This window comes from Neisseria sp. P0014.S009, assembly GCF_051958155.1.
GTDB lineage: Bacteria > Pseudomonadota > Gammaproteobacteria > Burkholderiales > Neisseriaceae > Neisseria > Neisseria flavescens_C.
In genome coordinates this window covers 115344-173014 of the sequence record NZ_JBQCVS010000003.1, presented here as the reverse complement: position 1 = coordinate 173014, position 57671 = coordinate 115344, and the positions used below count along the sequence as shown (strand labels likewise).

General features: G+C 52.5%; 52 protein-coding genes, 1 tRNA gene, 2 pseudogenes and 1 riboswitch (2 of these 56 cut by a window edge). Of the genes and pseudogenes, 37 read left to right on the top strand and 18 right to left on the bottom strand.

Going from position 1 to position 57671, the window contains the following annotated elements; all coding sequences use genetic code 11:
• The 13 genes from ACTHS4_RS04200 to cysS all read left to right on the top strand — a co-directional run.
• Positions 1-470, top strand: partial view of an ABC transporter ATP-binding protein gene (locus tag ACTHS4_RS04200; RefSeq protein ID WP_440365534.1) — the 3' portion only. Its footprint begins 331 nt before the window's first position; the window shows 470 of its 801 coding nt (coding positions 332-801); its start codon lies off the left edge, out of view; it ends in the stop codon at positions 468-470.
• Positions 471-535: 65 nt separating this feature from the next.
• Complete coding sequence (mlaE, locus tag ACTHS4_RS04195) at positions 536-1312, top strand: lipid asymmetry maintenance ABC transporter permease subunit MlaE (RefSeq protein ID WP_293203757.1); 777 nt, start codon at positions 536-538, stop codon at positions 1310-1312.
• 49 nt (positions 1313-1361) lie between these two features.
• Positions 1362-1856 (top strand): outer membrane lipid asymmetry maintenance protein MlaD, encoded by a 495-nt coding sequence (mlaD, locus tag ACTHS4_RS04190; protein ID WP_003681819.1) that lies wholly within the window; start codon positions 1362-1364, stop codon positions 1854-1856.
• Between the two features lie 32 nt (positions 1857-1888).
• Positions 1889-2479, top strand: coding sequence for an MlaC/ttg2D family ABC transporter substrate-binding protein (locus tag ACTHS4_RS04185; protein ID WP_049332874.1), 591 nt, complete (start codon positions 1889-1891; stop codon positions 2477-2479).
• Positions 2480-2542: 63 nt separating this feature from the next.
• Positions 2543-2821: an STAS domain-containing protein gene (locus ACTHS4_RS04180; protein ID WP_036493932.1), complete on the top strand. Its 279-nt coding sequence runs from the start codon at positions 2543-2545 to the stop codon at positions 2819-2821.
• Entirely contained in the window at positions 2818-3645 is an 828-nt protein-coding gene (locus ACTHS4_RS04175) for an MlaA family lipoprotein (protein ID WP_440365533.1), read from the top strand. Before ACTHS4_RS04180 ends, ACTHS4_RS04175 begins: the two co-directional genes overlap by 4 nt.
• Positions 3646-3759: 114 nt before the next feature.
• The gene (locus ACTHS4_RS04170) at positions 3760-4122 is read left to right on the top strand and encodes a hypothetical protein (RefSeq protein ID WP_003681812.1); all 363 of its coding nucleotides are present in this window, start codon (positions 3760-3762) and stop codon (positions 4120-4122) included.
• Positions 4122-4505: an acyl-CoA thioesterase gene (locus ACTHS4_RS04165; protein WP_371460184.1), complete on the top strand. Its 384-nt coding sequence runs from the start codon at positions 4122-4124 to the stop codon at positions 4503-4505. The genes ACTHS4_RS04170 and ACTHS4_RS04165 overlap by 1 nt, the downstream gene beginning before the upstream one ends.
• Positions 4502-4990 (top strand): peroxiredoxin family protein, encoded by a 489-nt coding sequence (locus ACTHS4_RS04160; RefSeq protein WP_371460186.1) that lies wholly within the window; start codon positions 4502-4504, stop codon positions 4988-4990. The genes ACTHS4_RS04165 and ACTHS4_RS04160 overlap by 4 nt, the downstream gene beginning before the upstream one ends.
• A 143-nt stretch (positions 4991-5133) precedes the next feature.
• Positions 5134-6288 (top strand): GTPase ObgE, encoded by a 1155-nt coding sequence (obgE, locus tag ACTHS4_RS04155; protein WP_070826654.1) that lies wholly within the window; start codon positions 5134-5136, stop codon positions 6286-6288.
• 79 nt (positions 6289-6367) lie between these two features.
• Entirely contained in the window at positions 6368-6556 is a 189-nt protein-coding gene (locus tag ACTHS4_RS04150; RefSeq protein WP_070826653.1) for a hypothetical protein, read from the top strand.
• On the top strand, positions 6537-7151 hold the full coding sequence (locus ACTHS4_RS04145; RefSeq protein ID WP_070826652.1) for a zeta toxin family protein: 615 nt from the start codon (positions 6537-6539) through the stop codon (positions 7149-7151). The genes ACTHS4_RS04150 and ACTHS4_RS04145 overlap by 20 nt, the downstream gene beginning before the upstream one ends.
• Positions 7152-7215: 64 nt before the next feature.
• The gene (gene cysS / locus ACTHS4_RS04140; RefSeq protein ID WP_070826651.1) at positions 7216-8637 is read left to right on the top strand and encodes a cysteine--tRNA ligase; all 1422 of its coding nucleotides are present in this window, start codon (positions 7216-7218) and stop codon (positions 8635-8637) included.
• Positions 8638-8796: 159 nt separating this feature from the next.
• Here the strand turns inward: cysS and ACTHS4_RS04135 are convergent, their stop codons facing one another.
• The 3 genes from ACTHS4_RS04135 to ACTHS4_RS04125 form a co-directional block, all read right to left on the bottom strand.
• Complete coding sequence (locus tag ACTHS4_RS04135) at positions 8797-11934, bottom strand: hypothetical protein (protein ID WP_371460188.1); 3138 nt, start codon at positions 11932-11934, stop codon at positions 8797-8799.
• Between the two features lie 469 nt (positions 11935-12403).
• Positions 12404-13009: a nitroreductase family protein gene (locus ACTHS4_RS04130; protein ID WP_070826790.1), complete on the bottom strand. Its 606-nt coding sequence runs from the start codon at positions 13007-13009 to the stop codon at positions 12404-12406.
• A gap of 15 nt (positions 13010-13024) precedes the next feature.
• Positions 13025-13420, bottom strand: coding sequence for a DoxX family protein (locus ACTHS4_RS04125; protein WP_070826788.1), 396 nt, complete (start codon positions 13418-13420; stop codon positions 13025-13027).
• Between the two features lie 127 nt (positions 13421-13547).
• On the opposite strand from ACTHS4_RS04125, the gene ACTHS4_RS04120 reads away from it, so the two are divergent.
• A complete protein-coding gene (locus ACTHS4_RS04120; protein ID WP_070826787.1) occupies positions 13548-14438 on the top strand; it encodes a LysR family transcriptional regulator in 891 nt (296 codons plus the stop codon).
• 57 nt (positions 14439-14495) lie between these two features.
• Here ACTHS4_RS04120 and ACTHS4_RS04115 read toward each other — a convergent pair whose 3' ends face one another.
• Both ACTHS4_RS04115 and ACTHS4_RS04110 read right to left on the bottom strand, forming a co-directional pair.
• Entirely contained in the window at positions 14496-14837 is a 342-nt protein-coding gene (locus ACTHS4_RS04115; protein WP_070826785.1) for a hypothetical protein, read from the bottom strand.
• A 200-nt stretch (positions 14838-15037) separates the two neighbouring features.
• Entirely contained in the window at positions 15038-17311 is a 2274-nt protein-coding gene (locus tag ACTHS4_RS04110; RefSeq protein ID WP_070826783.1) for a Tex family protein, read from the bottom strand.
• A 129-nt stretch (positions 17312-17440) separates the two neighbouring features.
• Between ACTHS4_RS04110 and galE the strand changes: the two genes are divergently transcribed.
• The 5 genes and pseudogenes from galE (at position 17441) to ACTHS4_RS04085 (ending at position 23316) form a co-directional block, all read left to right on the top strand.
• A complete protein-coding gene (gene galE, locus ACTHS4_RS04105) occupies positions 17441-18457 on the top strand; it encodes a UDP-glucose 4-epimerase GalE (protein WP_070826782.1) in 1017 nt (338 codons plus the stop codon).
• Positions 18458-18573: 116 nt separating this feature from the next.
• The gene (gene rffG, locus ACTHS4_RS04100) at positions 18574-19641 is read left to right on the top strand and encodes a dTDP-glucose 4,6-dehydratase (RefSeq protein WP_070826780.1); all 1068 of its coding nucleotides are present in this window, start codon (positions 18574-18576) and stop codon (positions 19639-19641) included.
• A 73-nt stretch (positions 19642-19714) separates the two neighbouring features.
• Positions 19715-20581, top strand: a complete 867-nt coding sequence (gene rfbA, locus ACTHS4_RS04095) for a glucose-1-phosphate thymidylyltransferase RfbA (protein WP_070826778.1) — start codon at positions 19715-19717, stop codon at positions 20579-20581.
• A gap of 53 nt (positions 20582-20634) precedes the next feature.
• On the top strand, positions 20635-21174 hold the full coding sequence (gene rfbC, locus ACTHS4_RS04090; RefSeq protein ID WP_371460211.1) for a dTDP-4-dehydrorhamnose 3,5-epimerase: 540 nt from the start codon (positions 20635-20637) through the stop codon (positions 21172-21174).
• A gap of 25 nt (positions 21175-21199) precedes the next feature.
• Positions 21200-23316 (top strand): annotated as a pseudogene (locus tag ACTHS4_RS04085) (capsular polysaccharide biosynthesis protein).
• Positions 23317-23353: 37 nt separating this feature from the next.
• Here the strand turns inward: ACTHS4_RS04085 and ACTHS4_RS04080 are convergent.
• Positions 23354-23710: a hypothetical protein gene (locus tag ACTHS4_RS04080; RefSeq protein ID WP_440365532.1), complete on the bottom strand. Its 357-nt coding sequence runs from the start codon at positions 23708-23710 to the stop codon at positions 23354-23356.
• Between ACTHS4_RS04080 and ACTHS4_RS04075 the strand changes: the two are divergent.
• From ACTHS4_RS04075 to ACTHS4_RS04055, 5 genes and pseudogenes are all read left to right on the top strand, one after another.
• Positions 23687-24711 (top strand): annotated as a pseudogene (locus ACTHS4_RS04075) (capsular polysaccharide export protein, LipB/KpsS family). The gene ACTHS4_RS04080 and the pseudogene ACTHS4_RS04075 overlap by 24 nt on opposite strands.
• A 368-nt stretch (positions 24712-25079) precedes the next feature.
• Positions 25080-26486 carry an SEL1-like repeat protein gene (locus tag ACTHS4_RS04070; protein ID WP_440365531.1) on the top strand — a complete coding sequence of 469 codons (1407 nt, stop codon included), beginning with the start codon at positions 25080-25082 and terminating at the stop codon, positions 26484-26486.
• Positions 26487-26703: 217 nt separating this feature from the next.
• Positions 26704-27918 (top strand): sodium/glutamate symporter, encoded by a 1215-nt coding sequence (gene gltS / locus ACTHS4_RS04065; protein WP_371460191.1) that lies wholly within the window; start codon positions 26704-26706, stop codon positions 27916-27918.
• A 105-nt stretch (positions 27919-28023) separates the two neighbouring features.
• Complete coding sequence (locus ACTHS4_RS04060) at positions 28024-29046, top strand: lysozyme inhibitor LprI family protein (protein ID WP_440365530.1); 1023 nt, start codon at positions 28024-28026, stop codon at positions 29044-29046.
• Positions 29047-29100: 54 nt separating this feature from the next.
• A complete protein-coding gene (locus tag ACTHS4_RS04055; RefSeq protein ID WP_440365529.1) occupies positions 29101-30096 on the top strand; it encodes a S49 family peptidase in 996 nt (331 codons plus the stop codon).
• Positions 30097-30286: 190 nt separating this feature from the next.
• Here ACTHS4_RS04055 and pdxA read toward each other — a convergent pair whose 3' ends face one another.
• Positions 30287-31291, bottom strand: coding sequence for a 4-hydroxythreonine-4-phosphate dehydrogenase PdxA (gene pdxA, locus ACTHS4_RS04050; RefSeq protein WP_440365528.1), 1005 nt, complete (start codon positions 31289-31291; stop codon positions 30287-30289).
• Positions 31292-31447: 156 nt separating this feature from the next.
• Positions 31448-31978 (bottom strand): cytochrome b, encoded by a 531-nt coding sequence (locus tag ACTHS4_RS04045; protein WP_084824619.1) that lies wholly within the window; start codon positions 31976-31978, stop codon positions 31448-31450.
• A 234-nt stretch (positions 31979-32212) separates the two neighbouring features.
• On the opposite strand from ACTHS4_RS04045, the gene ACTHS4_RS04040 reads away from it, so the two are divergent.
• The 10 genes from ACTHS4_RS04040 (at position 32213) to waaA (ending at position 42562) form a co-directional block, all read left to right on the top strand.
• Entirely contained in the window at positions 32213-33742 is a 1530-nt protein-coding gene (locus tag ACTHS4_RS04040) for an ABC transporter permease (RefSeq protein ID WP_070826773.1), read from the top strand.
• A 114-nt stretch (positions 33743-33856) separates the two neighbouring features.
• A complete protein-coding gene (locus tag ACTHS4_RS04035; RefSeq protein ID WP_070826771.1) occupies positions 33857-34420 on the top strand; it encodes a hypoxanthine-guanine phosphoribosyltransferase in 564 nt (187 codons plus the stop codon).
• 57 nt (positions 34421-34477) lie between these two features.
• Entirely contained in the window at positions 34478-34906 is a 429-nt protein-coding gene (locus tag ACTHS4_RS04030) for a PTS sugar transporter subunit IIA (RefSeq protein ID WP_049344952.1), read from the top strand.
• A 49-nt stretch (positions 34907-34955) separates the two neighbouring features.
• A complete protein-coding gene (locus ACTHS4_RS04025; protein WP_003683718.1) occupies positions 34956-35225 on the top strand; it encodes an HPr family phosphocarrier protein in 270 nt (89 codons plus the stop codon).
• Positions 35225-36988: a phosphoenolpyruvate--protein phosphotransferase gene (ptsP, locus tag ACTHS4_RS04020; protein ID WP_070826769.1), complete on the top strand. Its 1764-nt coding sequence runs from the start codon at positions 35225-35227 to the stop codon at positions 36986-36988. The genes ACTHS4_RS04025 and ptsP overlap by 1 nt, the downstream gene beginning before the upstream one ends.
• Before the next feature lie 515 nt (positions 36989-37503).
• Positions 37504-38619, top strand: coding sequence for an ABC transporter substrate-binding protein (locus ACTHS4_RS04015; protein ID WP_070826767.1), 1116 nt, complete (start codon positions 37504-37506; stop codon positions 38617-38619).
• Positions 38620-38736: 117 nt separating this feature from the next.
• Positions 38737-39783 (top strand): FecCD family ABC transporter permease, encoded by a 1047-nt coding sequence (locus ACTHS4_RS04010; protein ID WP_004519102.1) that lies wholly within the window; start codon positions 38737-38739, stop codon positions 39781-39783.
• Positions 39784-39793: 10 nt separating this feature from the next.
• On the top strand, positions 39794-40561 hold the full coding sequence (locus ACTHS4_RS04005; protein ID WP_070826765.1) for an ABC transporter ATP-binding protein: 768 nt from the start codon (positions 39794-39796) through the stop codon (positions 40559-40561).
• Positions 40562-40729: 168 nt separating this feature from the next.
• A complete protein-coding gene (locus tag ACTHS4_RS04000; protein ID WP_070590107.1) occupies positions 40730-41161 on the top strand; it encodes a plastocyanin/azurin family copper-binding protein in 432 nt (143 codons plus the stop codon).
• Between the two features lie 138 nt (positions 41162-41299).
• Positions 41300-42562: a lipid IV(A) 3-deoxy-D-manno-octulosonic acid transferase gene (waaA, locus tag ACTHS4_RS03995; RefSeq protein WP_070826763.1), complete on the top strand. Its 1263-nt coding sequence runs from the start codon at positions 41300-41302 to the stop codon at positions 42560-42562.
• A gap of 347 nt (positions 42563-42909) precedes the next feature.
• On the opposite strand, the gene ACTHS4_RS03990 is transcribed toward waaA, so the two are convergent.
• Positions 42910-44919, bottom strand: coding sequence for an OPT family oligopeptide transporter (locus tag ACTHS4_RS03990; RefSeq protein WP_440365527.1), 2010 nt, complete (start codon positions 44917-44919; stop codon positions 42910-42912).
• 248 nt (positions 44920-45167) lie between these two features.
• Between ACTHS4_RS03990 and ACTHS4_RS03985 the strand changes: the two genes are divergently transcribed.
• Positions 45168-46172: a quinone-dependent dihydroorotate dehydrogenase gene (locus ACTHS4_RS03985; RefSeq protein ID WP_440365526.1), complete on the top strand. Its 1005-nt coding sequence runs from the start codon at positions 45168-45170 to the stop codon at positions 46170-46172.
• Between the two features lie 57 nt (positions 46173-46229).
• Here the strand turns inward: ACTHS4_RS03985 and rnhB are convergent, their stop codons facing one another.
• A complete protein-coding gene (rnhB, locus tag ACTHS4_RS03980; protein WP_049350693.1) occupies positions 46230-46823 on the bottom strand; it encodes a ribonuclease HII in 594 nt (197 codons plus the stop codon).
• Between the two features lie 154 nt (positions 46824-46977).
• Here rnhB and ACTHS4_RS03975 point away from each other — a divergent pair, with 154 nt between their 5' ends.
• On the top strand, positions 46978-48123 hold the full coding sequence (locus ACTHS4_RS03975; protein ID WP_070826758.1) for an FUSC family protein: 1146 nt from the start codon (positions 46978-46980) through the stop codon (positions 48121-48123).
• 154 nt (positions 48124-48277) lie between these two features.
• On the opposite strand, the gene ACTHS4_RS03970 is transcribed toward ACTHS4_RS03975, so the two are convergent.
• A tRNA-Met gene (locus ACTHS4_RS03970) sits at positions 48278-48354 on the bottom strand.
• Between the two features lie 111 nt (positions 48355-48465).
• Positions 48466-48565: riboswitch (TPP riboswitch) on the top strand.
• A 94-nt stretch (positions 48566-48659) separates the two neighbouring features.
• On the opposite strand from ACTHS4_RS03970, the gene thiC reads away from it, so the two are divergent.
• Positions 48660-50549, top strand: a complete 1890-nt coding sequence (thiC, locus tag ACTHS4_RS03965) for a phosphomethylpyrimidine synthase ThiC (protein ID WP_440365525.1) — start codon at positions 48660-48662, stop codon at positions 50547-50549.
• Positions 50550-50638: 89 nt separating this feature from the next.
• Here the strand turns inward: thiC and murJ are convergent, their stop codons facing one another.
• The 7 genes from murJ to bamA all read right to left on the bottom strand — a co-directional run.
• On the bottom strand, positions 50639-52177 hold the full coding sequence (murJ, locus tag ACTHS4_RS03960; RefSeq protein WP_440365524.1) for a murein biosynthesis integral membrane protein MurJ: 1539 nt from the start codon (positions 52175-52177) through the stop codon (positions 50639-50641).
• Between the two features lie 9 nt (positions 52178-52186).
• Positions 52187-53362: a lipid-A-disaccharide synthase gene (gene lpxB, locus ACTHS4_RS03955; protein WP_070826753.1), complete on the bottom strand. Its 1176-nt coding sequence runs from the start codon at positions 53360-53362 to the stop codon at positions 52187-52189.
• Positions 53363-53523: 161 nt separating this feature from the next.
• Complete coding sequence (gene lpxA / locus ACTHS4_RS03950; RefSeq protein WP_070826752.1) at positions 53524-54300, bottom strand: acyl-ACP--UDP-N-acetylglucosamine O-acyltransferase; 777 nt, start codon at positions 54298-54300, stop codon at positions 53524-53526.
• Positions 54301-54374: 74 nt separating this feature from the next.
• Complete coding sequence (fabZ, locus tag ACTHS4_RS03945; protein ID WP_003681704.1) at positions 54375-54824, bottom strand: 3-hydroxyacyl-ACP dehydratase FabZ; 450 nt, start codon at positions 54822-54824, stop codon at positions 54375-54377.
• 73 nt (positions 54825-54897) lie between these two features.
• Entirely contained in the window at positions 54898-55938 is a 1041-nt protein-coding gene (gene lpxD, locus ACTHS4_RS03940; RefSeq protein ID WP_070826750.1) for a UDP-3-O-(3-hydroxymyristoyl)glucosamine N-acyltransferase, read from the bottom strand.
• A gap of 101 nt (positions 55939-56039) precedes the next feature.
• The gene (locus ACTHS4_RS03935) at positions 56040-56549 is read right to left on the bottom strand and encodes an OmpH family outer membrane protein (RefSeq protein WP_070826748.1); all 510 of its coding nucleotides are present in this window, start codon (positions 56547-56549) and stop codon (positions 56040-56042) included.
• Positions 56550-56660: 111 nt separating this feature from the next.
• Positions 56661-57671, bottom strand: the final stretch of a protein-coding gene (bamA, locus tag ACTHS4_RS03930) for an outer membrane protein assembly factor BamA (RefSeq protein ID WP_070826747.1). The gene runs 1392 nt beyond the window's last position; 1011 of the gene's 2403 nt are visible here — the last part of the coding sequence; the start codon falls outside the window, past its right edge; its stop codon occupies positions 56661-56663.

Genomic DNA, 57671 nt, shown 5'->3' with positions numbered 1-57671 from the left:
TGACGGATTTGCCTGAAGCGGTCATCCGCGATTTGGTGGTGCTGAAACTGAATGCAGTCGGTTTGCGCGGTGTTGAAAACCTGATGCCTTCGGAGCTTTCCGGCGGTATGTCGCGCCGCGTCGCCCTCGCGCGTACGATTGCGCTCGACCCTGAAATCATGTTGTATGACGAGCCTTTCACCGGCCTCGACCCGATTTCGCTGGGCGTTATCGCCCACCTCATCAGCCGTGCCAACAAAGCCCTGCGCTCAACCAGCGTCATGGTAACGCATGATATTGAAAAGTCACTGGAAATTGTCGATCAAGTCATTTTCTTGGCACACGGCGAAATCATGTTCTCCGGTTCGCCCGAAGAAATGCGCGAACTCGACTCGCCTTGGGTACGCCAGTTTGTCGGCGGTTTGGCAGACGGTCCTGTCGCCTACCGCTATCCGGCGCAAACGACTTTAAAACAAGACTTGCTGGGCTGATATTCAGACGGCCTGAAGCTTAAACAAGGCCGTCTGAAAACCATTTAACCAATCAACTGAAACCTATGAATTTTATCCGTTCCGTCGGGGCAAAAACCCTCGGCTTCATCCAATCGCTGGGCAGCATTACGCTGTTTTTCCTGCAGATCCTGGCCAAATCAGGTACGGCGTTTACCCGCCCGCGCCTGAGCATCCGCCAAGTTTACTTTGCAGGCGTGTTGTCTGTCCTGATTGTTGCCGTCTCCGGCCTGTTTGTCGGCATGGTATTGGGCTTGCAAGGCTATACGCAGCTGGCAAAATTCAAATCCGCCGATATTTTGGGCTATATGGTTGCCGCATCCCTGTTGCGCGAATTGGGTCCCGTATTGGCGGCTATTCTGTTTGCCAGCAGCGCGGGCGGTGCCATGACCAGCGAAATCGGTTTGATGAAAACCACCGAGCAGCTTGAAGCAATGAACGTGATGGCGGTCGACCCCGTGGCACGCGTGGTTGCGCCGCGCTTTTGGGCGGGCGTGTTTTCCATGCCTTTGCTGGCGTCGATTTTCAACGTTGCCGGCATTTACGGCGCGTATTTGGTCGGCGTTGAATGGCTGGGTTTGGACGGCGGTATTTTCTGGTCGCAAATGCAAAACAACATTACCTTCTATTACGACGTACTCAACGGCTTAATCAAATCCGCCGCTTTCGGCGTAGCCGTTACGCTGATCGCCGTACATCAGGGTTTCCACTGCGTACCGACCTCCGAAGGTATTTTGCGCGCCAGTACACGCACGGTAGTGTCTTCCGCCCTGACCATCCTCGCTGTCGACTTCATGTTGACTGCGTGGATGTTTACCGACTAAAGGCCGTCTGAAACGGCACTTAAAAAGAATGAAACAAGGACAATAGCACATGAAAAAAAATGCTTTGGAATTTTGGGTAGGACTGTTTGTCTTACTGGGCGCAGCCGCTATCGGCTTTCTCGCCTTCCGCGCCGCCGGCGGACAATCGTTCGGCAAATCCTCTCAAACCTACACCGTCTATGCCGATTTCAGCGACATCGGCGGCTTAAAAACCAACGCTCCGGTCAAATCCGCAGGCGTACTGGTGGGACGTGTTGCCTCCATTCAGCTCGACCCTAAATCCTATCAGGCAAAAGTCGCCCTCAATCTGGACAGCCAATATCAGTTCAGCAGCGACGTTTCCGCACAAATCCTGACTTCAGGCTTGTTGGGCGAACAATACATCGGCCTGCAACAAGGCGGCGATACTGATTCTTTGGCGGCAGGCGACACCATTACCGTCACCAGCTCCGCCATGGTTTTGGAAAACCTTATCGGCAAATTCATGACCAGCTTTGCCGAAAAAAACGCAGACAGTGAATCTGCCGGTCAAAACGAACAATAAACACATATCAACCCAATATTCAGGACACTCCCATGAAAAAAACTTCCTTCATCAGCGCATTGAGCATCGGCGTATTGAGCATCAGCATGGCCTTTGCCTCTCCTGCCGACGCAGTCAACCAAGTCCGTGAAAACTCCGTTCAAGTGCTGAAAATCCTCAACAGCGGCGACGCCAACACTGCACGCCAAAAAGCCGAAGCTTACGCCATCCCTTACTTCGACTTCCAACGCATGACCGCTTTGGCCGTCGGCAACCCATGGCGCACTGCGACTGACGCACAAAAACAAGCGTTGACCAAAGAGTTCCAAACCCTGCTGATCCGCACCTACTCCGGCACCATGCTGAAATTCAAAAACGCCAAGGTCAACATCAAAGACAACCCGGTCGTAAACAAAGGCGGTAAAGAAATCGTTGTCCGCGCCGAAATCAACGTTTCCGGCCAAAAACCGGTCAACATGGACTTCACCACCTACCAAAGTGGCAGCAGATACCGCGCATACAATGTCGCAGTCGAAGGCGCAAGCTTGGTTACCGTATACCGCAACCAATTCGGCGAAACCATCAAAGCCAAAGGTATTGATGGTCTGATTGCCGACTTGAAAGCCAAAAACGGCGGTAAATAATCCACCCCCGCACCATGCCGCCTGATGTTCAGACGGCATGGTGCCTTACATCATAAAGACACCATGCAAACAGAAATCCGCAACGGCACGCTCTACATCAGCGGCGACGTTACCGTCAAAACCCTGACTGCCTCCGCCTTTGCGCGCTACGAACAACAATGCCGTCTGAAAGAAACAGACAGTATAGACTTCAGCCAAGTAGGCAAAGCAGATTCAGCCTGCGTTTCCCTGCTGCTCAACGCTCTGCGCCGGACAGACAAAAAACCGACCATTCAAAACATTCCCGATTCCGTCCGCGCACTGGCCGAACTTTACGAAATCAAAGACTGGTTGCAATCATGAAAAAAACCACCGCTTCACTCTGCCTCCTCATCAGCATAGCCTCCGCTCCCGCACTTGCCGAACGCAATCCAGCCGACCCTTACGAAGGCTACAACCGTACCGTTTCCAAGTTCAACGACAAAGCAGACAAATACGTCCTTTCCCCTGTCGCACGCGGTTATCGCAAAATAACGCCCAAACCGGTGCGTACCGGCGTGATCAACTTCTTCAACAACCTGCGCGATGTCGTCAGCTTCGGCAGCAATGTACTGCGCCTTGACGTCAAACGCGCCAGCGAAGACCTCGTCCGCGTCGGCATCAACACCACCTTCGGCCTTGGCGGTTTAATCGACGTAGCCGGTGCAGGCGGTGTGCCCAGCAATAAAAACACCCTCGGCGATACCTTCGCCTCATGGGGCTGGAAAAACAGCAACTACTTCGTTGTCCCCCTACTCGGCCCGTCTACCGTACGCGATACCGTCGGCAACGCCGTCACCACCGTCTATCCGGTTAAAAATGCCGTCTTCCACACCAGAGCAGGACGCTGGGGCACAATCGGCCTGCAAGCCATCAACACCCGTGAAGAACTGCTCGACCTGACCGACAGCCTCGAAGGTGCAGCCATCGACAAATACAGCTACACACGCGACCTTTACATGAAAGTCCGCACCCAACAAACCGGCGGCACGCTCCCTCAAAGCGAAGACGACAACATCGACATCGACGACCTGGTTGACAGCAATGCCACTTCCGAACCGGTAGCACCCCCCCAATCCGCTCCGGCAGAAATCCCCGATACAGCCAATCCCCAAACCCTGTATCAAACACCATCAGAAAATCCCTGATTATTCCCAAAAATAAAGGCCGTCTGAAATTCAGACGGCCTTTATCCCCCAAAAGATAGCCAGTCCACCACCTTTGCTATATCATTCAACTATACAGAAACCAAGGAAAACACCATGTACGAAGTCAACCGCAGCGTCTTCCTGCTTATCCCCCTCGATCCTTTTTGGAACTGGCTGAAATCCCTGCCCGGCAATCACTTGGACGGCCTGACGCTTGAAGATATCCAAGCCGATGCCAATTCCTACCTCGTTCGCCCGTGCGAAACCGCCGACGAAGTATGGGATGAGATCGAAGCGCGTTTTGAAGACATTTTTGCTGCCGAATTGGCCGACTGGTGCGAAGACGAAAGCGAATGGCCGGATTTGGACGCCGACATTTTCAACGAATGGTTCGACATCCAACTCTCCACCGTAATTACCGACCTCGAACACGAACCAATCGCACGCGAAGAGTTCCAACCCATCAATCTCAACTGATGAAACTGACCGTCCGCAACTACCACCTCGACGGCTACGGCCACGTCAACAATGCGCGCTATCTCGAATTTCTCGAAGAAGCGCGCTGGACGTTTTTTCAAGAGCATGACCTTCTGTCCCAACTCAAAGGCATCATGCTCGTTGTTGCACGCGTTGATATCCGCTATCGCCGCCCGTCGCTTGAAGGCGATGTTTTGACCTTTACAGGCCGTCTGAAAGACATCGGCACACGCCACATCATCCTTAGCCAAACCGCGACCCTGCCCAACGGCAAAGCCGCCATCGAAGCCGAAGTTACCCTTATGCCCGTCAGCAGCGAAAGCGGTCGTAGCATCAGCGTTCCCCAAACCTTAGCACACGCCATTCAAAACCTCGAATCATGAAAAAAATACTCACACTCCTTGTCGTTGCCACGATTGGCGCGCTTCTTACCTTCGTCCTTATCCCCAGCAACAAAGCCGCCCCTGATTTCGTCCTGTCCAACTTGCAAGGCAAAACCATTACCAACGCCGATTTGAAAGACAAAGTTACCCTCATTAACTTCTGGTTTCCCTCCTGCCCCGGTTGCGTGAGCGAAATGCCTAAAATCATCAAAACCGCCCAAGATTATCAAGGCAAAAATTTCCAAGTCCTCGGCATTGCCCAACCCATCGACCCCATCGAAAGCGTCCATCAGTATGTCAAAGACTACGGCCTTCCCTTCACCGTCATGTACGATGCCGACAAAACTGCCGCAAAAGCCTTTGGCACACAGGTTTACCCGACTTCCGTCCTGATCGATAAAAACGGCAACATCCTTAAAACCTACGTTGGCGAACCCAATTTCTCCCAACTCTATCAAGAAATCGACCAAGCCCTAGCCCAATAAATCCAAGGCCGTCTGAAACCATATTTCAGACGGCCTAAAACCGAAATATCCTTTATAATAAGCAACATTTTATCCGTTCAGACACCAAGCTCCTCTATTAACAAAGGCCGTCTGAAACAACCGAATACCCATAAGAGAACATCATGAAATTTATCGACGAAGCAAAAATCGAAGTCGCCGCAGGCAAAGGCGGTAATGGCGCAACCAGTTTCCGCCGCGAAAAATTCGTACCCCGCGGCGGCCCTGACGGCGGCGACGGTGGCAAAGGCGGCAGCGTTTGGGCGGAAGCCGACGAAAACACCAACACCCTCGTCGAATACCGCTTCGTCAAACGCTACCAAGCCAAAAACGGCGAAAAAGGCCACGGCTCCGACCGCTACGGCGCAGGTGCGGACGACATCGTCCTCAAAATGCCCGTCGGCACCCTTATCCGCGACCTCGACACCGACGAAATCGTTGCCGACCTCACTTATCACGGCCAACGCGTCTGCCTCGCCAAAGGCGGCAAAGGCGGCTTGGGCAACATCCACTTCAAATCCTCCGTTAACCGCGCGCCCAAACAATCCACACCCGGCGAAGAAGGCGAAACCCGCTCCCTGCAACTCGAGCTTAAAGTCCTCGCCGATGTCGGCTTATTAGGTATGCCCAACGCCGGCAAATCCACCCTGATTACCGCCGTATCCGCCGCACGCCCCAAAATCGCCAACTACCCCTTCACCACCCTGCATCCAAACTTGGGCGTCGTGCGCATCGACGAAAACCACAGCTTCGTCATGGCCGACATCCCCGGTCTGATTGAAGGCGCAGCAGAAGGCGCAGGCCTCGGCCACCGCTTCCTCAAACACTTATCGCGCACCGGCCTGCTGCTGCACGTCGTCGATTTGGCGCCCTTCGACGAAGCCGTCAACCCAGCAGAAGAAGCCCTCGCCATCATCAATGAATTGCGCAAATACGACGAAGAACTCTACGACAAACCGCGCTGGCTGGTGCTGAACAAACTCGACATGCTCGACGAAGAAGAAGCCCAAGCGCGTAGCGCCGCCTTCCTCGAAGCCATCGGCTGGGACTATCCGAAACCAGACGACCGCTTCCAATTCGATATGGAGACCCCGCGCCTCTTCCAAATCAGCGCCCTGACCCACCAAGGCACTCAGGAATTGGTACACCAAATCAACCAATACCTAACCGAGAAAAAACGCATCGAAGCCGAAAAAGCAGAAGCGGAGCAGGCAGCGGCAAAAGCCGGAATTGCTGAGCAGCAGCCTAAAACGGATACTGGCGTGTTTAAGCCAGAGTAAGGAAATAAAAAGTTTTCAGACGACCTGTTTAATGTAATATAGGGCCGTCTGAATACAGGAACAAGAAGCAAGGAAGACCATGATTTCTGATAAACAACGTATCGAATTGGCGAAAAAGCAAGCTTTGCTTAAAATTTTGTATCAGGCATGGCTGGCAGAAAAACGAAAATACGCCGTAATCACGGTAGTCGATAATGAAGGCAACCTTATCGAATACCATCCTTCCGGTAATCAAAGAACAGTAGGCCATGTCAAACAACCGGCCTAAAGCGATTTTTTACTGTGGTGCTAACGGTTCGGGCAAATCTACCCTGCGCCAATTCAATCAAGATCGTGTCTCGTTAGTGATTGATTCTGACCATATCGCAGCAGAAATTAACCCTGAAATGCCTCGTTTAGCCGATATGGAAGCGGGAAAAACTGCATTGCGCTTATTCCGTCAAGCATTGGATAATCGAATTTCTTTTTCCATGGAATCGACCTTATCCGGCAAATCCGCCCTTACCCGCATTCAAACGGCCAGCAATGCCGGATTCTACGTCATACTCAACTATATCGGTCTTGCGACACCCGAATTAAATATCCGCCGTATGCAGGAGCGCGTCGCAAGCGGCGGACACTGGATAGATCCTGAGTTAATCCTCAAACGCTACCATGTAAGCCTGCAAAACCTTCATACCGCATTACCGTTTGCCGATGAAAGTTTTATTTTTGATAACTCATCGGTTTATCCACAGCTGCAAATATGGATAAATCAACATCAATATCTGAAAAACAAACATTTAGTCGATTGGGTAAAGCCAATCGAACAAACCATACTTTCAAATGGATTAATTTTTGATTCTTTTTTAGCTTATGAATAAAGAATTTGCCTGCACAAAAAATCCAAAATAATTTCCCTCTGTTTATACAAATTTTGAAAATTCCATGACCACCATCTACAACACCCTTACCCGCAAAAAAGAACCCTTTACCCCCATCGACCCTAAAAACGTGCGTATGTACGTTTGCGGTATGACTGTTTACGACTACTGCCATTTAGGTCATGCTCGCGTGATGGTTGTATTCGACATGATTGCCCGTTGGTTGCGCGAGTGCGGCTATCCGCTCACTTATGTGCGCAACATTACCGACATCGACGACAAAATCATCGCCCGTGCGGCTGAAAACGGCGAAACCATCGGCGAACTGACCGCGCGTTTCATTCAGGCTATGCACGAAGATGCCGATGCTTTGGGCGTGTTGCGTCCGGATATTGAGCCGAAGGCAACGGAAAACATTCCGCAAATGATTGCCATGATTGAAACCCTGATTCAAAACGGCAAGGCATATCCTGCCGCAAACGGCGATGTTTACTACGCCGTGCGCGAGTTTTCCGCTTACGGACAACTGTCGGGCAAATCGTTGGACGACCTGCGCGCAGGCGAGCGTGTAGAAGTGGACGGTTTCAAACGCGATCCGCTTGATTTTGTGTTGTGGAAAGCGGCCAAAGCAGGCGAACCTGCATGGGAAAGCCCTTGGGGCAACGGCCGTCCGGGTTGGCATATTGAATGCTCTGCCATGAGCGAAAATCTGTTCGGCGATACTTTCGATATTCACGGTGGCGGCGCGGATTTGCAATTTCCGCACCATGAAAACGAAATCGCCCAAAGCGTCGGTGCCAGCGGTCATACCTGCGGCCATGACCATGCACAAACCCACCACGGTCAAAGCATCGCCAGCCACGTCAAATACTGGCTGCACAACGGCTTCATCCGTGTGGACGGCGAAAAAATGTCCAAATCGTTGGGCAACTTTTTCACCATCCGCGAAGTGTTGAAACAATACGACCCCGAAGTCGTGCGCTTCTTCATCCTGCGCGCTCACTACCGCAGCCCGCTGAATTACTCCGACGCGCATTTGGACGACGCCAAAGGCGCGCTGACACGCCTGTACACCACGTTGAAAAACACACCAGCGGCTGAGTTTGATTTGTCTGAAAACGCCAACGACTACACCCGCCGTTTCTACGCCGCCATGAACGACGATTTCGGTACAGTCGAAGCCGTTGCCGTGTTATTCGAACTGGCAGGCGAAGTGAACAAAACCAATGATGCGCACCTCGCCGGCTGCCTGAAAGCTTTGGGCGGCATCATCGGCCTGCTGCAACGCGACCCGATTGAATTCCTGCAAGGCGGTACTGTTTCAGACGGCCTATCCAACGAGGAAATCGACGATTTGATCGCCCGCCGCAAACAGGCGCGCGCGGACAAAAACTGGGCGGAATCCGACCGTATCCGCGACCTTCTGAACGAACACAAAATCATTCTGGAAGACAATGCCGGCGGTACAACTTGGCGTCGCGGTTGATTTCATGGCATAGATAAAAGGCCGTCTGAAACTGTGCTTGAATTTCGGCTGTTGGGAAAAAAGGAATTTTGCAAAGGTCTCAGGTTTTCAGACGACCTTCATGTGTAAAGCAGATAAAAAACGCACCCGAAGGTGCGTTTTTCTAATAGATGTTACAAATTAAGCAACAGCAATATCTGAATCAATCCAGAGTTCGTTAGAACCGGTGTGGTAAACATGATAAGTATTGCCTTCATAATTAACTTGTGAGCTTGCAACTTTACTAATCTCACTTAAATCCACTTTATCACCTTCATTACCATCAACAATTAACACGTTGTTGTGAGATTTACCACTGTCATCAACCGTTGGTTTAGCACTGTGGTTTCTCTCAACATCATCTTTGTGGATCATAACTGTGTTGTTTAACGTACCTTTAATATCAATTTTCTCAAAGTTAGAGATCGATAAAATCTTGGTCATAATTGCTTCGCCATCTCGGTTCACAAACTCAAGTGTATCGAAATCATCACCACCATCAATAGATATTCCTTTGTAAATAGAGTCATGCTGAATAGTACCTGATGTTCTTACAATATCATCGCCTGAACCCATATCTACTCTTGCATTGTATACTCCATAGGAGAACGGTTCACCTGTATCACGCGCTTCAAGAATATCATTACCCTCGCCCATATTAATGGTGCCCGCAATTTGATCAAAGCTTGCATAGTCATTACCGCTACTGCCCATACCGTTACTATCTATAGTATTAGATGATACCCCAGATTCATCAGGAACTTTAGTATCTTCACCCGCTTGAGCCCTTACTGATACACTCTGGTTGCCAGCAAGATCTCTCGACGTAGCTATCACATAAGAACCATCTTTTACTTGGTCTTGTGGAATGGTTGTGCTGTTCTGACCTGCTTCAATCTCTGGTACTATTGAATAATAGCTTGAAGACCAGCTGCCATCTGCCTTTTTGATTAAAGTTATGCCGATAGAAAAATTAGAATTCTCTGGGTTAAAAAATATACCAGGGCGGTTAGGGATTACCGATATTGAAACATAATCGTCCACTTTTGCATCATCTGGTACTTTCACGGTGACTGATCCATCCGTAGTCGATGGAATGACTTCCGGTGCGCTTGGTGCTGTAGTATCAGGGTTTTTACCTACTATATTGAGACCTGGATAACTGATTATACCCGAAGTATCAAAGGCATTCGCAGCTATTTGCGAGCCCCCTTCTATTTTATCTGATGAAATCATCGCTTTTCCAGTCGCTGGCTCTACCGTAATATCTGGATTGTCCGAAGTCCAATTACCATCTTCACCTTTCGTTAACATTGTAATTTTCAGAGTACCTGCTTTATCAAAATATCTTACTGCCATAGATTTAAGGTCTTTAACTGCAGGAGGGGTAATTTCTACAAAACCATCTGTTTTTACGGTTATTGTTGGAGAGGCAATTTCGCTAGCAAGATTAGTATATCCTGGTGCAGAGAAATTCTCTGCAGGATCCTCTGCATGAGCATATACAGTACCGAATCCTTTAAGTTTATTAGCTGGAACAATAGTATTATCATTGCCGGCATCAACATTTGGCACATTCTCCGGTTTATCTGAAATCCAACTACCATCCTGTTGTTTAGTCAAAATAGCTAAAATTTCATCATTATCATCAGGATAAAGTGAACCGAAGGTCCAAAAAGACTCATATTGATAAATACCTCGTTTAATTACAACAAAATCTCCAACATTGGCATCTTTTGGCATTGTTACTCTTGCAGAACGATCTTGTAATGCAACTACTTCCGGCATGCTTGGCCCATAAGTATCCGGAACGTTAACCGCATTTTCCGTTGCGACTTCACCTGTGTTACCTTGATTATCTGTTGCCGAGGCTTTCACTAGAGAGCCATCTTTCACTTGATGTGCCAGAAGTGTTATTTTACCAGTCTCTGAATTGAGCCAGATATCATCATTTGGATTAGATGATACCCAACCCTCATCAGCATCTTTAGTAATCGTTACAGTTTGCGGATTTCCCTCTTCATCAATGTAGTGCACTTCAACTGATTTAGTATCTTCATCTGCTGGAGGATTAATATAAACAAAACCATTCATTTTCGCTTCAATAGTTGGTTTACCAGGCGCAGTTGTGTCAGGATTATTACCCGCATTCGCTGTACCTTCTTCACCTGCGTTACCTGCAGTGTCAGTCGCTTTCGCAGTCACCGGAGAGCCATCTTTCACTTTATCTGCTGGGATGATTGCTTTGCCAGTCGCTGGGTCTACCGCAACATCCGGGTTGTTTGAAGTCCAGTTGCCATCTTCACCTTTGGTTAATGTAGCAGTTTTCGGTGTACCCGCTTCATCGGTGTAGCCCACTTCTACAGACTTGGTATCCGCATCTGCCGGAGGAGTCACTTCTACTGAACCGTTGTCTTTCGCTTCAACAGTCGGTTTAGCCGGTGCAGTCGTGTCAGGATTATTACCTGCATTCGCTGTACCTTCTTCACCTGCATTACCCGCAGTGTCAGTCGCTTTCGCAGAAACTTCAGAACCATCTTTCACTTTATCTGCCGGGATGGTTGCTTTGCCAGTCGCTGGGTCTACCGCAACATCCGGGTTACTTGAAGTCCAGTTGCCGTCCTCACCTTTCGTCAAGGTTGCTGTTTTCGGTGTGCCCGCTTCATCTGTGTAGCCCACTTCTACAGACTTGGTATCCGCATCTGCAGGAGGTGTCACTTCCACTGAACCGTTGTCTTTCGCTTCAACAGTCGGTTTAGCCGGTGCAGTCGTGTCAGGATTGCTAGATCCCTTTCCACCACTTGCAGCTGCAATAATGCCTCCTCCTGCGGCCACTCCGGCTGCAGCCCACAGCCAATTAGGATTAAATGCCCAAAATGGTGTAGCTACGCTATTACCACCTAACGCCTGTGGAGCAAATACTTCTTCTGCCAATAAGGTAACTGCATCACTTTCAACGCCGCTTTGCGGTACATAGGCGTAGTATCGGCCGTTTTCCGCCTTACCCAAAAGTAATTCGGTATTGTTGTTTTCGTAATAGCCTTCCAGTACTAAATCGGATTCTTGATTAATGTCGGTGCCTTCAAATGCAATGTGAAGGTCGTTACCGATGCGTTTGGTATCGATAGTTTCTGGGGCGTATTGGGTATTGTCGTCAACCAATTCGTAGTTCACATTCGGTTGTGCTTTGATAATGACTTTTTTATTCGTTGCGTTCAGTTTGACGGTCTCAACGGTTTCGTTGCCACTATTAATTTTTACGCTGATATTCTTTGACATGGATTTTCCCTTTTAAATTTGTTTAGTTGGCCGCACAGGCTGTTTCGTTAATGCGTGAAATTGTGTGGGCTTGATGCTTAAGTTTCTTTAATGCTTCTTGTGCTGTTGCTGCATCAACCTCTTTGATTTGAGGCACTGATTTGAGATGAGTGGTTGTCAAAGTTTGACCATCTGTTGTTACTTAATGTACAGGCAGACAGCACGGATACAGCTAAGGCTGCTGCAACCGTCAGTTTTAAACGTTGCATCATTTACATTCCTCGCAATTATTAATAGAATGGACATGAGTCCTTCCCTGTTTTAGATCTTATACGCAAACTGCCACCGGTCAGGCTTCAATCTTTACTCTTTACCCTAGAAATAGCCCATAAGAACGCAATTCGCATATATACTTCTAATTATATATCTCATTTGTAATAAAAGCATTACAATTACAAAAATTGAGACCTTTTTGAAAACATTATTTCATTTATGCGCCAAATACTTTCAGACGGCCTTCGATGGGTTGGAAGGCTTTTTCACCGGCTGAAGCCGCGATACCGCCAATCACCATTTGCGCACGCAACAACCAGCTTTCCGGCAGATTCCATTCTTTGGCAATGGCTGCATCAGGCAGCGGATTGTAATGTTGCAGATTGGCGCCGATATCGGCAGCCGCCAATGTTGTCCAAACAGCATATTGAACCATGGCATTTGCCTGATCCGCCCAAATTGGGAAGTTGGCCGCATAAGATGGGAACTGCTCCTGCAAGCCTTTGACAACATCTTGATCTTCAAAGAACAAAACTGTCGCTGCACCTGCTTTAAACAAGTTCAGTTTTTGCGCAGTGGCTTCAAACTGCTTGGCAGGAACAATTGCACGCAACGCTTCTTCAACAAAATGCCACACTTTGGCATGTTCTTCGCCAAACAATACGACCACTCGGGCAGATTGCGAATTGAAAGAAGACGGCGTATGCAAAACGGCGTGTTCGATGATTTTGGTTACTTCCTCATTGGACAGAGGCAGGGTGTTATTCAATGCATAGATAGAACGACGGGTTTCAGCAGCTTGTTGCAAAACAGAATAAGTCATGATCTTTTCCTTAAATTAATCTTTATCTTTACCAAAAACGTTATCCAAAGCCCACGCTCCGCCGCCGGCTACTGCCAGATACAAAAACACGAAGCAGAACAAAACAGCAGATTCGCCATGGTTGGCCAATGGGAACAAAACATCACCAGAAGACGCGTGGGCCATAAAGTAGGCGGCTGCCATCTGACCGGACAAAACAAACGCGGCCGGACGAGTGAACAGGCCCAATATCAATAAGATACTGCCGACAATTTCCAAAATACCGGCCACCAGCATCAAGCCTTCGGGAGCGCCGCCCATGGACATCGGAAAACTGAAAAACTTGGCCGTACCATGCAGCAAAAACAAATACGCCGCAACAATACGCAAGACAAACAATACAACAGGTTGAAATGATTTGAGGGCTGACATCTTAATAATCCTTATTTTAATGGCTACCTGAAGAGGTATGGAGCAATTTCAATAAGTGCAGTATAGATAATTCCCGGTAAGAGATATATACTCGAATTATTGATACAACGTTTCCTAATAAGAAATCATGGATACCCTATTCAGCCTAAAAGTTTTCCACCAAGTTGTTCAAAGCGGCAGTTTTACCCGTGCCGCCGATCAGCTCGACATCTCCACCGCCATGGCCAGCAAACACGTCAGCCATCTGGAAAACACCATTCAAGCCAAGCTCTTACACCGTAACAGCCGCAACCTCCACCTAACCGAAGCAGGCGAAGAATACTACCGTCAATGCAGCTACGCGCTGGATACCTTGGATACCGCCGCCCAAAAAGCGGCAGGCGGCGCCGACACGCCGCAAGGTATGTTGCGCGTTACCATGCCCCTGTGGTTTGCAGGCGGCAATATGAGCGCATGGTTGGCCGAATACCGCCAGCGTTATCCCAAAGTCACGCTCGACCTCGTCCTCGACAACCGCCATATCGACCTCATCACCGAAGGTTTCGACCTCGCCTTGCGCGTTTCCAAAACCCCCTCCCCTTCGCTAATCGTCAAACCGCTGGCCAAAATCGAGTTCGTCCTGCTTGCCGCTCCCAACTATCTGGCCCGACACGGCACACCTGATACACCTGAAGCCGTCATGCAGCACCAAGCCATCCTGCCTTCCTATACCAGTCAACAAAACTGGGAAATTACCCACCGCCACACCGGAGAAAAAGCCATTCTCCACCTCTCCCCTGTTATCCGCAGCGACAACACGCTGATGATCCGCGAGCTGATTAAAGCAGGCGCAGGCATAGGCTATCAGCCCCTTTGGGCAGTTCAGCAGGAATTGAAGGACGGCACATTGGTCCAACTCCTGCCCGATTACACCATCTGGACAGATCAACTGAACGCCACCTATGTCGACAGGGCATTTCTCAGTGCGAAAGTGCGCAGCTTTATCGACTTTCTCAATGAAAAAATATCGGAAGGATAAACATCAAGGCCGTCTGAAACACTTTTCAGACGGCCTTTAATCAAAGCAACAATCCAATCAATAATTAGTCGAGCAGAACTGTTCGCGTTTGTCCGCATCGGCGGCATAGCATGTCAAACCCATGCCTGACGCATTGCTGTTGTTCGCTTTCGCACCCGGTTTCTTGTTCACCAAAACCTTACCGTTTTTTCCGATTTCAACGGTCACGCCTTTGCCGTTTTTCAGCTTCCATTTCAACACTTGCACATCGGCACTTTGGCACTTACTGACCGTACAGCCGCCTTCTGTCGCAACATTACCATTTTTATAAATCACGCACTGCTGCTGGCTGTCGGTACAGGCGGCATAGGCAGCAACGGAGAAACAGGAAATCAGCGCGGCAAACAAAACAGGTTTCATGGTTTGAACTCCTAAAGTTGTGATGATGGGTTTGTGATATTTGGAACTATACGCTTGTTTGCATGTGCCTACTACAAAATGTATCGTTAACATTCAACGGGCGTAGCACTATATCCATTCCACTAATTATCTAATTCGCCCCATACGATAAAGGCCGTCTGAATATCATTTTTCAGACGGCCTTTAATTGATTTTCTACCTTACCGCTTCAGCTTCGCAAACGCATCTGCCATTGCCGAATTGGTCGGGGCGCGGTCGTTGCGTTGGGGTCTGCGGTCGCGGCGTTCTTGATGTCGGGTTTCAGACGGCCTGTTGCTTTTGGCGGCACTGCCCGGTTCGTCATCCAAACGCATGGTTAACGCAATGCGTTTTCTGGCGGCATCGACTTCCAGCACTTTCACTTTTACCACATCGCCGGCTTTCACGACTTCGCGCGGGTCTTGGACGAACTTATTGGACAGGGCGGAGATGTGCACCAAACCGTCTTGATGGACACCGATGTCCACGAACGCACCGAAGTTGGCGACGTTGGAGACCACACCTTCGAGTATCATGCCGACTTGCAAGTCGCTGATTTCGTGGATACTTTCGGCGAAGGAGGCCGTCTGAAACTCGCCGCGCGGGTCGCGACCGGGTTTTTCCAGTTCGGATAGGATGTCCAAAATGGTCGGCAGGCCGAAGCGTTCGTCGATGAAATCGGACGCTTTAATTTGCTTCACACGCTCGCGGTTGCCGATGAGTTCGGCGGCGCTAATGCCTTGTTGCGCCAGCATTTTGGCGACGACGGGATAGGCTTCGGGGTGGACGGCGCTCGCGTCCAGCGGCTCTTTGCCGCCGTTAATCCGCAAGAAGCCTGCTGCCTGCTCGAAGGTTTTTTCGCCCAAACGCGGTACTTTCAGCAATTTTTTGCGGCTGTCAAACGCGCCGTTTTCATCGCGGTAAGCGACGATGTTTTGGGCAAGGGTTTGATTCAAACCGGAAATCCGCGCCAAGAGCGGGGCGGAGGCGGTGTTCACATCCACGCCGACGGCGTTCACGCAATCTTCAACCACTGCGTCCAGCGATTTGGCGAGCTGGCTTTGGTTTACGTCGTGCTGATACTGGCCCACGCCGATGGATTTGGGGTCGATTTTGACCAACTCGGCGAGCGGGTCTTGCAGCCTGCGGGCAATGGACACCGCGCCGCGCAGGGAAACGTCCAAGTCGGGGAACTCGCGTGCCGCCAGTTCGGACGCGGAATAAATCGATGCGCCGGCTTCGGAAACGACGATTTTGTGCAGGCTGTTTTCGGGCATTCCGCGCACCAGTTCGCCCGCGATTTTGTCGGTTTCGCGGCTGGCGGTGCCGTTGCCGATGGCGATGAGCTTCACGCCGTGTTGTTTAATCAGGCGCGACAGCGTTGCCAACATATTGTTTTCTTGATGCAAATAGACGATGACCGTATCCAGCAGCTTGCCCGTGTCGTCCACTACGGCGCATTTCACGCCGTTGCGGTAGCCAGGGTCGAGACCCAAAGTGGTCAGCCGTCCGGCAGGCGCGGCGAGCAGCAAGTCTTTGAGATTGCGGGCGAACACGGTAATCGCGTCGGTATCGGCGGCTTCTTTCAGACGGCCTAAGGCTTCAAGTTCCAACGACAAAAAGATTTTCGCGCGCCAAGTCAGGCGCACGGTGTCGCGCAGCCATTTGTGGCCGTCTGAAACCTTGAAGCGGCGGGCGATGAGTTGCTCGTATTTGCTTTGCTGCGTAATAGGCGTATCGTCGGGCTGGTATTTGAGCGCGATGTTCAACACGCCTTCGTTGCGGCCACGCAAAACCGCTAGCGCACGATGGCTGGGCATCGCACGAATAGGTTCACGATGGTCGAAATAATCGCTGAATTTTTCGCCTTCGGTTTCTTTGCCTTCAACGACTTGCGCGTGGATTTCAGCTTCATTCCACAACTTGTCGCGCAGCGTGCCAATGAGTTCCGCATCTTCGGCAAACTGCTCCATCAGAATCGCGCGCGCGCCGTCCAGCGCGGCTTTGGTGTCGGGGACGTTTTCGTTCAGGTAGCCTTGCGCGGCGGCTTCCACATCCTGCGGCTGCCCGGCAAGCAACATGTCCGCCAGCGGCTGCAAACCGTGTTCGCGCGCGATTTGCGCTTTGGTGCGGCGTTTGGGCTTGTAGGGCAGATACAGGTCTTCCAGCGCGGTTTTGTTGTCGGCGGCTTCAATTTGCGCCCTGAGGTCGTCTGAAAGTTTGCCTTGTTCTTCAATGCTTTTTAACACAACGGCTTTGCGCTCCTCCAACTCGCGCAGGTATTGCAGCCGCTCGGCAAGCTGACGCAGCTGCGTATCATCCAGCCCGCCTGTGGCTTCTTTACGGTAACGCGCGATAAAGGGGACGGTCGCGCCGTCGTCCAAAAGCTCAATGGCGGCATTGATTTGCGCGGTAGTGGCGGAGAGTTCTTGAGAGAGGATTTGGGTGATGTTCATATATTCCTTCATATTCCATCTGAACGATTGATAGGACAGCACAACGTAAGATAATTTTTGGGAAGACAAAGGATAATACTGATACACTTCATTCAAGACAAGATAACATATGCTGTATAAGGAAAACCAATGACTATTCTTGTTACCGGCGGTACCGGTTTTATCGGCTCCCATACCGTTGTTTCCCTGTTGAAATCAGGCTTTAATGCCGTGATTTTGGACAATTTGTGCAATTCTTCTGCCAACATCCTCCCGCGCTTGGAAAAGATTACCGGCAAGTCTGTACCTTTTTACCAAGGGGATATCCGTGATCGTGAAGTGTTGCGTCAAATCTTTGCAGAACACGATATTGATGCCGTCATCCATTTTGCCGGCTTGAAGGCAGTCGGTGAAAGCGTGGCCGAACCAATGAAATACTATGACAACAATGTGTCTGGCAGCTTGGTTTTGGCTGAAGAAATGGCGCGTGCCGGCGTATTTAAGATTGTGTTCAGCTCATCGGCTACGGTTTACGGCGATCCGGGTAAAGTACCTTATACGGAAGATATGCAACCGGGGGATACGACCAGCCCTTACGGCACGTCTAAGTCTATGGTGGAGCGTATTTTGACGGATATCCAAAAGGCTGATCCGCGTTGGAACGTGATTTTGTTGCGCTATTTCAATCCTATCGGTGCGCATGAAAGCGGTCTGATCGGCGAGCAGCCAAACGGTATTCCAAACAATCTGCTGCCTTATATCTGCCAAGTGGCTTCAGGCAAGCTGCCGCAATTGTCGGTTTTCGGCGATGATTACCCTACCCCAGACGGTACGGGTATGCGCGACTATATCCATGTAATGGATTTGGCGGAAGGCCATGTGGCGGCGATGCAGGCGAAAAGTGATGTTTCGGGTGTACACCTGTTTAATTTGGGTTCAGGACGTGCTTATTCGGTATTGGAAATCATCCGTGCCTTTGAGGCAGCCTCTGGCTTGACCATTCCGTTCCAAATCAAACCGCGTCGCGATGGCGATTTGGCCTGTTTCTACGCCGATCCCGCCTATACCAAAGCGCAAACCGGTTGGGAAACCAAACGCGATTTGGCGCAGATGATGGAAGATTCATGGCGTTGGGTCAGCAACAACCCAAATGGCTACGACGATTAAGTTGAACTGATACAGGCCGTCTGAAAGAGATGTTTTCAGACGGCCTCTTTATCTGAAAAACATACTTTCTGTCTGCTATAATCTGTTTATATTATTTTGACTATCCTCTGAAACTTATGAAGAAAATCCTTGTTACCGGCGGCGCGGGCTTTATCGGTTCTGCCGTTGTCCGTCATATTATCCAAAACACCCAAGACTCTGTCGTCAATGTCGATAAGCTGACTTATGCCGGCAATTTGGAGTCTTTGACTGAGGTAGCCAATAATCCTCGCTATGCTTTTGAGCAAGTGGATATTTGCGACCGCGCCGAACTCGACCGCGTATTCGCACAACACCAGCCGGATGCCGTGATGCACTTGGCTGCGGAAAGCCATGTCGACCGCTCTATCGATTCGGCAGGCGAGTTTATCCAAACCAATATCGTCGGTACATTCAATCTACTTGAAGCGGCCCGCGCCTACTGGCAACAAATGCCGTCTGAAAAACGCGAAGCCTTCCGTTTCCACCATATTTCCACCGATGAAGTCTATGGCGACTTGCACGGCACGGACGATTTGTTTACCGAGACCACGCCATACGCGCCATCCAGCCCCTACTCAGCCTCCAAAGCATCCAGCGACCACCTCGTCCGCGCATGGTTGCGTACATACGGTTTGCCGACCATCGTAACCAACTGCTCCAACAACTACGGCCCCTACCATTTCCCGGAAAAACTCATTCCATTGATGATTCTGAACGCGCTCGACGGCAAACCGCTGCCTGTGTACGGCGACGGTATGCAAATCCGCGACTGGCTGTTTGTCGAAGACCACGCGCGCGCACTGTATCAGGTTGTTACCGAAGGTGTTGTCGGCGAAACCTACAATATCGGCGGCCACAATGAAAAAGCCAATATTGAAGTCGTCAAAACCATCTGTGCCCTGCTGGAAGAGCTTGTTCCTGAAAAACCGGCCGGCGTGGCACGTTATGAAGATTTGATTACTTTCGTACAAGACCGCCCCGGCCATGACGTACGCTATGCCATCGACGCTGCCAAAATCGGCAGGGAGCTGGGCTGGAAACCGCAGGAAACGTTCGAATCCGGCATCCGCAAAACAGTGCAATGGTATTTGGACAACAAAACCTGGTGGCAAAACGTATTGAACGGCAGCTACCGTTTAGAGCGTTTAGGCACCGGAAAATAAGTTTTCAGACGGCCTTTTCCCATATTAGGCCGTCTGAAAATCACGCAAACACACATTACTCAGGAGAAAACCCATGAAAGGCATTATCCTTGCCGGCGGCAGCGGCACACGCCTCTACCCCATCACGCGCGGCGTATCCAAACAGCTGCTGCCCGTGTACGACAAGCCCATGATTTACTATCCCCTGTCCGTATTGATGCTGGCAGGAATCCGCGATATTTTGGTCATTACCACGCCCGAAGACAACGCCTCTTTCAAACGCCTGCTCGGCGACGGCAGCGATTTCGGCATTTCCATCAGCTATGCCGTTCAACCCAGTCCGGACGGTTTGGCACAGGCATTTATCATCGGCGAAGAATTTATCGGCAACGACAATGTTTGCTTGGTTTTAGGCGACAATATTTTCTACGGCCAATCGTTTACGCAAACATTGAAACAGGCCGCCGCCAAGACCCACGGCGCAACCGTATTCGGTTATCAGGTCAAAAACCCCGAGCGTTTCGGCGTGGTTGAATTTGACGAAAACTTCAACGCCCTGTCTATCGAAGAGAAACCGCAACAGCCCAAATCCGATTGGGCGGTAACCGGCTTGTACTTCTACGACCAACGCGTCGTCGAGTTCGCCAAACAAATCAAACCGTCCGCCCGCGGCGAATTGGAAATTTCCGACCTCAACCAAATGTATTTGGAAGACGGTTCATTGTCGGTACAACTTTTGGGACGCGGTTTCGCATGGCTGGACACCGGCACCCACGAGAGCCTGCACGAAGCTGCTTCATTCGTCCAAACCGTGCAAAACATCCAAGACCTGCAAATTGCCTGCCTGGAAGAAATCGCTTGGCGCAACGGTTGGCTTTCTGATGAAAAACTGGAAGAACTGGCGCGCCCGATGGCGAAAAACCAATACGGCCAATATTTGCTGCGCCTGTTGAAAAAATAATGTTTGAGGCCGTCTGAAACTTTTCAGACGGCCTTTAGATGAAAGATAAAACGATGAACATCATTGATACCGCCATTCCTGACGTAAAACTGCTTGAACCCAAAGTCTTCGGCGACGCGCGCGGCTTTTTTATGGAAACTTTCCGCGACGAGTGGTTCAAAACCCAAGTCTGCAACCGCACCTTCGTGCAGGAAAACCACTCCAAATCCGGCAAAGGCGTATTGCGTGGCCTGCACTATCAAACTGAAAACACTCAAGGCAAACTCGTGCGCGTGGTTGTCGGCGAAGTATTCGACGTGGCCGTCGATATGCGTAAAGACTCCCCTACTTTCGGCAAATGGGTAGGCGAAATTCTGTCCGCAGAAAACAAACGCCAACTGTGGGTACCCGAAGGTTTCGCGCACGGCTTCTATGTACTGAGCGATGAAGCCGAGTTCGTCTACAAATGCACAGACTATTACAACCCAAAAGCCGAACACTCGCTGATTTGGAATGATCCGACCGTCGGCATCGACTGGCCGTTGCAAGGCGAGCCGAACCTGTCGCCTAAAGACTTGGCCGGCAAAGTACTGGCCGAAGCCGTAACGTTTTAAAAAATAATTCAGGCCGTCTGAAAGAATGCTCCTCTTTTCAGACGGCCTACAATCCATTAATAACAATAATCGACGAAAACGCATTGTGAAAAACGCCTACATTCCCTCTCGCGGCATCCGCAAAATTCCCCATCTCTCCACCCTATTGCCTGAGTTTCAAATCTGCAAAGACGGAAAAGGAGCAGAGGCTGTGGTCGGCTGGGGTTTGCGCCCGACGACACACAAAGCGCGTGCTTTCGCCGTCGAACACCAGCTTCCCTTTATTGCGTTGGAAGACGGTTTTTTACGCTCGCTCGGACTGGGTGTCGCCGGTTATCCGCCCTATTCCATCGTCTATGACGACATCGGCATCTACTACGACACCACACGTCCTTCGCGTTTGGAACAACTGATTCTCGCCGCCGATACCATGCCGTCTGAAACCTTGGCTCAGGCGCAACAGGCGATGGATTTCATCCTGCAACACCACCTGTCCAAATACAATCACGCGCCCGAGCTTTCAGACGATCATCCTTTACACTCCCCATCCAAACCCGAAACCGTCCTCATCATCGACCAAACCTTCGGCGATATGGCCATCCAATATGGCGGCGCAGACGCCTCTACGTTTGAACTGATGTTTCAGACGGCCTTAAATGAAAACCCGCAAGCCGATATCTGGGTAAAAACCCATCCCGATGTTTTGTGCGGCAAAAAACAAGGCTATCTGACCCAACTGGCGCAGCAACACCGCGCCCATCTTTTGGCAGAAGACATCAATCCGATTTCTTTGTTGCAAAACGTCGATAAAGTTTATTGCGTTACCTCGCAAATGGGTTTTGAGGCGCTTTTGTGCGGCAAACCACTGACCACCTTCGGCCTGCCGTGGTATGCCGGCTGGGGCGTAAGCGACGACCGCCACCCACAAATCGGCAGCCTTGTTCAAACCCAACGCCGCGCCCGCCGCAACTTGCTGCAACTCTTCGCAGCAGCCTATCTGCAATACAGCCGCTACCTCAACCCCAATACCGGCGAAGCAGGCAGCCTCTTTGATGTTATCGACTATCTGGCAACGGTCAAACGCAAAAACGACAAATTGCGTGGAGAGTTGTATTGCGTCGGCATGTCTTTGTGGAAACGCGCGGTTGCCAAACCGTTCTTTAACGTACCCTCATGCCGTCTGAAATTTATCTCCTCCACCCAAAAACTGGCAGGGGTCAAACTGTCCGACGATGCACGCATCCTAGCTTGGGGCAACGGCAAAGAGGCCATCGTCCGTTTTGCCGAACAACATAATATCCCCCTGCTGCGCATGGAAGACGGCTTTATCCGCTCGGTCGGACTCGGTTCTAATTTAGTGCCACCGCTGTCGCTCGTTACCGACGATATGGGCATTTATTTCAATGCCGAAACCCCGTCACGTCTTGAACACATCCTCCAAAACCAAAACTTCGACGACCAGGACTTTCAGACGGCCTTAAAGCTGCAAAAAATGCTGACCGAAAACCACATCAGTAAATACAACGTCGGCAGCTCAGACTTCACGGTCCCGTCAACCAACAAAACCGTAATCCTCGTTCCCGGCCAGGTTGAAGATGATGCGTCTATCCGCTACGGTTCGCCCCAAATCTATCGCAATCTGGATCTGCTCCGTACCGTACGCGAACGCAATCCCGATGCCTATATCATCTACAAACCGCATCCAGATGTAGTCAGCGGTAACCGCATCGGCCATATTTCCCCTGAAGATACGGCACGATATGCCGACCAAACCGTCGAACAAGCCGACATCCTGACCTGTCTCCAATACGCAGACGAAGTTCACACCATGACTTCGCTGACTGGTTTTGAAGCCTTGTTGCGCGGCAAAAAAGTCAGCTGCTATGGCCTGCCTTTCTCTATGCAGGCTGGGGGCTTACCCAAGATCTGCTGCCCATTCCACGCCGCAGCCGCAGGCTTGAGCTTTGGCAGCTGATTGCCGGCACGCTCATCCACTACCCCGACTACATCCACCCCGAAACCCATCAGGCCATCAATGCGGAAACCGCAGCCCAAATCCTGATACGTCAAAAAAATATGCAAAAAAACAACAACGGATTACATCGCGGGTACTTTACTAAAAAATTAGGTAAAATCAAACAACTATATCGATCTTTCAAATAAACACCATCTAAATTAACGATATATCATAAACTTACCTCTATTGAGGCATCATTGCCTTTGCATCGTTAATTCTCTTGGCGTATACTTGAAAGTTCAACCTAAAACTATTACATAAAAAACAAAACCACATTGCGACATGAAACAGACCGTCCTCAAAAACAACCTGTAAAACCTGCTTGAAAGCGCAGAAAATATCCTGCTGCTTCAAGGCCCTGTCGGCGATTTTTTTCTGCGCCTTGCCGACTGGCTGACTGAAAACGGCAAAACTGTACATAAATTCAACTTTAATGCAGGCGACGACTATTTTTATCTGCCCACTCAAGCTCATACCGTTGTTTTTAACGACGACTACAATGCCTTTCCTGAATTTTTGCAAGAATACATCGTTCAACATCACATCCAGGCCGTTGTCTGCTTTGGCGACACACGCCCTTATCACGTCATTGCAAAACGCATTGCAAACGAAAACCAAGCCAGTTTCTGGGCATTTGAAGAAGGCTATTTCCGCCCCTACTACATCACATTAGAAAAAGACGGCGTCAACGCATTTTCTCCGTTACCGCGCCGTGCCGACTTTTTCTTGAACAATTCCCTAAGCTTGCCCAGCAAGAATATGAAGCACCAACGCCGGTACGCGGCGGGTTTACGCCCATGGCAAAAAACGCCATCCGTTACTATATCGAATTGTTCCGCAATCCACGCAAATACCCCGACTACATCCACCACCGCGCGCCTAATGCCGGCCATTACCTCAAACTGTGGTCGCTCTCCATCCTCAAGCGTTTGAACTACTATATTGAAGACATCCAAATCGCCAAACGTGTGGAAGCAGGCAAATACGGCAAGTTTTTTATTGTTCCCCTGCAGGTATTCAACGACAGCCAAGTCCGTATCCATTGCTACTTTCCCAGCGTCCGCAGCTTCCTGCTCCATGTTTTGAGCTCATTCGCCGCGCACGCGCCTGCCGATACCAACATCATCATCAAACATCATCCGATGGATCGCGGTTTTATCGACTACTGGCGCGACATTAAACGCTTTATCAAAGAACACCCCGAACTCAAAGGCCGCGTGACTTACATCCATGATGTCCCCCTGCCCGCTTTCCTACGCCACGGCCTCGGCATGGTTACCATCAACAGCACCAGCGGCCTGTCCGGATTGATCCACAACATGCCTGTCAAAGTCCTCGGTCGTGCCCATTACGACATTCCCGGCATTACTGACCAAAATGCCTTAGCAAAATTTTGGAATCATCCGACACCACCTGACAGCGACTTGTTCCATGCCTACCGTATGTACCACCTCAACGTAACCCAAATTAACGGCAACTTCTACAGTCAGGTCTTTTTCCCCAACAAAAAAACCTACGACTCTTCTACACCAGCAACCTGATTTAGCGAAAGAAAAGTTCAGGCCGTCTGAAAACATTTCAGACGGCCTGAAGCAATCAATACCTTAGCTACTGCCATGTAAATAAAACACAAAAACCTACATTTATCATTAACAATAAATTACAAAAACAGTATAATGACCGAGCTGTCATAAGCGCATACCGACTCAACCTGAGCCCTTTGTAACGCACAAAATATGGATGTATCCCCAGGCAAAACAATATAACAAGCCAAACATCCTAAAGATAAGCCAGTAAGGCAATACACGCTACAAAGCTATGCCGAGCAAAATTTTTACAAAGCCCTCAACCGGTATCGCCGCCCATATGCCGCAGCATCCGTCTTCCACTTTATATCCGCCCGCAAACCATGACCGCCGCTCCTGATATCCTCTACCGGCAAGCCGCCGCCCTTTTGGAACAATCCAATACCGCCCAAGCCCTGCCCCTGTTGCAACAGGCCGCAGAGCAGGGATATACGGAAGCTGCTTTCGTATTGGGCGACCATCTGCTGCAAAACGGTCATCCGGAGCAGGCACTTCCATGGTTGGAAGCCGCCGCGGCCCAACGCCATCCCAAGGCACTCTTCACCCTGCTGCAACAACGCGAACACAACGGCACCCCGACCGGACAGCTCCTCAACGAATATGCCTGGCTGGGTGAGCAGGGACACCCTGAAGCCCAATTAATCCTCATGTGTTACCACGCGCAGCGCAACGATCCACAATCGCTCTACTGGGCGGAGCTTGCCGCTGCCCGATATGCCGCGCCTGCATATTACCATCTGGCACGCCATCATCAACGACAAGGCGACGTTGCAACAGCCATCGAACAATACGAAAAAGCGGCCGCGCTCGGCGTGACTGCCGCCTGCTGGCAACTCGGTCAAATCTATTTCTACGGTACAGGTGTCAGCCCAAACCACGTACAAGCCGAACAATACTTCGAACAAGCCGCGCAAGCCGGCCACATCGCCGCACAAACCCTGCTGGCCGACCTTCTTGCCGCCCAACGTAAACCCGAAGCCTTAGAATGGTATCGTCGTGCCGCCGATAAGGAGCAAGCGGAAGCACAGGCCAAGCTGGCCCAATATGCCCTAACCGGCGAACTTTCTGAACGAGACCCGTTCCAAGCGGCACGCTACGCCAAAGCCGCCGCCGAGAAAAACCATCCCGAAGCCCTGAAAATCATGGGCGACCTCTACCGCTACGGCCTTGGCATCAAAGCCGACAACCATATCGCGCACGATTACTACCACCGTGCCGCCGCGCTGGGTTCTGCCGCCGCGGCACAAAAACTCATCAGCGACGCCGCGCTGTACCATCCGCAACAATACGAACAAATCAAAACAGCCGCCCTGCAACAGCAACAAACCGAAACCATCTACCGTTTGGCGGAAGCACAAGCCCACGCCATCGGCCGTCCCACCGACTACAATGCCGCGCGCAAGAATTACATGGAAGCTGCCGAATTCCACCATAAAAACGCGGCGGCAGCCTTAGGCCGCATCTACCATTACGGCCTCGGCACGACGCAAGACCCTCGGGCAGCCGCCCACTGGTACGCCATCGCTGCCGAACAAAACCACCCTTCCGCCCAATACCACCTCGCCTGTTTTTACTATCACGGGCAAGGTGTAAGCTGCCATGTTCCGACCGCCTGCTACTGGCTGCAGGCCGCCATCAGCAACGGCCACACTTCGGCCGAATCATTAACATCCCTATTAGAACAATGGCGACGCGAAGCGCACCGTGCCATCGGACAAAAGGCCGTCTGAAAAGATTTACACTCGCATTTTTTGACAAACTTTAACTATTCCCCTAATATTTGCCAGTTATTTTTCACGGACACGTCATTGTTTTCATTTCTTTCTGAAAACACCTTGTCCGCGCATCAATACCATGACACTCGGCGGATAACGCCAAGCGTTGAAACACACTACATCCGGAACAAAAACGGATGCTCGGAAAAACATTTCTAGGAGGTGAAACAACATGGAATGGGAATTCAACAGTTATTACACACTGATTGCCGCCACGCTCGTGTTGCTGGTTGGTAAATTTCTGGTTCAAAAAATCAAATTCTTAAGAGACTTCAATATTCCCGAGCCGGTCGCCGGCGGTTTGATTGCCGCTATCGTCCTGTTCGCCCTGCACGAAGCATACGGCGTCAGCTTCAAATTTGAAAAACCGCTGCAAGATGCGTTCATGCTTATCTTCTTTACATCCATTGGTTTGAGTGCCGACTTCTCCCGTTTGAAAGCGGGCGGCTTGCCTTTGGTTATCTTTACCGCCGTAGTGGGTGCATTCATCATCGTCCAAAACTTCGTCGGTGTCGGCTTGGCGAGCGCATTGGGCTTGGATCCGCTGATTGGCCTGATTACCGGTTCGATTACCCTGACCGGCGGTCACGGTACAGCCGGTGCATGGGGTCCTGACTTTGAAAGCAAATTCGGCCTGACCGGCGCAACCGGCTTGGGTATGGCTTCTGCAACATTCGGCCTGGTATTCGGCGGTTTGATCGGTGGTCCTGTTGCACGCCGTCTGATCAACAAAATGGGCCGTAAACCTGTCGTCAAAACTGCCAAATCCGACGACAATGATGCTGCCGACGACATCTTCGAACAAGCACAGCGCACCCGCCTGATTACTGCCGAGTCTGCTGTCGAAACCCTGGCTATGTTTGCCGGCTGTTTGGCATTTGCCGAAATCGTGGACAGCTACGACAAAGCCTTCTTCGACCTGCCTAAATTCGTATGGTGTCTGTTTGCAGGCGTGGTCATCCGCAACGTCCTGACTGCCGCCTTCAAAGTCAATATGTTTGACCGTGCCATCGACGTATTCGGTAACGCCTCCCTGTCCCTCTTCCTGTCTATGGCTCTTCTGAACCTGAAACTGTGGGAATTGACCGGTCTGGCAGGCCCTGTAACCATCATCTTGGCCGTACAAACCGTCGTTATGATTCTGTACGCCACTTTCGTTACCTACGTCTTCATGGGTCGCGATTATGACTCTGCCGTATTGGCGGCCGGTCACTGCGGTTTCGGTTTGGGTGCTACCCCGACTGCCGTTGCCAACATGCAGTCCATTACCCAAACTTTCGGCCCGTCTCACAAAGCCTTCTTGATTGTGCCTATGGTCGGTGCGTTCTTCGTTGACTTGCTCAACGCCGCCATCCTCTCCGGCTTCATCAGCGTCATCAAAGGCTGATACGTCTGACATAGAAAAGCACTTGCCGCATTTACTTGCTGCAAGTGCTTTTGTTATGATAGGTACGTCAGGCCGTCTGAAAGGCCGTCACCTTCAGGAGTACCCATGTACAAAAAAACCGCTTCCGTATTGATTTTAAGCACGATTCTTCTTGCCGCATGCAGCAAAGAAGAGCCGAAAGCCGCGCTTGATTGCGCCCAACCGGCCACACTGCAAAACATCCGTACCACCATCGAAGACACCCTCAAACAACAAGCGCGCTCCTTTGCCCGCAACGACAACCGCCAATTCGTCGATGCTGACAAAATCATCGCCGCCGGCCTCGAATTAGAAACCCTGCTTGAAGACCCCAAAGAAACCGAAGACGACGGCAAAGCCATCTGCCGTGCCAACCTCAAAATCCGCATTCCCGACACCATCCTCAAGACGGCCATAGACAACAGCCCGCTGATTTACGGCAATACCCCGTTGTCCGACATGCTCGAACAAAAACTGATGGGCAGCAACCTGACTTTTGAAAACAACACGTTCAGCACCACCCTGCTCTACACCCCCGATAAAGACGGCAAACCAGTTCTCGAAGACAACACCCTGAGCACCACGGCCCAAACCCTTTCCGCCACCCTGCTGCCCTACGGCGTGAAAAGCATCGTCATGATAGACGGCAAACCTGTATCCAAAGAGCAGGCCATCAAGCTGCTGCAAAACCAAAATACAGAAGAGCCGCCGACTGTCAATCCGCAAGACATCCTTGAAAACAACGCCGCCAGCCAAGCCGTCGGTTTGACCGATGATGACGACGATTCAGACTACGAAGTCCTGCACCCTGACCGTGAAACTCCGCGCAACGAGCCGCCCGGCCTCAGCCAAAGCGAACTCGACAACGCGCGCGCGCAAAACCGTCAAGCAGACGGCGAGATCAACGACCTCTGGGGCGGCTTAGACAGCGATGTCAAGCAACAAATCCTCGGCGAACAACGCGCCTGGATTCAAAGCAAAAAACTCAACTGCCAACAAGCAGCCGCGTCCGCAGACAACGCCGCACAAGCAGAATACCTGCGCCTGCAGTGTGAGACCCGCATGACCCGCGAACGTACGCAATACCTGCGCGGCTATTCCATCAACTAAAACCGATAAGGCCGTCTGAACATTCAGACGGCCTACAAGAAAGCACATCACATCATGCAATACCGAATCCACCGTGAAGGCGATGCCCCAAACACACCCTCTTCAGCCTCCACACCCGTCGACAACTGGGAGCGCAACACCCTGCGCGAAGTCCTCCTCGCCGCCTACCAAGAACAGCGCCGCGCCCGCATTTGGCGCAATATCTGGCGTGGCGTCGCCGTCCTCATCTTCCTCAGCCTGATTTTCGGCCTTGCGGAAGAAGAAGGAAAAACCACGAGCATCCAAGCCCGCAGCGAACACACCGCCGTTATCGACCTGACCGGCGAAATCGGCAACGACATCGACGACCAAGTCCAAATCCTGCGCGACAGTATGGAAGCTGCCTACGAAAACGGCAATGCCAAGGCCATCATCATCCGCGCCAACAGCCCCGGCGGTTCGCCTGTTGTGTCCAACACGGCCTTTAACGAAGTCCGCCGCCTCAAAGCCGAACACAAAGACATCCCTGTCTACCTCGTTGCCGAAGACATGTGCGCTTCCGGCTGCTACTACATTGCCGCTGCGGCCGACAAAATTTACGCAGACCCTTCCAGCATTGTCGGCAGCATCGGCGTGATCGGTGGCGGTTTCGACTTTACCGGCCTGATGGACAAAGCTGGTGTCAAACGCCGTCTGAAAACCGCCGGCAGCAACAAAGGCATGGGCGACCCTTTCACGCCTGAAACCCCGGCGCAAACCCAAATTTGGGAAACCATGTTGGGCGATATCCACCAAGAATTCATCAAAGCCGTCAAACTCGGCCGCGGCGCAAGGTTGAAAGATAAACAATATCCCGACGTTTTCAGCGGCCGCATCTATACCGGCAAAGAAGCCAAACAGGTCGGCCTGATTGACGACTTCGGCAGCATTTACAGCGTTGCCCGCGATGTCGTCAAAGCCCCCGAGCTGGTCAACTACACGCCGCAAGACGATTTCAGCAAAATGCTCAGCCGCCGCTTCGGTGCGGAAGTGAAGGCCAAAGTCAAAGAAACTTTGTCTGAAATTTGGTAAACCAAAAAACCAAAAGGCCGTCTGAAACCCAAAACATGGGGCTTCAGACGGCCTTTTTATATGGTTTTTAAAATAAAACGCTGATTATTGTCCAAACATCCATCGGCTTCATCAAATCGGCAGGCAGATGCTCCCTGATGATGCTCTTACAGGAACACTTTACGCCTGCAAACGATTAAACCTCCACGCTTCAGACGGCCTGCTTCTGCATATTGTGCGCCATATCAAGCGCGGCGCGGACGGCGGTAATCAAACTGCCGGAATCAGCTTTGCCTGTGCCTGCCAAGTTCAAGGCCGTGCCATGATCGACAGAGGTGCGGATAAAGGGCAGGCCGAGGGTGATATTCACGCCTTCGCCGAAACCGGCATATTTGAGCACCGGCAGCCCTTGGTCGTGATACATGGCGAGGACGGCGTCGGCATCTTTGAGCAGGAAGGGTTGGAACACGGTATCGGCCGGATAAGGGCCGCGCGCGTCTATGCCTTCGGCCTGCAGGGCATGAAGCGCCGGAATAATGGTGTCGATTTCTTCGTGTCCCAAATGGCCGCCTTCGCCCGCGTGGGGATTGAGGCCGGTAACGAGGATGACCGGTTTGGCTATGCCGAACTTATGGCGCAGGTCGTGTTCAAGAATGCGGACAACCGACTCGATTAAAGGCTTCGTGATGGCGACGGAAATGTCTTTCAGCGGCAGATGAGTGGTGACCAATGCCACACGCAGGCCGCCACCGGTCAACATCATGACGACTTGTTCGGTATGGCTTTTTTCGGCGAGGTATTCGGTATGACCGCTAAAAAAGCCGTTGCCTGCATGGGCATCGTTGATGATGCCTTTATGCAGCGGCGCGGTCACCATACCGGCAAACAGGCCGTCTGAAATGCCTTGATACGCCGTATCCAGCAGTCGGAGGACATACGCGGCATTGGCAGGATTGAGTTCGCCTGCCCGACATTCGGCATCTAAAGGAATATGCAGGACTTCGAGTTCGCCCTTAGGCAACGGTTCAGCCGCTTGGGCTTGAAAGTCGCGCAAGATGACGGACTTGCCGAGCTGTTCAGCTCTTTGTGCCAACAGATTTTTGTCACACAAAACAACGGGGCGGCAAGGAAGGTCGGCGAAAGCCAAATCGAGGCAGATGTCGGGGCCGATACCGGCCGGTTCGCCGGAAGTGATGGCGAGAATGGGAGCAGTCATGGTGTTTCTCGGTATGGTTTACAGTATTTAGACAACGTCAGGCAAAATGCCTGCCCTACTTTTGCAGATTAACACAAATACAAAAAGGCCGTCTGAAAACAGTTTTTGCTTGGTCAAACTGTTTTCAGACGGCCTTGTCTGTTTACCGTTTTACACTTAAGAACGGCGGCCGATCATGCGGTATAAAACGTCGTGGCCTTGAATGCGGTGGACGACAACCATGGCGATATGGCCGGCAACAAGCGCAAAAAGCAGCCAGCCGAGTTTGCCGTGCGCCATATTGCCGAGGTTGGACATCCATTCGATTTTCTCTGGCGAACCCTGCATCACTTGGACACCGAATACTTTCAATGGGCCGCGACCGCCGCCGTATTGGCGGATCATGCCGATAACGGGAACGGCAAGCATGAGGACGTAAAGGGCAAGGTGGCCTGCTTTGGCGGCAAAGCTGTCGGCGGCAGGACGTTTGGATGCATTAAGCAAGGCCCAAACAATGCGCACGGCAATCACCAGCAGCGTGATGAAACCGATGGATTTATGTACGCCGAAGAGCGATTTGACCCATTCTTCGCCATCGTAGATGGTCCAAACGGTAATGGTGGAGAGGATGCCGATAAAACCGAGTACGGTCAGCCAGTGCAACGCGCGCGCGACGGCATCGTAGGTTTGTGGGCGTGTAGCGGTCATAATGTTTCCTTGTTTTTGATTTATTTGGTTTTTTTGAATCGGCGGCATTGTAACAAAAATGCCGAACCAATTATGTTGCCTTTTTGAAGAGATTTCGTAAATGTTTGGAAAATTTGAAGAAACGGCGGTTTTATCCGTCAGGCTGCCCGGGCCGTCTGAAAACAAGGGCAGGAATACCACCTTCTATGCCGAACTCGGGCTAAAATAGGCGTTTTTATTCTCGGGTACGCATCGATGCAGGTTTGGATTCGGCGGTTTGCGCTGTTGCTTCTGCCTTTGGGTTTTTTGGCGGTCATGGTGGCTGCGCCTTTGCTGTCGCTGGCGTTTTACGACGGCGAAGGCGCTTGGGCGGAAGTGGTGGCTGATGACTATATGCGCCTGCGCTTGGGCTGGACGGTGGCACAGGCGGTTTTGACCTGCGTCTTGGTCACGGCTTTGGGCGTGCCTGCGGCGTGGGTGCTGGCGCGGATGGACTTTGCCGGACGGCGCACGGTTTTACGCCTGCTGATGCTGCCTTTTGTGATGCCGACTTTGGTAGCAGGCATGGGCGTGCTGGCCTTGTTTGGCGCACACGGTATGCTGGCGGCAGGTTGGCAGGACACGCCGTGGCTGCTGATTTACGGCAACGTGTTTTTCAACCTGCCGGTTTTGGTGCGCTCGGCGTATCAGGGATTTGTGCGTGTGCCGCAGGCGCGGTTGCTGTCGGCACAATCTTTGGGCGCGGACGCGTGGCGGCGGTTTGTCTGGGTCGAATGGCCGGTGGTGCGCGCGTGGGTTGCCGGCGGCGCGTGCTTGGTGTTTTTATATTGTTTTTCAGGCTTCGGACTGGCCTTACTGCTCGGCGGCGAACGTTTTGCAACGGTGGAAGTGGAAATCTACCGGCTGGTGGCGTATGAGTTGGACATGGCGCGTGCGTCGGTGTTGGTGTGGCTGGTGCTGGCAGTTACGGCGGCGGCAGGCGGTTTGTATGCGTATTGGAGCAGGCGCGTGACTGTGGATAAGTCGGTCTCGCCTTTGCCTCCGCGTGCGCCGATATGGGCTTGGGAAAAATGGCTGACGGCAACGGTATTGGTAATGTTGGCAGTATGCTGCCTGCTGCCCTTGGCGGCGGTGTGGCTCAAGGCGGTATCGGCAGGCTCTTCTTGGGTAGTTTTACTGGAAGCGCAAACGTGGGCGGCAGTGTGGAACACCGTCCGTTTCTCGGCAGCAGCGGTGGCGGCGGCGACGGTTTTGGGCGTGCTGTATGCGGCGGCGGCACGGCAAATGGCGTGGTTGCGCGCGCTGATGTTTTTGCCGTTTATGGTGTCGCCTGTGTGCATCGCGTTTGGCGTTTTGCTGCTCTATCCGCAGTGGACGGCTTCGCTGTGGCTGCTGACGGCGACTTACGCGCTGTTGGCGTATCCGTTTGTGGCCAAAGACGTACTGACTGCATGGGACGGTTTGCCCAAAGATTACGCGGCGGCGGCGCGCACCATGGGCGCAAATGGTTTTCAGACGGCCTGTTATGTCACCGCGCCTTTATTGAAACCGGCTTTGCGGCGCGGCCTGACTTTGGCTTCGGCAACGTGTATCGGCGAATTTGCGGCCACATTGTTCCTGTCGCGTCCCGAATGGCAGACGCTGACCACTTTGATTTACGATTATCTCGGACGCGCCGGTGCGGACAATTACGGACGGGCGATGGTGTTGACGGCGGTATTGACCGCTTTGGCTTTAACGGCATTTTTGCTGGTGGACGAAGCGGAAGGGCAAAAGGCCGTCTGAACGTGGTCGGCTCAACCCCCCTTCACTTTCACTACACTATTGCCGCACCTTGTATCGAAAATTGATTGAATCCGCTATATAATTTGTTTTTGACCGCACTCAACACGACCTATGATGACCGACTTAGAAACCAAACGCCTTGAAACCCAAGCCATGCTGGACAATGCCGACTTGCTGTTTGACCAAGAACAATGCCGCGCGGCCTTGCAAAAAGTTGCCGACGACATTACCCGCGACTTGGGCGGCAAATACCCCCTGCTCCTGCCTGTAATGGGTGGTGCGGTGGTGTTTACAGGACAGTTGTTGCCGCTGTTGCGCTTTCCTTTGGACTTTGACTACGTCCACGTTTCCCGCTACGGCGACAAACTCGCAGGCGGCGCGTTCAACTGGAAACGCATGCCCGACCCCGAGCAAATCAAAGGCCGTCATGTAGTCGTTTTGGACGACATCCTAGACGAAGGCCACACCATGGCTGCCATTCAGGAAAAACTGTTGGAAATGGGCGCGGCAAGCTGCCGTGCGGCCGTATTTGCCAACAAACTGATCGACAAAGAAAAACCAACCAAAGCCGATTATGTCGGTTTGAACGTGCCCAACCGCTACGTCTTCGGCTACGGTATGGACGCCGCCGGCTGTTGGCGCAACCTCGGCGAAATCTACGCCTTAAACAATAAATAAAACAAAGGCCGTCTGAAAAATCTTCAGACGGCCTCAACCCCATGCTAGGAACACATCATGATAGGTTTGTTAATCATTACACATGAAACCATAGGTGAAGCCTATCGCGGTTTGGCCGACCATTTCTTTCCCAACGGCTTCCCCGAAAATCTCCACATCCTCGGCGTACAGCCCGACGAGGATCAAAACGACATCATCAACAACGCCATCGCCGCGTTGCAGGAATTTCCCGACAACCGCGGCGTGCTGATCATGACCGACATCTTCGGCGCCACACCGTGCAACGCCGCACGCCGACTGGTGCGCGAAAACAAATCCGCCATCCTGACCGGCCTCAACGCCCCGATGATGATTAAAGCCATCCAATACTCATCACAAGCCGAAAACCTCTCCGACTTCACCGAAACCGTCAAAGAAGCCGCCATCCGGGGCATTTTCGCCATTACATCCGCACCTGAAGACCTGGTGTGCAAAGAACACGGCTAAGGCCGTCTGAAAACATTCACTTTACGAACATTACATTTAGGGGACATTCATGCTCAAACAAGAAATCGAAATCATCAACAAACTCGGCCTGCACGCGCGCGCTTCCAGCAAATTCACCCAAACCGCCTCCCAATTCCAAAGCGAAGTCTGGGTCACCAAAAACGGTAACCGCGTCAACGGCAAAAGCATCATGGGCCTGATGATGCTGGCCGCCGCCAAAGGCACCGTGATTGAGCTGGAAACAGAAGGCGCAGACGAAGCCGCCGCCATGCAGGCGTTGACCGACCTCATCAACGACTACTTCGGCGAGGGCGAATAATGAGCATCGTCCTACACGGTGTAGCCGCGGGCAAAGGCATTGCCATCGGCCACGCCCACCTCATCACGCGCGGCACAACGGAAGTCCCCCAATACGACATTGATCCCGACAAACTCGATGCCGAAGTTGCCCGTTTCGACAACGCCATCAAAGCCACGCGCAAAGAATTGGAACAGCTGCGCGGCGCGATTCCCGAAAACGCCCCGACCGAATTGGGCGCGTTCATCTCCCTGCACCTGATGCTGCTGACCGACGTCACCCTCTCGCGCGAACCCATCGACATTTTACGCGAGCAGAAAATCAACTCCGAATGGGCATTGAAACAACAAAGCGACAAACTCGCCGCCCAGTTCGACAGCATCGACGACGACTACCTGCGCGAACGCAAACAGGACATGCTCCAAGTCGTCCGCCGTATCCACAACAACCTTGTCGGCCAAAGCAACGAAATCAACCTCGCCGGCAACCTGTTTGACGACACCGTCCTCATCGCGCACGACCTCTCGCCTGCCGATACCGTACTATTCAAAGAGCAGCACATTACCGCCTTCGTAACCGATGCCGGTGGCCCGACCAGCCACACCGCCATCTTAGGCCGCAGCCTCGACATCCCGTCCGTCATCGGCCTGCATAACGCCCGCAAACTCATTACCGAAAACGAAATCGTCATCGTCGACGGCATCAACGGCGTCCTCATCATCGATCCCGACGAAGTCGTCCTCAACGAATACCGCCGCCTCGCCCGCGAATACCGCAGCCACAAGCGCGAACTCAACAAAATCAAGAAAACCGCCGCCACCACGGCCGACGGCATCAACATCGAACTTTTGGCCAACATCGAATCCGCCGAAGACATCAAAGCCCTGCACAACTTCGGCGCAGACGGCGTCGGCCTGTTCCGCAGCGAATTCCTCTACCTCAACCGCGACAACATGCCGACCGAAGACGAACAATACGAAGTCTATGCCGGCATCGTCAAAAAACTCAAAGGCAAAAACATCACCATCCGCACCGTCGATTTGGGTGTCGATAAAAATCCGCGCTGGTTCGGCCAAAACAGCACGCCCAACGGCAGCCTCAACCCCGCGCTCGGCCTGACCGGCATCCGCCTGTGCCTCGCCGAGCCGGTCATGTTCCGCACCCAAATGCGCGCCATCCTCCGCGCCGCCGCCCACGGCCCCGTACGTATGATGTGGCCGATGATTACATCCATTTCCGAAGTGCGCCAATGCCTTATCCATCTGGACACGGCCCAACGCCAACTGACCGAACGCGGCGAAACCTTCGGCCCGGTCAGCATCGGCTGCATGATCGAAATCCCGTCCGCCGCCATGACCGTCGGCAGCATCCTCAAGCTCGTCGACTTCGTTTCCATCGGCACCAACGACCTGATTCAATACCTCCTGTCGGTCGATCGCGGCGACGACAGCGTCAGCCACCTCTACCAACCCGGCCACCCTGCCGTCCTCAAAACGCTGCAACACATTATCCGTACGGCAAACCGCATGGAAAAAGGCGTGTCCATCTGCGGCGAAATGGCCGGCGATACCGTCTTCACCCGACTGTTGCTCGGCATGGGCTTGCGTCGCTTCTCCATGAACCCCAACAACCTGCTTTCGGTTAAAAACATCATCCTGCACAGCCACACCGGCCATCTCGAAAACGATGCCGCCAAAATCCTGCGCTGCGAAGACCCGGAAAAAGCCGAAAAACTGATTAAAATCATCAACCAAAGCGAACAGGCGGAATCACAGACCGTCTGAATCTCTAAAAAGGGCGTGTTTCGATACACGCCCTTTTTATTCGTCCCCATTTTTAGTTTATGCCCGATTCTCCCTCAAGCCCTCTTCTTCCCTATTTCGCCATTTCAAAAACCAACCTTTTTCACTTTTCCCAAACACTGCTTACAGGCCGTCTGAAAAATATAGGGCGCAAGTGAAATAAAACTTTTATGCCTACACCAAAGACCGTCTGAACCCTGATTGCAAGGTTCAGACGGCCTTGTTTTCAACCGAATACCTTTTATTTTTTTGCAATAAAAAACCCTTTACCGATCCATTCCAGCTACTGCCCACCATGGCTTTAGGCACCCCATATCATTCCTTTTTACTAGGTCTTCAGTACACCCAAGCCCTATATAAACACTATACCTTCGTTTTAATGATGAAACTTTTTATTTCGAAATATGTCTATCCCTACATTCGCTTGAAAAAAGATTCAATACCTTGTAAATTTATAAAAAGATAGTAATTATCATCATATTTTAAAGGAATGATTCATGAGATTTACGCAACTTTCTGCTTTGATTGCCGCCGCCGCTTTATCAGTCGGCTCCGTATCCGCTTTTGCCAAACCCGTTCAGCTGACCGATATCCTCGGCCGTAAGGTAACTGTCGACCTGCCTGCCAAGCGCGTAGTGTTGGGCTTCTACTACCAAGACTACATGGCCATCGGCGGCAAAACCGCGCTGGACAACGTCGTTGGTTTTTCCAAAGCAGTTTGGGCCGACTGGGCGCCGCCAAGCTGGGCGGCATTCAGCAAAGCCGTGCCTAAACTGAATCAGCTGACCGACGTGGGCGAAGTGGAAGTCGGCACATTCTCGATTGAGAAAGTATTGGCACTGAAACCCGATTTGCTGGTTTTGGCCGAATGGCAATACAAGGCTTTGGGTTCCGATCTCGACCGCATCAACAAGGCCGGCATCCCCATCGTCGTGTTGGACTACAACGCGCAAACAGTGGCCAAACACGTCCAATCGACCAAGCTTATCGGCACGCTGACCGGCCAGCAGCAAAAAGCCGACAAACTGGCGGCAGACTACAAACGCGTTGCCGACACCATCCAAGCGCGCGTGCAAAAAGCCAACCTGCCCAAGCCTAAAGTCTATATCGAGTTCGGCAACAAAGGCCCTGCCGAACACAGCGTTACCTTCGGCAAGAGCATGTGGGGTTCGATGGCGACACTGGTCGGCGGCAACAATATCGCCGCTTCTTCGGTCGAATTCTACGGCCCGATCAATCCTGAAAAAGTCCTCGCCGCCAAACCCGACGTGATCGTGATTACCGGCCGCGAAACCGAATTGAAGAAAAACCCTGCCGCCATGGTCATGGGCTGGGGCATTCCAAAAGCCGAAGCGGAAAAACGCTTGGCAGGCTTTGCCAAACGCGCTGGCTGGGCCAACCTGCCTGCGATTAAAAACAACCGCCTCTACGCCGCCTACCACGCTAACTCGCGCACGCTGTCCGACAGCGCATCGATTCAGTTTATGGCCAAAGCGATTTATCCGCAGTTGTTTAAGGATTTCAACCCTGAGAAGACCTATATGGACTTCTACCGTCAAAACCTGCCTGTTGTACCGAACGGCACGTTCTACCTCTATCCGAAAGGACAATAAGGTAATTTAGATTTTCAGACGGCCTTTTAAATCGGAAGGCCGTCTGAAATTTTTGCGGAAGAAAAAGGCAAACCTGTTTCTTCCCTTTCACAACACTCTTTTTTAAAGGTTTGAAACATGAATGATTCGGTTGTCGCCGAGATTGTGAAAAACCAGCGCAAGTTGGAAGGCAAGCGTTGGTTGATTGTGTTGATGTTTTTAGTCATCGCAGCGGTCAGTTTCCTATTCGACATCGCCACCGGCCCTGCGATGACAGACACGCTGCCCGTCGGCGAAGTGGTCAATGTTTTGCTGGGCAAACCCGAAGTCGATGAAATGAACCGCCTGATTGTGATGGATTTGCGCCTGCCGATTGCGGTGATGGCCTTGGTGGTCGGCGCGGCTTTAGGTGTCGGCGGTGCGGAAATTCAAACGCTCCTGAACAACCCGATGGCCAGCCCTTATACGCTGGGCTTGGCGGCGGCGGCGGGTTTGGGCGCGTCGGCGGTGATTGCGTTCGGCGGTTTCGGGCTGCCTGAAACAGTCGCCGTTCCCATCGGCGCGTTTGTAATGACCATGCTGGCTTCGGGCATCTTGTTTCTGTTTGCCTCGGCACGCCGCTTCAACTCGGCGATGTTGGTGCTGGTGGGGATTGCGCTGTTGTTTCTGTTTCAGTCGATTTTGTCGCTGATTCAGTTTATCGCCGCGCCTGAGATTTCGCAGCAGATTCTGTTTTGGCTGTTCGGCAGTTTGAACAAGGCAACTTGGGAAACAGTCATCGTTACGGCGGCGGTTACGGCGGTATGCGTGTTTCTGCTTTCGCGCGATGTGTGGAAGCTGACTGCGCTGCGCTTGGGTGAAGAACGCGCCGTCGGGCTGGGCATCAATCTGCAATTTTTGCGCCTGAAAACTTTGGTATTGGTGGCGGTAATGACGGCAACGGCAATCAGTTTTGTCGGCGTCATCGGCTTCATCGGACTGGTCGCGCCGCATGTGGCTCGGATTCTTTTGGGCGAAGACCAACGTTTCTTCCTACCCGGCGCGATGCTGGCGGGGGCGGCGTTTTTGTCGGTGGCCAGCGTGTTGTCCAAGGTGATTATTCCGGGTGCGCTGTTTCCGGTGGGCATCGTTACGTCGTTTGTCGGCGTACCGTTCTTCTTCTGGATTGTATTAACGAAACGATAGGCCGTCTGAAATGTTGAAACTTGAAAACGTACACATCCGGCGCGGCGATTATGTGGTCGCCGACAATATCGATTTGACGCTGGAACAAGGCAAAGTCTATTCCGTGCTCGGCCCCAACGGCACGGGCAAATCTTCGCTGATGAAAACGATTTTCGGCGAAGTGGCGCACAAAGGCGCTATCCGCTACGGCGACGAAGTGTTGAGCAAAATCCACCTGCAAAGCTGGCGCAAACGCATAGGCTATATGCCGCAGGACACCGCCGCCGAAGCCTCGCTGACCGCGCTGGAAGTCGTGTTGCTCGGCCGCATGGACGCGCTGCACATGCACGTCGGCGACGAACTGCTGCACGAAGCCGCAAGTATCATGGCGGAGCTGGGCATCGGCCATCTGGCGCACCGAGACGTCATGCGGCTTTCCGGCGGACAGCGGCAGCTCGTGATGTTTGCCCAAGTCATGCTGCGTCGCCCCGAAATCCTGATGCTGGACGAACCGGTCAGCGCGCTGGATATGCACCATCAGCTCAATCTTTTGGAGCGCGTGGTGCAATACACGCACGAACACAATCTGGTTACGCTGATGGTCTTGCACGATTTGAGCCTCGCCGCGCAGTTTTCAGACGGCGTGATTCTGCTCGGCGAAGGCAAAGTACAGGCGCAGGGTGCGCCGCAGGACGTGTTACAGGCGGACATGATCGGCAGGCTGTATAAAGTGGACATCGAGCTTTTGTACGACAGCAAAGGTCTGCCCGTTATCCGCCCGATGCGGAAGAGTGCGTAACTTAACCGCCCCTGCAAATGTCGGATTTGAGCATCCGGCCTGCAAACTCCCTGCAACTTATCCCCTCTCCTGCGGGAGAGGGTTAGGGAGAGGGCGGTAAGCCCAAGGCTTGCCTCTCCGACTCATCAGCCCGCCCCATATTTTTTATCCTTAGAAAGGACTTTCTCCATGAAAAAATCCCTCTTCCTCCTGATGCTGACCGCTTCCCTTAGCGCATACGCCGCCAACCACGAAGTCAAAATGCTCGACAACGGCAAAGACGGCAGCATGGTGTTCGAACCCGGCTACGTCAACGCCAAAGTCGGCGATACTGTTACCTTCAAAGCCGCCAACAGCGGCCACTGGGTACAAAGCAAAGCCCTGCCCGACGGCGTTGCCGACTTCCTCTCCGAAGACGGTAAAGACTTCACCCTCAAACTCGACAAAGAAGGCGTGTATGTCTATACCTGCCCGCCACACCGCATGATGAACATGAGCGGCGTGATTCAGGTCGGCAAACCGGTGAACAAAGCCAAAGCGCAAGCCGTTGTCGATGAAATGGAAAACCGCGCCATGCAAAGCAAAGGCCGTCTGAAAAAATACATGGCGCAAGTGAAGTAAACGCGTTTATGCCCGCATTAAAGGCCGTCTGAAACCTTTCAGACGGCCTGTTTCCTTTGCGTAAAACACGCATCAAAGCTATATCTTCCGTTTCAGTTTCCGATAAAATAGGCCTATTCCGACACAAGACCCGTAAGCATGATACGCCGCCTTTACGCCACGCTGTGGCACCTCGCCCCCTTCCTGATCCGCAGCCACCTGCGCCGCCGCGCCCTCAAATCCCCAGCCTATCTCGAGCATTGGGGCGAGCGTTTCGGGCAGGCGTATCCCGATCCCGTACAACGCCCGATTTGGATACACGCCGTATCCGTCGGCGAAACACGTGCGGCCGAACCCTTAGTCCAGGCATTGCGCCGCCATTTTCCCGATTCGCCGTTTCTGATTACCCAAATGACGCCGACCGGCCGCGCCACCGCGCAATCCCTGTTTCCCGATGCGCAATGCCGTTACCTGCCCTACGACAAATCCGAATGGGTCGCACGATTTTTAGCCGAACACCGCCCCATCTGCGGCATTTTGATGGAAACCGAAATCTGGCCCAACCTGATGCACGGCTGCCAAAAAGCAGGCATCCCCCTCTTTTTGGCCAACGCGCGCCTCTCCGAAAAATCCCAACGCGGCTACCTCAAAATCCGCAAGTTGGTCGAGCCTGCCATGCAGAGCCTCTCCGGCTGCTTTGCCCAAACCGCCACCGATGCCGAACGCCTGCACCTCATCGGCGCATCCAACGTCCACGTCTGCGGCAACACCAAATACGACATCGCGCCCCCCGACGACCTGCGTCCGCTTGCCACCACCTTTAAAGAACGCATCGGCGCACGAGCCGTCGTCGTCTGCGCCAGCACGCGCGTGTACAAAGGCACAGACGAAGCCGAGCTGCTCCTCAAAGCATGGCAGGGCTACCGCGGCAATGCCTTGCTGGTCATCGTACCGCGCCACCCTGAAAACTTTCAGACGGCCTACGATACCGCCAAATCGCTTGGTTATACTGTCCAAAAACGCAGCGACGGACAACCCGTTTCCCCCGACACACAAGTTTGGATAGGCGACAGCATGGGTGAACTTGCCGCCTACTACCTCAGCGCAGACATTGCCTTCGTCGGCGGCAGCCTGGTCGATGCCGGCTGCCAAAACATCATCGAACCCATTTCCTGCCGCGTCCCCACCCTCTTCGGCTACTCCAACTACAACTTCGCCCAAGCCTGCAAAGGCGCAGTCGAAGCCAAAGCCGCCGTCCGCGTCGAAACCGCCGAAGCCTGGTACAGAACCACGCGCCAATACCTCGACGACGAAACGCTGCGCCAACAGCTGATCAGCCACACCGAGCAATTCATTTCGCAACATCAAGGCGCCAGTGCCAAAATTGCCAAAGCGATTGCAGATTGTTTGAATCAGCGTTAAACAATAAAAAACCGCCTGTTCATGACAAACAGGCGGAAACTGAAAAACAGTTTTTTGTTTTCAGCCGTTTAATTGACTAAGAGCAGGAACAGGGTTAAGATAATCCTAACGACTGTCCGCAGTCTCAGCCATGAACGACCTTTCGGCTTGGTTCGTTTCATGTTGAAACTCTCCTTTCTAGGGAGGTTCAAATAAAACAGCCCCACTGCCATGGGGCTGTTTCACTACCTAGCCCCGCGATAATTATACCCAAACTTCCTAAAATCATTCCAAACAAATTCCACTAAAAAGGCCGTCTGAAACCCCAATTTTTTGGGTTTTAGACGGCCTTTTCTCAACCTACAAACTTAGCGTCCTGCTTTCAACACGCGGCGTGCAAACACAAACATACCGAAAACAAAAAACGCCAAGCCCAGCCATTTGGCGGCCGTATCCCAGTTTTCCAGGTTCAGGGCCAAAGGCGCATCCGAACCGCCGTTGGTTACGGAGAAGGCAATGATAAACGCCATAATCACACCGATCAGGCTCTCGCCGACAATCAAACCGGCGGAGAACAGCGTACCGATACGTTCCGCATTTTTCAGACGGCCTTCACGGTTTTCTTGACGGCGGGCGATGACGGATTTCAACACAGCCGCCAATACCGCGCCGATCACAATCGGCATATTCACAGACGGCGGCAGGTAAATGCCCATGCCCACGGCCAATACCGGCAAAGCACGCTTGCCGCCGGAAGATTTGCGCAATGTGAAATCGACCGCAATCAACGCCACACCGATTGCCACGCCGGTGAAAATATAATCCCATTGCAGATTGTGCGAGAAAATACCTTGGGCGATGGTGGTCATCAAAGTTGCCTGAGGCGCGGCAAGTGCTTGGGCCGCATCCATGCCTTCACGCGGCATTGCGCCGGTAAAGCCGTAGGCTTCATACAAAAGCTCCAACACAGGCGAAATCACCAATGCACCGACAACGCAGCCGATAATCAGCGCAACCTGCTGTTTCCAAGGCGTCGCTTTTACCAGATAACCCGTTTTCAAATCCTGCAGGTTGTCATTGGAAATCGAAGCCACACAAATCACAGACGCACCGCAAAACAGCGTCAACGCCAGCAGAAATTTGCGGTTTGCCTCATCCGCCATCAAGCCACCGGATTCGCCGACCAGCAGCAACACCAGCGAAATAATGACGATAGAGACGATGCCCACACCCGAAATCGGGCTGGAAGACGAACCGACCAAACCGGCCATATAACCGCAAGCCGCGGCCACTAAAAAGCCGATAATCGAAGCCAGCAGCGTACATACAACCACCAACAGCCAAGCCAAACCGCCGGAAATATGCGAGTCGCCGATAAAGTGGAAGAAAGACACGCCCAACACCAGCATCATCGCCAACACCCAGGCAATTATCGCCTTAGCCGACAAATCCTGTTCCGTGCGCTCGGTCATCTGCGCGCCGCCGAGATTGCGGAAAGACAGGCGCATACCTTCGGCCATCGGTTTCACCAAAGTCAACAGCGTCCAAATAGCCGCAATACCGATCGTACCCGCGCCGATAAAACGGACTTTTTCCTTCCACAAAGACATCGCAAAAGGAATCATCTCCATATCGGCAGGTTGCGGAATATGCGCCGACAGATAAGGCACGGCCACACCCCAGGCAATCGAAATACCCAGCAAAATCGCGATACCGCCGGTCAGGCCGACCAAATAGCCCGCGCCCAGCAAGGCCAAAGAAAAGCCCATCGGCACTTGAAACACCGACGCGCCGCCTTTAAACCAAAAGCTCGCGCTGTCCGCCACCACGCGCAAACCGCTTGCACAGAAGCTCATCAAACCGGCCAATGCGCCGCCCGACACCAATTCCTTGATACCGCTGCCGCCTTCCTGCTGGTCCGCATCATGGTCGCCGACCTTCAAAATCTCAGCCGCCGCCACGCCTTCCGGATAAGGCAAATCGCTCTTCACCACCATCGCATAACGCAAAGGCACAGTGAAAATCACGCCCAAAATACCGCCGGACATACACAGCAGCGTAGTCTGCCAAAACGGAAAGCCTGCCCAATAACCAGCCATCAGCAAACCCGGCAAAATAAAAATAATACTGGAGAGCGTACCCGCGGCCGAAGCCTGAGTCTGCACCATATTATTTTCCAGAATATTGCTGCCTTTAAAAAACTTCAAAACCGCCATCGAAATCACCGCAGCCGGAATCGAAGACGCAAAAGTCAGGCCCACCTTCAAGCCCAAATACACATTGGATGCCGTAAAAATCACCGTAATCAACGCGCCGAGTATCATCCCCCGCAGCGTCAATTCACGGAAACTCGCATAAGGATCAACCGCCTGTTTCATAAAAATCTTCCTGTATCAGGTAAACAATCAAATCAAAACTTTTCAGACGGCCTTTTGATACATCCATCAGGCCGTCTGAAAAGCCTCTCTCTTACCATTTTAATAAACTATCCGATTACACGCAAAAACCCTATTTATTTTCATTTGACGCCAAACAATAAAATCATATCGATACAGACGTTTGGGGCAGTTTAACGGTTTCAGGTAAAATAACGCCAAATTCATCAACCGTTCAGAAAGCCGCAGCCATGTATTCACTCGTCCGCCCTATCCTGTTCCGTTTCGATGCAGAAAAGGCCCATCATTTCACGCTCAACAGTTTGCGTTCTATCGAAAAACTCGGCCTGCTGCCCAAGGTGGACAGCCACACCCGGCCAACCGAGCTGATGGGTTTGCAGCTGCCCAATCCGGTCGGCTTGGCGGCAGGTTTGGACAAAAACGGCGAGTGTATCGATGCGTTTGCCGCTTTGGGTTTCGGCTTTGTCGAAATCGGCACGGTAACGCCCAAGCCGCAGCCGGGCAATCCGCAGCCGCGCCTTTTCCGCGTTCCGGAACACCAAGGTATCATCAACCGCATGGGTTTCAACAACCACGGCATCGACGCGATGATCCGCAACATTGAAAACAGCCGCTTTAAAGGCATTTTGGGCATAAACATCGGCAAAAATGCCGTTACGCCGATTGAAAACGCTGCCGACGATTATCTGATTTGCTTGGAAAAAGCCTACGCCCACGCGAGCTATATCACGGTCAATATTTCTTCCCCAAATACGAAAAACCTGCGTGCCTTGCAAGGCGGCGACGAGTTGAGCGCATTGTTGGAAGCCTTGAAAAACAAACAGGCGCAACTGGCAGCCGCGCATGGCAAATATGTGCCGCTGGCAGTCAAAATCGCGCCGGATTTGGACGAAGCGCAAATCGGCGACATCGCCCATGTGGTCAAATCTGTGGAAATGGACGGCATCATCGCCACCAACACAACCATCGACAAATCAAGCTTGGGCAGCCATCCGCTCGCAGACGAACAAGGCGGTTTGAGCGGCTTGCCCGTACATGAGAAAAGCAATCAGGTGTTGAAACTTTTGGCGGAACGCATTGACGGCAAACTGCCAATTATCGGCGTCGGCGGCATCATGAACGGCGCGGACGCGGCAGAAAAAATCCGCTTGGGCGCCAGTGCGATTCAAGTGTACAGCGGTTTGATTTATCGCGGCCCTGAGTTGATTAAAGAGTGTTTGGCTGCGTTGAAATAATACTTTCCTAAAAAATAAGGCCGTCTGAAATCTTTCAGACGGCCTTTTGATATGCTTTCATTCTTCAAACAGATTGCCTTGTGCCAATAAGGTTTTGACCGGTGCGAAATCGCGGCGGTGTTCCGGCAAGACGCCGTATTGTTTCAACGCGGCCAAATGTTGCGCCGTGCCGTAGCCTTTGTGGCGGTCAAACCCGTATTGCGGATAGCGTTTCGCCAATTCATACATTTCCGCATCACGCGCGGTTTTGGCCAAAACCGAAGCGGCAGAGATTTCAATAATTTTGCTGTCGCCTTTGACCACGGCTTCGGCAGGGACATTCAAATCTTTCGGCACGCGGTTGCCGTCTATCCACACTTTGTCGGGAGCGACCGACAGCCCCTCGACTGCGCGCTTCATCGCGGCCATGGTTGCGTGCAGGATGTTTAGTTGCAGGATTTCGTCGGGGTCAGCAAAGGCAATGCTCCACGCGACCGCCTGTTCCTTAATCATCTGCGCCAGCATATCGCGCTTTTTTTCGCTCAGCTTTTTTGAGTCGGTCAAACCCGGCAGGTCAAAATGTTCCGGCAGAATCACTGCCGCCGCAAATACGCTGCCGACCAAAGGGCCGCGTCCCGCTTCGTCCACGCCTGCGCTTAAAACCGTCGCCATTTCTTCACCGCCTGTCTGATTCAAAGCCGCCATTATATCCGCTTGCGGTAGAGAAATTCTGCAATAGTTCAAACCGTTGGGGAACAGTTCAAATTTCATCTGCTTTACCAATCAGTTATAATTTACATCCCCACATACCGATACGTCTTACAACATGCCTGCCCAATCCGAACGCCTCCATTTTTCCGAACGCTGGCTCAACGCCTACGAACGCTACCGCTATCGCCGCCATATCCACGCCTTCCGCCTCGGCTTGGCAATCGTGTTTTCCACCCTGTTGGCCAAAGTCTTCCACCTGCAACACGGCGAGTGGATCGGCATGACCGTCTTTGTCGTCCTCGGCATGCTGCAATTCCAAGGCGCGATTTACTCCAAAGCGGTCGAACGCATGCTCGGTACGGCCATCGGTTTGGGTGTTGGGTTGGCCGTTTTATGGTTGAATCAGCATTATTTGCAAGACGGCGTTTTCTTCTATCTGATTATCGGTGCCGCCAGCGCGGTGGCCGGTTGGTCGGCAGTCGGCAAAAACGGCTATGTCGCCATGCTTGCCGGTTTGACCATGTGCATGCTCATCGGCGACAGCAGCCACCATTGGCTCGACAGCGGCCTGATGCGCGCCATGAACGTTTTGATTGGTGCCGCCATCGCCATTGCCGCCGCCAAACTCCTGCCCCTGCGCTCCACCCTGATGTGGCGCTTCATGCTTGCCGACAACCTCACCGACTGCGCCAAAATGATTGCCGAAATCAGCAACGGCAAGCGCATGACGCGCGAGCGTTTGGAACAAAATATGATTAAAATGCGCAAAATCAACGCCCGCATGGTCAAAAGCCGCAGCCATCTGGCCGCAACATCCGGTGAAAGCCACATCAGCAACAATATGATGGAAGCCATGCAGCATGCCCACCGCAAAATCGTCACCACCACCGAGCTGCTCCTGACCACCGCCGCCAAACTGCGCGCGCCCACGCTCAACGAAAGCGAAATCCGCCTGCTCGACCGCCACTTCAACCAACTCCAACGCGAACTGCGCCTGACCGTCCGCCTCATCAAAGGCCACTACGCCCGCCGTATCCGCATCGATACTTCGCTCAATACCGAACTAAGCAAACCGGCCGCCCGCCTGCATTACGACTGGCAAGGCTTCCTCTGGCTCAGCACCAATATGCGTAACGAAATCGCCGCTTTGGTGATCCTGTTGCAACGTTCGCGCAATAAATGGTTGGACAAAAAAGAATTGCAACGCCTGAAAGAACACCTGCGCAACGACAACAAGCCCAAATCGGAAGAGGCCGTCTGAAAAAAGGCCTATCGTATTTTTACCCAAACCCCGCCGCAATACAGTAAAAGGCCGTCTGAAACCCAATGGTTCAGACGGCCTTTCAATCAATCCAAGCAACAATAAATGCCGCATAAAGCAAAATCCCCTGCGATTGCAGGGGATTTTTTATATTTGGTTGCGGGAGCAGGATTCGAACCTACGACCTTCGGGTTATGAGCCCGACGAGCTACCATGCTGCTCCATCCCGCGTCAGAAGTTGTAACTATACGGAAAGACAGAATCGCTGTCAAGCGTTTCTGACAGAAAATGCGAAAAACGCCGCTTTACAAAAAACCGTCCGCATGGTTTAATTTTTCGTTAATAAAGAAACAGGGGTGCTGCTTTCAAACCGAGCGGCTGAGAAATACCCTTTACACCCGAACAGGATAATACCTGCGTGGGGAGTTTCGGCAAATGTGATTTTAGACGGTTGATTGAAGATATACACAAGGCCGTCTGAAAAAAAGCAATGCTCCTGTTTCCATTTCATAACTGAGAAACAGGAGCAATTTTTTATGACTACCGCTAAAAAAACCGGCGATGAGGCGCGCCGTCTTTCCGACTTGAGCGAAGACATCGGCATCCGCTTCCAATATCCCAATTCCGACCGCGTCTATATCCCAGGCAGCCGCGCCGACATCCGCGTACCTTTGCGCGAAATCCGTCAGGACGACACCTACACGGCGCAAGGTACAGAAGCTAATCCGCCGATCCCGGTGTACGACACCAGCGGCGCATACGGCGATCCGGCGGCGCACATCGACCTAAAACAAGGGCTGCCGCACGTCCGCACCGCATGGCTGGACGAACGCGGCGATACCGAAATCCTGCCCAAGCTTTCCAGCGAATACGGCACCGAACGCGCGCACGATCCGAAAACCGCCCATCTGCGCTTCAACCAAATCACCCGTCCGCGCCGTGCCAAAGCAGGCCGCAACGTAACCCAGCTCCACTACGCCCGCCAAGGCATCATCACACCGGAAATGGAGTTTGTCGCCATACGCGAACGCATGAAGCTGGACGAACTTTTCAGACGGCCTGAATACGCCAAGCTCTTGAAACAGCACGCAGGGCAAAGTTTCGGCGCGAATATCCCGACCCACCCCGACCAAATCACGCCCGAATTTGTGCGCCAAGAAATCGCCGCCGGACGCGCGATTATCCCTGCCAACATCAACCACCCCGAACTCGAACCGATGATTATCGGCCGTAACTTCCGCGTCAAAATCAACGGCAACTTGGGCAACTCCGCCGTTACCTCCAGCCTGACCGAAGAAGTCGAAAAAATGGTGTGGTCGCTGCGTTGGGGCGCGGACACGATTATGGACTTATCCACAGGCGCGCACATCCACGAAACGCGCGAATGGATTATCCGCAACGCGCCCGTCCCCATCGGTACCGTACCTATTTACCAGGCTTTGGAAAAAACCAGCGGCATTGCCGAAGACCTGACTTGGGATTTGGTGCGCGATACCTTAATCGAGCAGGCAGAACAAGGCGTGGACTATTTCACCCTGCACGCAGGCGTATTGCTGCGTTATGTACCGATGACGGCCGACCGCCTCACCGGCATCGTATCACGTGGCGGCTCCATCATGGCGAAATGGTGTCTCGCCCATCATCAGGAAAACTTCCTCTACACGCATTTCGACGAAATCTGCGAAATCATGAAAGCCTACGACGTATCGTTCAGCCTCGGCGACGGCCTTCGTCCCGGCTGCATTGCCGATGCCAACGACGAATCCCAATTCGCCGAGCTGCACACCTTGGGCGAATTGACCGCCAAAGCATGGGAACACGACGTACAAGTCATGATCGAAGGCCCGGGCCATGTACCGTTGCAACGCGTGAAAGAAAACATGACCGAAGAGTTGCAACACTGCTTTGAAGCGCCTTTCTACACCCTCGGTCCGCTCGTTACCGACATCGCCCCCGGCTACGACCACATCACCTCGGGCATAGGTGCAACCAATATCGGCTGGTACGGTACGGCCATGCTCTGCTACGTGACCCCGAAAGAGCATCTCGGCCTGCCCGACAAAGAAGACGTGCGCACCGGCATCATCACCTACAAACTCGCCGCCCATGCCGCCGACCTCGCCAAAGGCTGGCCGGGCGCACAATTACGCGACAACGCCCTGAGCAAGGCACGTTTCGAATTCCGCTGGCGCGACCAATTCCGCCTCAGCCTCGACCCCGAACGCGCCGAGAGTTTCCACGACGAAACCCTGCCTGCCGAGGGCGCGAAAATCGCCCACTTCTGCTCGATGTGCGGCCCAAAATTCTGCTCGATGAAAATCACGCAGGAAGTGCGCGACTACGCCGACAAGCAAAAAGCCCAACGGCAGGGCATGGAAGAAAAAGCGATTGAGTTCGTCAAAAAAGGAGCAAAGCTTTACAGTTAAAACGTAAAGCAAAAAAGGCCGTCTGAAAATGTTTCAGACGGCCTTTTTAGTGATTAGTCTTTAAGCCAAGCTATACGCCCTCCAGCTGCTTATTTTTCCACCCTGCGGAAATGGTGCGGACGGAAGCCGAGCGCGGCGAGGGAAACGAAGTAGAGGCCTCCGCCCAAGGCAATCAGAATGCAGAGTTGGCCTGCTTTTTTAAAGCCGCCGACGTGCACCCATTCAAACGGCAGATAATATTGCGCCAGCCACAAACCGCCACCCATGACGACCAAAGAGATGACCATTTTAACCAAAAACGCTGCCCAACCTTTACCGGGGCGGTAGATGCCGTGTTTACGCAAAAGGAAAAACAGCAAACCTGCATTCAGACACGCGCCCAAACCGATAGCGAGAGACAGGCCGACGTGTTTAAGCGGCGAAATGAAGGCAAGGTTCATCAACTGCGTGCAAATCAGCGTGAAAATAGCGACTTTAACGGGGGTTTTGATGTTTTGGTGCGCGTAGAAACCGGGAGCCAACACTTTAATCATAATCAGACCGATCAAGCCGAAGGAATAGGCAATCAGCGCGTGTTGGGTCATTTGCGCGTCGTGCAGCGTAAATTCACGGTACATGAACAAGGTCGTAACCAGAGGGAAAGACAACACGGCAAGGCCGACGGCGGCAGGCAGGGTCAGCAGCATGCACAGGCGTAAACCCCAGTCGAGCAGGCCGGAAAACTGCTCGGTATCCTGACTGGCGGCGTGTTTGGACAAGGTAGGCAGCAAAATCGTACCGAGTGCCACGCCCAAAACGCCGGTAGGCAATTCCATCAGCCGGTCGGCGTAATACATCCATGACACGCTGCCGGACTGCAAAAATGAGGCAAAAATGGTGTTGATAACCAAGGAAATCTGCGCCACGCTCACGCCCAAAATAGCCGGCCCCATCTGTTTCATTACGCGGTTGACCGCCGCATCTTTAAAGCTGAGTTTGGGCATTTTCAAGAAGCCCAGTTTCGCCAACCAAGGCAGTTGGAACACCAGCTGCAACACGCCGCCGACAAATACCGCCCACGCCAAAGCCATAACAGGCGGATCAAAATACGGCACGAAGAACAGGGAAAAGATGATAAAGGAGATGTTCAAAAAAGTCGGCGTAAAGGCGGGAATGCCGAATTTATGATAGGAATTGAGTATTGAGCCGACAAAAGACGACAAAGAAATCAAAAAGATATAAGGAAACGTCACCCGCAGCAGGTCGATGGAGAGCTGAAACTTATCGGCTTCTTTGGCAAAACCGGGCGCAGAAACATAAATCACCCACGGCGCGGCAAGTATACCCAGCGCGGTAACGATGACCAGTACAAACGACAGCATACCGGCCACATGGCGCACAAACGCCTGCGTAGCTTCGGGCGAGCGGGTTTCTTTGTATTCCGCCAAAATCGGTACGAAGGCTTGGGCAAATGCGCCCTCTGCAAACACGCGCCGCAGCAGGTTGGGCAGTTTAAACGCGACAAAAAACGCATCCGTCGCCATGCCTGCACCAAACGCACGAGCAATAATCGTATCGCGCACAAAGCCCAAAATGCGCGACACCATCGTCAGGCTGCCAACCTTAGCCAAGGCTCCCAATAAATTCATGTATTTTCCTTAATTGTCTTTCAGGCCGTCTGAAAATCCGGCTTCCTCCAATACTGCCGCCGCCGCCAATGCCGCCGTATCTTTTTTCAACAGCAGATGCAAGGCGTGGAAATCCTGTTCCAACGCGGCCACGGCTTCAGGGCGGTCATACCAGTCTGCAACGGCCTGCGCCAGTTTTTCAGGGACGGCATCGTGTTGCAGCAGCTCGGGAACGGCGGCTTTACCCAACAGAATATTGGGCAAACCGACATGCGGCACTTTGATTTTGTTTTTCACATACGCATAAGTCAGCGGCGAAATTTTGTAGCTGATGACCATAGGCCGCTTGCACAAGGCCACTTCCAAAGTCGCCGTACCACTGGTAACCAATACCACGTCGGCAGCGGTGCAAACCGTATCCGACTGCTTGTCGGTCAACGTAATGGGAAGGGCAGCAAATTCAGGTTGCGCCAAAATTTCGCTAATGCGTTTGCGCGTTGCGGCCGTTGCCACAGGCAGTAAAAACTGTGCCTGCGGATAACGTTTCAGCAGCAGTAAGGCCGTCTGAAAAAACACCGCCGCCATGTAATCGATTTCGCTCACGCGGCTGCCGGGCAATATGGCAAACACAGGTACGTCCGCAGGCACACCCAGCTTCTGCCGCGCCGCCGCCCTATCCGCTTCCACGGGCATGGTTTGCGCCATCGGATGGCCGACAAACTCAGCCTTGCCGCCGGCATCGATATAAAGCTGCGGCTCCATCGGAAACAGGCACAACACGCGGTTGACCTGATGCACGATTTTATTGACCCGTTCTCGCCGCCAAGCCCAAACCGACGGGCTGACGTAATGAATGGTATGAATGCCTGCCTGCTTGAGTTTTTCCGCCACGCCGAGATTGAAGTCCGGCGCATCGATGCCGATAAACACATCCGGCTTGAGGCGGATTAAATCGCTCACCAGCCCTTTGCGGATTTTCAAAATCTGCGGCAGGCGTTTGATGACCTCAACAAAACCGCGCACCGCCAGCTTTTCCTGATCGTATAAACTCTCAAAACCCTCCGCCTTCATGCGCTCGCCGCCGATGCCGGTAAACCGCGCATTCGGGCAACGCGCCTTAATGGCACGGATTAAGTGTGCGCCGAGCAAGTCGCCGGAAGCTTCGCCTACGCTGATGGCGATAAGGGGGGAAGAATTGGGGTTCATGTGTTATTGAGGTTTGGAAGCTAAAAGATTTTGTGGCGGACGTTTGCCCGCCCGTTTTCAGACGGCATCGGCAGCAAACAGACAGGAAACTGCCCTACTACGTGGATTTTTGCAATCCAAAGGCCGTCTGAAAAAGTTTCAGACGGCCTTCAATCCATCCATCAACGGATAATGCCGCGTGTGGATTGTGCAAAAAAGTCTTTAAATACCGCCAATTCGCTTTGGGTTTCGGCACGTTTCAGAATGTCTGTCTTGGCCTCTTCAAACGGAATGCCGCGATGGTAAATGGTTTTATACACATCTTTGACGGAGGCAATCTGTTCGGCAGTGAAACCGTTGCGGCGCATACCTTCGCTGTTGAGGCCGGCCGGTTCGGCGCGGTAGCCTGCAGCCATAAAGTATGGCGGTACGTCTTTGTGTACGCCGGCGGCAAACGCGGTCATGGCGTAGTCGCCGATTTGGCAGAATTGGAACACCAGCGTGTAGCCACCCAAGACGACGTAGTCGCCGATGGTAACGTGGCCTGCGAGTGAGGCGTTGTTGGCGAAGATGGTATGGTTGCCGACCACGCAGTCATGGGCGAGGTGGCAGTAGGCCATAATCCAGTTGTCATCGCCGATACGGGTTTCGCCGATGCCGGTGACCGTACCGAGGTTGAACGTCGTAAATTCGCGAATGGTGTTGCCGTTGCCGATAATCAGCTTGGTCGGCTCGTTGCGGTATTTTTTGTCCTGCGGAATTTCACCGAGGCTGGCAAATTGGAAAATGCGGTTGTTTTCACCGATGGTCGTATGGCCGTTGATGACGACGTGCGGGCCGATTTCGGTATTCGCACCGATTTGGACATTGGGGCCGATGATGCTGTATGGGCCGACTTTGACGCTGGAGTCAAGTTCGGCTTTAGGGTCGATGACGGCGGTCGGATGGATAAGGGTCATGCTGTCTCCTTGCTGTCTGATACAGGTATTGCCTGCAAGATGCCGTTTGAACTTTCAGACGGCCTGTCCCATTCTTACACCACGCGTTTGGCGCACATAATCACGGCTTCAACGGCAACTTGGCCGTCGACTTTGGCAACGGCGTTGAATTTGCCGATACCGCGTTTGTTGGTCAGCAGCTCGACTTCAAAAACCAGTTGGTCGCCGGGGATAACTTGGCGTTTGAAACGGGCGTCATCGATACCGGCGAAGAAGAAGAATTCGTTTTCTTTGCGGCCGCCTTCGCTGAGGATGGCCAGTGTGCCGCACGCTTGCGCCATGGCTTCGATAATCAGCACGCCGGGCATCACGGGCAGGTCGGGAAAGTGGCCTTGGAACTGCGGCTCGTTCATGGTGACGTTTTTAATTGCAGTCAGGGTTTTCATCGGTTCGAACGCAGTAATGCGGTCGAGTTGCAAAAACGGATAACGGTGTGGGATAAGTTTTTGAATGTCTTTGGCTTCGATCGGGAGTTGTACGTCCATGATGTTCGTCTTTCCTTATTTGTATTGGGTTTAAACGTATTCGGATGCGGGGCGCGGACTGTTTGCGCCGCCTTTAGGCTTCGTCGCTGTCGGCAAGCTGTTTTTCCAGCGTTTTGAGGCGTTTGTTCATTTCGCTCAAACGGTGGATATAAACGGCATTGCGCGCCCAGTCTTTGTAGCCCGACATCGGGAAAATACCGGCCAAATGCTGGCCGCTTTCGGTAATGCTGTGGGTAACGGATGTACCGCCGCCGATGGTGGTTTTATCGGCGATTTCAATGTGTCCGACCGTGCCGACGCCGCCGCCGATAATACAATAATTGCCGATGGTGACGCTGCCGGAAATGCCGGTTTTGGCGGCGATAACGGTGTGCGAACCGATTTTGCAGTTGTGACCGATTTGGACTTGGTTGTCGATTTTAGTACCGTTGCCGACGGTCGTATCGCTCATCGCGCCGCGGTCGATATTGGTGTTCGAACCGATTTCCACATCATCGCCCAGCGTGACTGCGCCGGTTTGCGGGATTTTGAACCATGAATCGCCGGCGAAGGCCAAGCCGAAACCGTCCGCACCGATGACTGCGCCGCTGTGGATTTCGACACGGTTGCCCAAAGTGCAGCCGTAATAGATGACAGCGTTGGGACGCAGCACGACTTCATCGCCCAACGTACAATCGTGTTGGACAACGGCATTGGCCAAAATACGGCAGCCTTCGCCCAATACGGTATTCGCGCCGATATAGGCATTCGCGCCGATTTCGCAGCTTGCCGGCACTTTGGCGCTGGCCTCGACAACGGCGGTCGGATGTATGCCGCCCTGTGCTTTGACAATCGGCGAGAACAATCGTGCCACTTTGGCAAAATAAAGATAAGGGTCGGCAGCCACAATCAGGTTGCGGTCTGCAAATTCGTCTGCGGCTTTCGGTGACACAATCACTGCGCCTGCCTGGCTGTCATGCACTTCGGCTTTGTATTTCGGGTTGGCCAAAAAGCTGATGTGTTCCGCCTGCGCCTGATCCAACGGACGGACGGCAGTAATGGCGATGTCTTCGCCTTTCCATTCGCCGCCAAGTTGGGAAACGATTTGGGACAGGGTGTATGCTTGTGAAGTCATGATAATCTGCCGTCAAGATGTCAGGCCGTCTGAAAGATGCCGGTTTGGGTTTCAGACGGCCTTAGGTTTGTCTGTATGGTCACATTCGCTACCGAGCAGGGTCAGTGAGCGTTTAGGGCTTTGATAACGCTGTCGGTAATGTCGTAGCGGCCGTTGACGTAAATCACGTCCTGCAAGATGAAGTCGTAACCTTCGTGTTTGGCCAAATCGACGATGACGCGGTTGGCATTTTGCTGGAGCGCGGCGAATTCTTCATTGCGGCGCAGGTTGTAGTCTTCTGCCAACTCGGCCTGCTGCTTGCGGAATTTCTGTACCAGATTGCGCCATTTTTGGGTTTCCGCTTCCCTTTGGTTGTCGCTGAGCTTGTCGCCGCTCAGTTTTCGCTCTAAAGCCTCGCCTTCCTGTTGCAGCTTTTGCAAGGCGGTTTGACGGCTTTTGAACTCTTTTTCCAAAGTCATCTGAATGTTTTGCGCCTGCTTGGATTCCTGATAAACGCGCTCGGTATTGATAAAACCGATTTTCTGCACGCCATCCGCCGCCGCTTGCGGCAACAGCACGAAACCCGACAGGGCTACGGCGAGGACACGGAGGGTGTCGGCTATTTTACTCATGATAAAAATCCTTGCTTGAAAACAAACGGGCGGTTTGCAATAAGCTTGCCGCCAATCTGCCATGAGGCCGTCTGAAACGGACAAACCCGGTTTCAGACGGCCTAAACATCATCAGAATGTCGTACCGAGTTGGAATTGGAAGCGTTGGATTTCGTCGCCTTCTTTTTTCTTAATCGGATAAGCATAACTGAACTTCATCGGACCCAGCGGAGAGAGCCAGGTCACGGCAGCACCGGCAGAGTAACGCAATTCGTTTTTGAATGTCGATTTGTGCGTTGTGCCTACGCCATACACGTTTTGAAGCGCGCCATTGGTGTAATAAGAATTGCTGCTGCCGTCATTGTAGGTTTTGTCGTCCCACACGCTGCCCGCATCGGCAAACAGGCTCAAACGGACGGTACGCGAGTCTTTAATGCCCGGCATCGGGAAGAGCAACTCTGCGGAAACGTTGGCTTTTTTGTTACCGCCGTAGCTGATTTTCTCGCCGTATTCGTCATAAACTTTCGGGCCCAGCGTACCGCTTTCAAAGCCGCGGACAGAGCCTAAACCGCCGCCGTAGAAGTTTTCAAAGAACGGCATGGTTTTGGTTTTGCCGTAGCCGTTGCCATAACCGACTTCTCCACCCAGCATCAATGTGAAATCTTTGCTCAACGGGAAGAACCAAGTTTGGTTGTGGGTCAGGGTGTAGTATTGCAGGTCGCTGCCCGGCAAGGCGATTTCGCCGTTTACGCCGGTCAGGTAACCGCGGGTCGGCCACAAGGCATTGTCGGTTTTGTTGCGGCCCCAGCCGATGGTGCCTTTGTACAACCAGCCTTTGAAGTTACCCACTCCGTTGCCGTTGCCTTTACCGTATTGGTTGATAAAGTCAGCATAGCGTTTAGGCGCGCCTTTGTAGGTGTTCACGGTCAGACGCTCTGCGGCCAAACCGAAATTCACACGGTCATATTCGGTAACCGGAATACCGATACGCAAACCGCCGCCGAAAGTTGTAGTTTTATATTGTTTCGCGCTGGAAGAAGCTTTACGCGGGTCATAAGACTTGCCATAAAGGTCGTAGCCCAAGCTTACGCCGTCCGGTGTGAAGTATGGGTCGGTAAACGACAACGAGCCGTTTACTGTGGT

What these genes read in the sequence shown, in the direction of transcription:
- ACTHS4_RS04045 (WP_084824619.1), bottom strand. Translation starts at nt 31,978, where the DNA reads ATGACCGCTACACGCCCACAAACCTACGATGCCGTCGCGCGCGCGTTG.
- ACTHS4_RS04025 (WP_003683718.1), top strand. Translation starts at nt 34,956, where the DNA reads ATGCTCAAACAAGAAATCGAAATCATCAACAAACTCGGCCTGCACGCG.
- ACTHS4_RS04135 (WP_371460188.1), bottom strand. Translation starts at nt 11,934, where the DNA reads ATGTCAAAGAATATCAGCGTAAAAATTAATAGTGGCAACGAAACCGTT.
- rffG (WP_070826780.1), top strand. Translation starts at nt 18,574, where the DNA reads ATGAAGAAAATCCTTGTTACCGGCGGCGCGGGCTTTATCGGTTCTGCC.
- ACTHS4_RS04115 (WP_070826785.1), bottom strand. Translation starts at nt 14,837, where the DNA reads ATGAAACCTGTTTTGTTTGCCGCGCTGATTTCCTGTTTCTCCGTTGCT.
- galE (WP_070826782.1), top strand. Translation starts at nt 17,441, where the DNA reads ATGACTATTCTTGTTACCGGCGGTACCGGTTTTATCGGCTCCCATACC.
- rnhB (WP_049350693.1), bottom strand. Translation starts at nt 46,823, where the DNA reads ATGGCGACGGTTTTAAGCGCAGGCGTGGACGAAGCGGGACGCGGCCCT.
- ACTHS4_RS04150 (WP_070826653.1), top strand. Translation starts at nt 6,368, where the DNA reads ATGATTTCTGATAAACAACGTATCGAATTGGCGAAAAAGCAAGCTTTG.
- ACTHS4_RS04165 (WP_371460184.1), top strand. Translation starts at nt 4,122, where the DNA reads ATGAAACTGACCGTCCGCAACTACCACCTCGACGGCTACGGCCACGTC.
- ACTHS4_RS04015 (WP_070826767.1), top strand. Translation starts at nt 37,504, where the DNA reads ATGAGATTTACGCAACTTTCTGCTTTGATTGCCGCCGCCGCTTTATCA.
- ACTHS4_RS04005 (WP_070826765.1), top strand. Translation starts at nt 39,794, where the DNA reads ATGTTGAAACTTGAAAACGTACACATCCGGCGCGGCGATTATGTGGTC.
- ACTHS4_RS04080 (WP_440365532.1), bottom strand. Translation starts at nt 23,710, where the DNA reads ATGTTGAACGATGTATTCTTGCAAAAATTCAGGAAAGGCATTGTAGTC.
- ACTHS4_RS04160 (WP_371460186.1), top strand. Translation starts at nt 4,502, where the DNA reads ATGAAAAAAATACTCACACTCCTTGTCGTTGCCACGATTGGCGCGCTT.
- ACTHS4_RS04035 (WP_070826771.1), top strand. Translation starts at nt 33,857, where the DNA reads ATGACCGACTTAGAAACCAAACGCCTTGAAACCCAAGCCATGCTGGAC.
- cysS (WP_070826651.1), top strand. Translation starts at nt 7,216, where the DNA reads ATGACCACCATCTACAACACCCTTACCCGCAAAAAAGAACCCTTTACC.
- thiC (WP_440365525.1), top strand. Translation starts at nt 48,660, where the DNA reads ATGACTACCGCTAAAAAAACCGGCGATGAGGCGCGCCGTCTTTCCGAC.
- mlaD (WP_003681819.1), top strand. Translation starts at nt 1,362, where the DNA reads ATGAAAAAAAATGCTTTGGAATTTTGGGTAGGACTGTTTGTCTTACTG.
- ACTHS4_RS04070 (WP_440365531.1), top strand. Translation starts at nt 25,080, where the DNA reads ATGACCGCCGCTCCTGATATCCTCTACCGGCAAGCCGCCGCCCTTTTG.
- fabZ (WP_003681704.1), bottom strand. Translation starts at nt 54,824, where the DNA reads ATGGACGTACAACTCCCGATCGAAGCCAAAGACATTCAAAAACTTATC.
- ACTHS4_RS04060 (WP_440365530.1), top strand. Translation starts at nt 28,024, where the DNA reads ATGTACAAAAAAACCGCTTCCGTATTGATTTTAAGCACGATTCTTCTT.
- ACTHS4_RS04120 (WP_070826787.1), top strand. Translation starts at nt 13,548, where the DNA reads ATGGATACCCTATTCAGCCTAAAAGTTTTCCACCAAGTTGTTCAAAGC.
- murJ (WP_440365524.1), bottom strand. Translation starts at nt 52,177, where the DNA reads ATGAATTTATTGGGAGCCTTGGCTAAGGTTGGCAGCCTGACGATGGTG.
- ptsP (WP_070826769.1), top strand. Translation starts at nt 35,225, where the DNA reads ATGAGCATCGTCCTACACGGTGTAGCCGCGGGCAAAGGCATTGCCATC.
- ACTHS4_RS03975 (WP_070826758.1), top strand. Translation starts at nt 46,978, where the DNA reads ATGCCTGCCCAATCCGAACGCCTCCATTTTTCCGAACGCTGGCTCAAC.
- lpxB (WP_070826753.1), bottom strand. Translation starts at nt 53,362, where the DNA reads ATGAACCCCAATTCTTCCCCCCTTATCGCCATCAGCGTAGGCGAAGCT.
- ACTHS4_RS03985 (WP_440365526.1), top strand. Translation starts at nt 45,168, where the DNA reads ATGTATTCACTCGTCCGCCCTATCCTGTTCCGTTTCGATGCAGAAAAG.
- ACTHS4_RS04180 (WP_036493932.1), top strand. Translation starts at nt 2,543, where the DNA reads ATGCAAACAGAAATCCGCAACGGCACGCTCTACATCAGCGGCGACGTT.
- ACTHS4_RS04125 (WP_070826788.1), bottom strand. Translation starts at nt 13,420, where the DNA reads ATGTCAGCCCTCAAATCATTTCAACCTGTTGTATTGTTTGTCTTGCGT.
- waaA (WP_070826763.1), top strand. Translation starts at nt 41,300, where the DNA reads ATGATACGCCGCCTTTACGCCACGCTGTGGCACCTCGCCCCCTTCCTG.
- ACTHS4_RS04130 (WP_070826790.1), bottom strand. Translation starts at nt 13,009, where the DNA reads ATGACTTATTCTGTTTTGCAACAAGCTGCTGAAACCCGTCGTTCTATC.
- ACTHS4_RS04030 (WP_049344952.1), top strand. Translation starts at nt 34,478, where the DNA reads ATGATAGGTTTGTTAATCATTACACATGAAACCATAGGTGAAGCCTAT.
- rfbA (WP_070826778.1), top strand. Translation starts at nt 19,715, where the DNA reads ATGAAAGGCATTATCCTTGCCGGCGGCAGCGGCACACGCCTCTACCCC.
- obgE (WP_070826654.1), top strand. Translation starts at nt 5,134, where the DNA reads ATGAAATTTATCGACGAAGCAAAAATCGAAGTCGCCGCAGGCAAAGGC.
- ACTHS4_RS04145 (WP_070826652.1), top strand. Translation starts at nt 6,537, where the DNA reads ATGTCAAACAACCGGCCTAAAGCGATTTTTTACTGTGGTGCTAACGGT.
- ACTHS4_RS04185 (WP_049332874.1), top strand. Translation starts at nt 1,889, where the DNA reads ATGAAAAAAACTTCCTTCATCAGCGCATTGAGCATCGGCGTATTGAGC.
- ACTHS4_RS04040 (WP_070826773.1), top strand. Translation starts at nt 32,213, where the DNA reads ATGCAGGTTTGGATTCGGCGGTTTGCGCTGTTGCTTCTGCCTTTGGGT.
- lpxA (WP_070826752.1), bottom strand. Translation starts at nt 54,300, where the DNA reads ATGACCCTTATCCATCCGACCGCCGTCATCGACCCTAAAGCCGAACTT.
- lpxD (WP_070826750.1), bottom strand. Translation starts at nt 55,938, where the DNA reads ATGACTTCACAAGCATACACCCTGTCCCAAATCGTTTCCCAACTTGGC.
- ACTHS4_RS04000 (WP_070590107.1), top strand. Translation starts at nt 40,730, where the DNA reads ATGAAAAAATCCCTCTTCCTCCTGATGCTGACCGCTTCCCTTAGCGCA.
- gltS (WP_371460191.1), top strand. Translation starts at nt 26,704, where the DNA reads ATGGAATGGGAATTCAACAGTTATTACACACTGATTGCCGCCACGCTC.
- ACTHS4_RS04010 (WP_004519102.1), top strand. Translation starts at nt 38,737, where the DNA reads ATGAATGATTCGGTTGTCGCCGAGATTGTGAAAAACCAGCGCAAGTTG.
- pdxA (WP_440365528.1), bottom strand. Translation starts at nt 31,291, where the DNA reads ATGACTGCTCCCATTCTCGCCATCACTTCCGGCGAACCGGCCGGTATC.
- ACTHS4_RS04175 (WP_440365533.1), top strand. Translation starts at nt 2,818, where the DNA reads ATGAAAAAAACCACCGCTTCACTCTGCCTCCTCATCAGCATAGCCTCC.
- ACTHS4_RS03935 (WP_070826748.1), bottom strand. Translation starts at nt 56,549, where the DNA reads ATGAGTAAAATAGCCGACACCCTCCGTGTCCTCGCCGTAGCCCTGTCG.
- ACTHS4_RS03990 (WP_440365527.1), bottom strand. Translation starts at nt 44,919, where the DNA reads ATGAAACAGGCGGTTGATCCTTATGCGAGTTTCCGTGAATTGACGCTG.
- ACTHS4_RS04110 (WP_070826783.1), bottom strand. Translation starts at nt 17,311, where the DNA reads ATGAACATCACCCAAATCCTCTCTCAAGAACTCTCCGCCACTACCGCG.
- mlaE (WP_293203757.1), top strand. Translation starts at nt 536, where the DNA reads ATGAATTTTATCCGTTCCGTCGGGGCAAAAACCCTCGGCTTCATCCAA.
- rfbC (WP_371460211.1), top strand. Translation starts at nt 20,635, where the DNA reads ATGAACATCATTGATACCGCCATTCCTGACGTAAAACTGCTTGAACCC.
- ACTHS4_RS04170 (WP_003681812.1), top strand. Translation starts at nt 3,760, where the DNA reads ATGTACGAAGTCAACCGCAGCGTCTTCCTGCTTATCCCCCTCGATCCT.
- ACTHS4_RS04055 (WP_440365529.1), top strand. Translation starts at nt 29,101, where the DNA reads ATGCAATACCGAATCCACCGTGAAGGCGATGCCCCAAACACACCCTCT.